Below are 56,889 nucleotides of genomic sequence, written 5' to 3'. Positions count from 1 at the left end.
TCCTCGGCGCCATCGGCGGCGGGCTGCTCGTCTCCACCGTGCTCAAGATGTTCTACCACCGGCCCCGGCCGGACCTCGTGCCCCACGGGATGGACGTGTTCACCGCGAGCTTCCCCAGCGGCCACGCCATGATGTCGGCCATCGCCTACCTGACCCTGGCGACGCTGCTGGCCCGCGTCGATCCGAACCGGTCGGTGAAGGTGCTGGTCCTCGTCCTCGGGGTCGGGATGACCCTCCTCGTCGGGGCGAGCCGGATCTATCTCGGCGTCCACTGGCCGAGCGACGTCCTCGCCGGCTGGTGCATCGGCGCGGCCTGGGCCTCCCTGTGCTGGTTCGTGGCCCTCATCCTCCAGCGCAAGGGAGAGGTCGAAGCCCCCGATCCGCCGCCGGGTTGACGCCATTCCCGGCTTTCGGCGCCCGAACCGCCGCTTGCCGCATTGCGGGCCGTCGATCCCCTGACCTATGGTCCGGCCGATGAACCCTCCCGTGCCCGAATCCGATCTCGACCTGCCGTACCGGCCCTGCGTCGGGATCATGCTGATCGCCCCATCGGGACGGGTCTTCGTCGGCCGTCGCCGCAGCGAGGCGGGGCCGGAACACGTGGATGGCGAGCTCGCCTGGCAGATGCCGCAGGGCGGGATCGACGATGGCGAGGATCCTCTCGCCGCCGCCCTTCGTGAACTGCACGAGGAAACCAACGTCTCGCCCGGCTCGGTCACGCTCCTCGGTGAGATCCCCGGCTGGCTCGCCTACGACCTGCCGCCAGCCGTGCTGAAACAGGCCTGGAAGGGACGCTATCGCGGGCAGACGCAGAAGTGGTTCGCCTTCGGCCTCGTCGGGGCCGAGGACGAGATCGACGTCCTCTCGCCGGGCGGCGGCCTGCACAAATCGGAATTCGACGCCTGGCGCTGGGAGCCGATGGCCGGGCTGCCGGATCTCATCGTGCCGTTCAAGCAGCCGGTCTACGAGGCTGTGGTCGCGGCATTCGCAGGGCTCGCCGGTTGGAGCGAGCAGGCGCAGAGGGCAGTCAGATCGCGATGATGCGATTGTGGTGGATTCCCATTTCCCTGATGCTCGCGTGGTTCACCTACACGCTGACGCCGTTCTGGATGCTCTACGATCTCGCAAGGGCGGTGCAGGCGCGGGACGTCGGCTATGTCGAGCGGCACGTCAATTTCCGCACCTTGCGCCAATCGATGATCCGGCAGGCCGCGTCTGCCGCCACCCAGACGCGCGGTGAGCCCGGCGAGGAGGTCGAGGTCCCGAAGGACCGCCAGCGACTGGTCGAGGCGGCAGCCGCCCTGGCCGAGCCGCTCGCCGAATCTCTGGTGACGGCACGGTCGGTCATCGATCTCCTCGACGACGGCATTCCGCAATCCCTCGACCTCGCCCCGCTCGCGGCCAATGCCCCCGGTTCGACGGCCGAGCCGGTCGGTGCCGCATCCGGGCTGAGGATCGAGACGATCACCCGGCTGATCCCCTATTACTTCGCGTCCGAGATGCGCGGCTTTCGCACCGTCGTCATCGCCGTGCCTCCCGAAGCGCCGCGAGCCCAGCAATTTCGGCTTCGACTTCGCCTGCGCGGATGGTCGTGGCGGCTGGTCGAGATCGAGCTGACGAGCGACTTGCGCGCTCGCATCGCCAGCAAGGCCGCCCGCTCGCGCAATCGCTCGGACCAGGGTCAGGAAAGCGCACCGGCCTTTCCGTCGGCACCGGCCGCGCGATAGGGCGCCGGTCTCCGAAGCCAGGCGCCGCGCGTCGAAAAGGCCGCCCCGGAGCGAGGTTTGGGATCCGGCGGCGAGTCCTCAATGCACCGTATCGGCGCTCTTCGTCTCGGGGATCTTGCGGTTGGTGAAGCGCGCATTGCCGAGGCCGGTGCCGATGGTGAGCACGCCCCAGCGCGTCACGCCGGTCATGTCCGACATGGCCGAGAGGCCCTGCACCACGGCGTCGTTGTGCATCAGCACCATGGTGTCGTGATCGCCGATGGCGGGGATGGCCTCGACCAGCCGCTCCGCGAGGTTGAAGCGGCTGCTCTCCCAATTGCCCGGCAGGTTCTGGCCGCCGCGTTCGATGGTTCCGTCCGCCGCGATCACGCCCGGGCATCCGACACCGATGAAGGGCGCGAGCTTGAGGCGTGAGCGCTCCGCCCGCGTGATCAGGTCGTTGAGCATGGCGATGAGGCGGTCGACCGCTTCGTCCCGGCTCGGGGCCGGGTCCTCGTCGCGGTGGCGCCAGAGTTCCGAGCGCCAGATCTCGGCGCGCGACAGGTCCGACGCCTTCTTCAGGTTCGTGGAGACCACGCCGGCCCTGATGTTGCTGCCGCCGATATCCACGGCGAGCAGGCTGTCGTAGCCGGAGAAGATCCAGGACGGGGCGAGGTGGACGGCGCCGATCAGGCCGGCCTCGTCGGGATGGTGGCGGATCGGTTCGAGGTTCAGGTTGAGCCCGCCGGCGCGGAGGATCACGCTGGCCCGGTCGATGGCGAGCCGTCCCGCGAGGCTGTCGCTGAAGCCGCCGCCCACGACGATGCTCTGCGTGTCGCGCCAGCCCTTCTGGCGCAGGAAGCGCCGGACGACGGTGGCGAGTTCCTGCGCGAACTCCTCGATCGCGCCGAAGACCACGCCGGCCGCCAGCGGCGGGCCGTCGATCAGGAAATCATCGAGGCGGCGCTTGCTGAAATCGCGGCTGCCCTTGCTGCCGAGCGGATCGGGGCCGAGCTTGCGCAGCTTCTCGCGCCAATCTTCCACGAGATCGCGGAAGGCGGCTTTCGATACCCGGTCGCCGACGAAGCCTTCGCCGTTCTTCAGCTCGATATTGTAATCGTCGAGGACGACCGAGGGCAGGTCGTTCGCCGCGTGAACCAGGCTCGATCCGCGCGTTGCCGTATCTGTGCCCATGCTCGATCGACCATTTCAGAAGGAGTGAAGTGCGGGACGGTCGGGCGCAGAGATGGATGCCCGACCGTCTCGTTCGATGGCGCCCGCGATACGGGCATCCCTGTGGCAAGCGCCGAGCTTGCCGAGCGTTCCGCCCGTCGGGACGGTGATTACTTCGACTTGGCGGCGGGCGCCACGGGGGAGGGAGCCTCGGTGGCCGGTGCCTTCGGCTGGCGGGCCTCCATCAGGTCCTCCGCCTTTTCCTCGTCGGTATCGCCACTGCGCTCGATCGCCTTATCCGGGTTCGCCGCCAGCGTCTTGATGATCGTGACGAGGCGCTCGCATTCGGGCTCGTACTGGTAGGTCTCCAGGATGATCGCGGCGTCGCGCAGGGTGCGCAGATCGCGCACGGCCTGCTTGTTGGCGCTCTCGCGCAGCTCGGACTTGCCGGCGATGGCCTCTTCGAGCTTCGCCCCCTTCACGTCGCAGGCCGCCTTGGCATTCCCCGTCGTGTAGGCGCTGAGCGTGGTGCAGAAGAGAACGAGGGCGGTGGCGAGCAGGGTACGCATCGGGGGAGAGGCTCCGGGAGGGGGCGGGCGCGACGATGCGCTCAGGCGTAGTGGGGAAAGCGGCGCAGGAGACCGTTGGCGAGCGCGATGAGCTGGCTCGGGCGATAGGGCTTCGGCACGAAGATTGATTCAGCAACCGCGTCCGCCTGCGAAAGGCTCCCGCGTCCGCCGGACGTGTAGATGACCGGCAGGTTCGGGCGCAGGCGGCGCGCCCTGCGTGCCAGGGCGAGGCCGTTGGTGTTGCGGGCCAAATCGATATCGGTGAAGAGCAAATCGACGCGCTCCCGCGCCAGGATGTCCTCGGCTTCCTCGGCATCCGCAGCGCTGAGGACGCGATAGCCTTCGTCGATGAGGGCTTCGACGGCCAGTTCGCACACCATGGATTCATCCTCCACCACGAGGACGGTTTCGGCTCCGCGGAGGGAGGAGAATTTCGGCAACGCAAGGGCAGCGCAAGCGAAAGGGATCATGACGCAACTCCAACTCACCCGGCCTGGGACGACCATCCCGACGCCGGATCGTCACACCAACGGGTGCTACGGGTCGGATGTTCGCCCCCGTTCATTCGAATTGCGCGGACTTGGTAAGCAATGCCTTAACCCTGTCGGGCCGGCCTCTTCCGTCGCGGGACGGATCGGGGCGGACAAGGCTTCTCGCGCTGTCACGGGCCGGACGCGGTCATGAGTCGGACCCTGCCATGAGCCGGACTTTGTCATGAGCCGGCCCCCATCATCAGCCGGACCTGGCATCTCGGCTTCGGCCTCATCCTCACGGCGCTCGCCGGCTATGTCGACGCCCTCGGGTTCATCCGGCTCTGCGGCCTCTACACCTCGTTCATGAGCGGCAACACGACCCAGTTCGCCGTGGCGCTCGGGCACGACACCCCCCTCGTCGCCATCCTGCCGGGCCTCCTGATCCTCGCCCTCGCCATGGGGGCGCAGAACGCCGTGCTCGCCCATGTCCAGGGGTTCCGGGCCGGCACGACCTTCGTCACGGGAGCGCTGTTCAGCGTCGGCCAGAAGCTCGCTTCGGCCCTGGCGGGGCGAGGCCGCGCTTCGGCTGGGTCGGCGACAGCCTGGTCTGGCTCTCGCTGCTGTTCGGCTCCCACACCGGAACAGTCGCCTATAGCCGCGTCGCGTTGTATGCCCTCGCCATTCCCGCCGGCATCGCCGGCTGTCTCGCCCTGGTCGCGACGGTGATGACGGTGCTGAGATCGGCGCCGGACGCCGTGGCCGCGTCCTGAGAGGTTTCCGCCGATGAGCGCCAGCGCTCCCTCACTTGCCGACCACGTCGTACCGCTGGATGCCGGAGCCCATGTCTCCGGTGCCGTCTGGCTGAAGGAGGTCCTGGCCCTGGCCCTCGGCGATGGTGCCGTGCTGCTGATCGGCCCCGAATCGACGCGGCGCGTCGACGCCCATCCCGATGGCGCCATCCTCGTCGCGGCGTCCGACGGAAAGCGGATCGTGACGGGGGGCGACGACGGACGCATCGTGGCGACGGCGGCGAACGGAGACAGGACCGAGGTCGCCGCCGCCAAGGGCGGGGCCTGGATCGACGCCCTGGCGCTCCATCCCGATGGCGGGCTCGCCTATGCCGCCGGCCGCAACGTCATCGCCCGCGACGCGAAAGGCCGGGAGAAAATCTTCGCCGCTCCCTCGACGGCCCGTGGCCTCGCCTTCGCACCCAAGGGCTACCGCCTCGCGGTGGCGCATTACAACGGCGCCACGCTCTGGTACCCGAATCTCGAGACCGCGCCCGATTTCGTGGAGTGGAAGGGCTCGCATATCGACGTGTCGTGGTCGCCGGACGGACGCTTCGTCGTGACCACGATGCAGGAGAACGCGCTCCACGGCTGGCGCCTCCAGCCCGATCGCGGCCACATGCGGATGTCGGGCTATCCCGGCAAGGTCCGCTCGGTGAGCTGGTCCGGGGACGGCAACTGGCTCGCCACCGGCGGGGCGGAGGCGGCCATCATCTGGCCCTTCGATTCGAAGGAAGGCCCCACCGGCAAGGCGCCGCGCGAATGCGGCATCCGTCCGGCCCGGGTCTCGCGCGTCGCGTTCCACCCCAAGGCCCTGGTCCTCGCCATCGGCTACGAGGATGGCTGCATCCTGCTCGTGCGCTTCGTCGACGCTTCGGAACTCCTGGTCCGGCCCGCCACCAAGGGCGGTGCGATCTCGGCCCTTGCCTGGGACGGGCGCGGCGGCCGGCTCGCCTTCGGCTGTGCCGACGGCATGGCGGGCATCCTGACCTTGCCGGGTTGAGGCCGGGCGATGGTCTTCCTCGGATTGGGACGCCGGCGCGGGCCGGCCGACGACGATGCGCGGCGCCGGGTCGAGGACTGGGTCCGTGCCCGCGTCGAACCGGACGCCGTGGTGAAGGTCAACGAGATCCTGTGCCCCGACCCCGCCTGTCCCGGCCTGGAGACGATCATCCTGGTCATGCGGCCCGGCCGGAAGACACAAGCCGCGAAGGTGGCGAAGCCCTTGCCCGAGGTGACTCAGGCCGAGGTCGAACAGGCCCTGAGTGAGCTGGACCTGGGCGATCCGGCTTGACCGTTGGGGAACCGCCATGCGGCTCGCCCTTTTGTCTGACGGCCTCATGAGGAATGAACCGTGCTGCGTGTGATCCGGACCCTTGGCCTCGCTCTCGGCATCCTCGGCGGCATCGTCGCCGCGCAGGGGCCGGAATTTGCCCAGCAATACGCCCAGCGCCTCGGCGGCACCCTCGACGAGCTGCGACGCTCCCTCGCCACGCTCGATGCCGATGCGGCCGCGACAGGAACCAACCGCGAGGGCGCGGTGGATCGCCTCCGCAGCAACGGCGATGCCCTGGTCGCGCGGCGCGGTGAATCGGCCCGCGCCGATATCGAGCGCCTGAAGCATCTCGATGCGCAGAGGCAGGCCCTCGCCGAGGCGGGAGGCCCGATGGGCCGTTTTGCGGCACTGCTGCGCGACCCCGACATGGCGCTGGCCCGCGCCACCTACCAGGATTACATCCCCGCCGTCCCGGCGAGCGCGGACGGAATCATCGCCGGCCTCCTCGGCTTCCTCGCGACCTGGGCGGGCTGGCGGGTGATGATCGATGCCGGCCGGAGGCTGACCCCGCGCCGACGGCAACCGAACGTCACCTGATGCACGCGGCGGAGGAGGCACAGGTGTTGCACGACATCTACAGCGCGCGTCCGCTCCCTGCACTACGACTCCATCGGTAGCGCACGGACGGTCTCGTGGCGCCGTTCAACGGCTACAATCGCAGCATGGCCCGTGCGTCCACGTCCAGACCTTCCGTCGACCCGGCCCTCGATGCGGCGGCCCTCCTGCGCCGCGTCGGCTTCTTCGGGCTGTTCGTCGTGCTCCCCGTCTCCGCGCAGGTGGCCCGCCGCGCCACGGTGATCCTCGCTCCCATCGCGATCGCGCTCCTCGTCATCGCCAGCGCGATCGACGGAAAACAACGGCCGCTCCGGGCCACGGCCACGCGTCTCGTGACCTCGACCGCGTTCCTCGCCGGCGGGCTGGTCATCGTCTGGTCCGCCCTCTCCCTCGTCTGGACACCGTTTCTCGGTCAGGCGACCGAGCGCCTGCTGAACCTCGTCGCCACGATCCTGATGACGCTGGCCGCCTATCTCGCGCTGCCGGACCGGATGCGCTCGGCCAACCTCTATCTCCTGCCGCTCGGCGTGATCGCCGCCGCGATCGTCTCGATCCTGTTCGGGCTGTTCGGCGACACACTCCTGCGTAACATGCCCGAGGACCAGAGTTCGGTCGATCGCGGGCTGACGCTCCTCGCCCTGCTGGTCTGGCCCTCCGTCGCATGGCTACGCTCGCGCGGCCGCGACATGGAGGCGCTCGGAACCGCGATCCTCGTGGCCATCGCCCTCTCGATCTCGCCCAACATGACCCAGATCCTGGCCCTGGCGGCCGGCGCATTGGTGTTCCTGTTCGCCACCTACCGTCCCCTCGTCGCAATCCGCTCCGTTGCCCTGGTCTGCGCCGGCCTGCTGGTGACCGCGCCGTTCCTGCCGTTCATCGCCCGGCCCATCGGCATCGTCGCCTTCGGCCCGACGGCGCCCGGCGTGCTCACGATCAAGGCGTGGCAGAAGGTTGTGACCACGGAGCCGGTCCGGCTCGTCACCGGGCACGGGTTCGAGACCGCCTTGCGCGGCCGATTCGTGAACCTGCTGCCCAACAATGCTCCGACCACGATGCTGTTCGAACTCTGGTACGAACTCGGGATCGTCGGCGCCTTGGCCGCCGCCTTCGCCCTCCACGCGGCGATCCGGCATAGCGGACGCGGGGCGACCGCGACGGTTCCGGGCGCGATCGTGCCCGGCGCGATGGCGGCCTTCGCCAGCGCCTTCACCATCGCCTGTATCGGGGTCGGACTGACGGTGATCTGGTGGATCACGACGCTCACCATCACGGTGCTCGTCTTCATCGCCGTCGAGCGCGGCCAGTTCCGCACGCGGCGCCCGAAGGCCAGCCTGCTCAGGCCGCGCGCCGCGAGCCCCAGTCCCGCGAACGACGACTGACGTCGGGCGCGTTGCGGATCAGCTGTCCGCAGCCGCCTCGATCGCGGCCATGTCGTCGTCGGACAGGCCCATATGGTGCCCGATCTCGTGGACGAGGACGTGGCTGACGAGATGGCCGAGACTCTCCTCGTGCTCCGCCCAATAGTCGAGGAGCGGCCTGCGGTAGAGCCAGACCCGGTTGTGCATCTGACCGGTCACCGTCTCGCCGCCCTGCGCGAGTCCGATCCCCCGGAACAGGCCGAGCAGGTCGAACTCGGTCTCGCAGTCCATGTCCCGCAGCGTCGCGTCGTCGGGAAAATCCTCCACATGGATCGTCACGCCGTCGCAGAGGGCGCGAAACCGGGCCGGCAGACGGGCCAATGCGTCGCGCGCCAGGATCTCCACGTCGTCGAGGGAGGGCGCGCGGATCTCCGACCAGTCCTGAACCGGATCGCTCATCCGACGGCCGGAAGGACGCGTTCGCTGAGGAAGGCAGCGAGATCGTTGGTGATGTGGTCGATATGCGGCTCCTTCACCGCCTCCTGCTCGAACGCCTCGCGGAACGGATCGATAATGCGGGGCACGACCAGCACCGTCGCCATCCCGATCTCGTGGGGCACGACGAGGTTGCGGGCGATGTCCTCGAACAGGGCCGCGCGGTGCGGGTCGACCGCGTGCCGATCGAGGAAGCGCTCATAGGTCGAGCGCTCGGGTTTCGGGACGAAGTCGGCGGCGGCGATGTCGAACACGTCCTCGAAATGGTCGAGGATGCCGAGCTTGGCGGCCACGTTCTCGGCATGGCGCCGAGAGCCGTTGGTGAGGATCAGCTTGCGGCCCGGCAGCTTCTCGATGGCATCGCCGAGCGCCGCGTCGAGGCGGATCGCGGAATGGTCGATGTCGTGGGCGAAGTCGAGGAAGTGGTAGGGGTCGACCTTCTCCTCCACCATCAGAGCCTTCAGCGTGGTGCCGTAGCGATGGTAGAAATACTTCTGCAGCGCCCGCGCCGAGAGCCCGTCGAGCCCGTAGAGTTGCATGACGAACAGGGTGATCCGCTCGTCGACCTGCGGCCAGACTCGGGCGTCGCTCGGATAGAGCGTGTTGTCGAGGTCGAACACCCAGGTGTCGACACGGGAGAAGCCGCGGGATCCGGCGCTGGTGAGGTGGCTTTCGCCGGGAAGAAACAAAGCGGTTGAACGGGGTTCGAGGCGATCGGAGCGGTAAGGTATCGCGGATGGAGCCCAAGATTACGATGAAATTGTGCCCCGCGAAAGGAAGCTCGGCCATTCGTTCCGACCATATGGCAGATCAATCATTCACGCTCTTTCCTGCCCGGCGAAATCAGCCGAGGCAGCGTCTTTTCTGAATCGGTAGGAATATCGCAACGCGCGCCAGCCTAACCTGACCTCCGAAGCTTTCGATTTGCGGCGTCGAGCACGACCGACTGCAGGACCGTTAGCCTCGACATGGCCCTCTGGATGGTGCGACGTGCAAGATCAGGCACAGGACCAAAGCGACGAACCCCTCAGCGCCGTCGGCTGCGATGTCGTGCACCTGATCGACGGTGGTCCCGAGCCTCACCTCGATGCCGTGTGCCGCACCGCGGCGGCCCTGTTCCGGGTCCCCATCGTTCTCGTGCCGCTCATCGATGCCGAATCCCTGCGTCTGAAGGCCAGGCTCGGGGTCGAGGGGCCGCCGCCGAGCCGGGACGATGCCTTCTGCAAGCACACCATGGCCGGCTCGCCGGACGAGCCGATGGTGGTCCACGACCTCCGCGCCGATCCGCGCTTCGCCCACAACCCGCTGGTGCAGGGCCCGCTCCAGGCCCGTTTCTATGCGGGCGTCCCGCTCGCCCTCCGTCCCGGACAGAACATCGGCACGCTATGCCTGATCGATACCGTTCCGCGTCCCGATTTCGGGGAGGAGCAGGTCGCCCAGCTCCATGACCTCGCCCTGGTCGTGACCGCGCATCTGCACCTTCATGAAGCCAATGCGGAGCGCGAGGCCGAGCTGCGGGAGCGCCAGCGCGTGGAGGCCGTTCTGGCCGGCCGCGAAGCCCGCCTCGCCGCGGCGCTGGAAACGCAGCGCATGGCCGAGGAGATCGCGGGTTTCGGGCATTGGCGGATCGACATCGCCGGACGGCGCATCGAGTGGTCGGAGGGCATGGCGCGGGTCTATGGCCGCGCCCCCGCCGATCTCTCCCGCATCCCCCTCGACGAGCATCTGACCTTCTATCATCCCCAGGACCGGGATCGCGTCCGCTGGCATCTCGACGATGCCGTGGCGGTCTCGGGGGCCTTCGCGCGCGACGATTACGAGCATCGCTCGCGCATCCTCCGCCCCGGCGGGGAATGCCGCACCGTCGCCGAACGCGGCATCATCGAGCGTGACGCCAGCGGGGCCGTGCGCGCGATCTCCGGCATCTGCCTCGACGTCACCGAACTCGCCCGCTCGGACCAGCACCTTCGCGAGACGACGGACCTCCTGCGCATCACGCTGGAGAGTATCGACGAGGGCCTCGTCATGGTCGATGCGGATGACCGGATCCGGGTCCATAACGAGCGCCTGCACCTTCTCCTCGACCTGCCGCAAGGCATGCTCCACGACGGCGCTCCCTTCGAGGAGGTCCGTCATTACATCGCCGAACGGGACGGCTCGCTGCCGGAGACCCTCGACAGGCGCAGGCGCGATCACGGTGAGGCCGGCGCGGCGGGCGAGCATCTGCCCCTCAACGACACCATCCTCGAACTCTTCGGCGTCCCGCTGGCCGACGGCAGCATCGTCTACACCTTCGCGGACGTGACCGCCCGGCAGATGGCCGAGCGCTCCATGCGCGAGAGCGAGGCGTCCTACCGGCTCCTCGCCGACTTTCTTCCCCAGATGCTCTGGATCACGGACGAGCAGGAAAGGACGACCTACTCGAACCGTCATTTCGAACGGTATTACGGTCAGAATCCCGGCACCTTCGAGGAGCGGTTGGCGTTCTTTCACCCGGATGACAATGCGCGCCTTCGCGGCGCGGTGTGTGACGGCCATCGCGATCGAAAGGACTTCGACTTCGAGATCCGCATCCGCCGCGCCGATGGCGTGTACCGCTGGCACAAGGTCAACAAGCGCCCGCTCAGGCTCGTCGACGGGCAGCACGGCTGGCTCGGCACGGCCCTCGATATCGACGACATCATCACCGCGAGGATGGAGCTGGAACGCACCAGCGCTCTCCTGCGCCTCGCCCAGGACGCGGCGGAAGCGGGGGTCTGGGAATGGGACGTGGCCACCGGCCGGGTCTGGCAATCTCCCGAGAGCGCCAGGATGCAGGGATTGCCGTTCGACGAAGCGAATGCGGCCGCCGGATTGTCGATGAGCATGGCGGAATGGGAACGGAACGTTCCCGAGGACGATCTCGTGCGGGTTCGCGCGGAGGGCGTTCGCGCCATCACCACGCGCACCAACCACCGGGTCGAGTTTCGCGGGATCCACCCCAGAACGGGCGAATGCCGCTGGTTCCAGGGGTTCGGCCGCGCCGTCCTCGATCCGCAGACCGGGGAGGTCTGCCGCTTCGTCGGCATGAACCTCGACATCACGGCGCGAAAGGAATCGGACCAGCGGATCGCCCATCTCGCCTGCCACGACGCCCTGACCGGGTTGCCCAACCGGGCGTTTTTCCACGACCGTCTCGAACAGGTCCTCGCGTCGGTGCGGAGCGGCAAGGGCGCGACGGCGGTGCTCTGCCTCGATCTCGATCGGTTCAAGGCGATCAACGACTCCCTCGGACATCTGGCGGGGGACACGCTGCTGCAGGTGGTCGCCGAACGCCTCGGCACGGTGCTGGGTCCGCGCGATGTCGTATCCCGCCTCGGAGGCGACGAATTCGGCATCATCCTCGTCGATCTCCGCGAGATCGACGAGGCCGTCACCGTCGCGCGCAAGGCGATCGACGCGATCGCGCAGCCGATCAAGCTGAACGGACATCTGGCCAATATCGGGATCAGCATCGGCATCGCGCATGCCCCGGTGGACGGGCTGGAGGCCGATCCTCTCCTGCGGCACGCCGATCTCGCGCTGTATCGGGCGAAGGCCGCGGGCCGCAACACCCTGCGCGTCTACGAGGCCAGCATGGATGCGGCGATCGAGGAACGCCTCCAGATCGAATTCGAACTGCGCCAGGCCGTGCTGAATCGCGACCTCAGCTTGCATTACCAACCCGTGGTCGACCTCGCGACCGACACGGTGAGCGGCTTCGAGGCGCTCATGCGCTGGTCGCATCCCACCCGCGGCATGATCCCGCCCTCGACATTCATCGAGATCGCCGAGGAGACCGGGTTGATCGTCGAACTCGGTAACTGGGCCCTGCGGGAGGCCTGCCGCGAGGCCGCGTCATGGCCGCAGCCCGCACGGATCGCGGTCAACGTGTCGGCGATGCAGTTCCGCGAGCCGGGCCTCGAGCAATCCGTGATCATGGCCCTGTCCGCATCGGGGCTCGCCGCCGACCGGCTCGAACTGGAGATCACCGAGAGCGTGCTGATCCAGGATACCGAGGCGGTGATCATCTCGCTTCACCGCCTGCGCTATCTCGGCGTCCGCATCGCCCTCGACGATTTCGGGACGGGATACTCGTCCCTGAGCTACCTGCGGCAGTTCCCGTTCGACAAGATCAAGATCGACCGCTCCTTCATCCGCGAGATCGCCGATGCCGACACGGCGGCCATCGTGCGCTCCATCGTCGGGCTCGGCGAGCGTCGCGGGACGACGATCACCGCGGAAGGCGTGGAGACCCGGGCGCAACTCGATCTGGTGCGGGCGGAGGGGTGCAACGAGGTCCAGGGCTTCTACTTCAGCAAGCCCGTTCCGGCACGGGACCTGCCGGGCATCTTCACCCGCCTGTCACGCGCCGAGAGAGCGGCCTGACGCGAGGAGGCGGGGACCGGCTCGCCGCCTCACCCGGCGATGCGTTCGAGATATCCCGGCGCGAACCGCAGGCCGAGGGGAAGGGTCGAGACCGGCGGCGGGGTCCGGATGCATTCGTCGAGGAAGCTCATCGTATCCCCGATGATGGCTTCCGAGAAAGGCTTGGCGATGACCGCTGCCGCGCCGGCGAAATCGTCGCGGAAGCGGCTGGCATTGGCCGTCAGGAAGATCAGCGTCATCGCGGGCTCGTCCGCCAGATCCTTCGCGACGTCGAGACCGGAGGAGCCTCCCTTCAACTGCAGATCGATGAAGACGATGTCGGGCCGTGTCCGCCGGGCCACCGCGATGGCATCGCTGGCGGATACCGCCGTCCCCACGACCTGATGTCCCGCTTCTTCGAGCAGGATTTCGAGCTGCATCACGATCAGTGCTTCGTCCTCGACGATGACGATCCGCAGAGGCTGACTCACGGTGTCTCCCTGTTGCCCATCCCATCGCGGGGCATGCGAATGTCGATCCACGTCCCGGGATTGGCCGGATGCCAAGCGATACTGGCATTCAGCTGGCGCGCAAGGCTTTCGATCAGGCGCTTGCCGAAGGTGCGGTTGCCGATGACTTCGCTCGGCATGCCGACACCGCCATCGATGATGGTGATCCGGATGTCGTCGTCCTCGGGTTTCACCGAGACCGAGAGCCGTCCGCCGCTGTCGTTCGGGAAGGCGTGCTTGAGCGCGTTGGTCAGCAACTCGTTCATAACGAGGGCGACCGGCGGCGCCTGTTCGACGGGGACTTCGACGGAGACGAGGTCGAAATCCAGATCGATTCCCTGTCGCCCGGAGCCGCGCACCAGATCGATGGTGAGTTCTCGCGCGAAGGCCGCGACGTCGAAGCGTTGCACGTCGTTGGATTGATACAGGCGCTTATGCACCGTGCCGAGGGCCTCGACGCGGGTCAGCATGGATTTCAGCGACGCCTTCGCATCGGGATCGGTGATGGTCCGCGTCTGCATGGTGAGCAGGGACGCGATCATCTGGAGGTTGTTCTTGACCCGATGGTCGACCTCGTGGACCAGCATGGTCTTCGCCGCCAGGGCCTCGGTCAGCTCACGCGTCCGCTTCTGCACCTCCCGCTCGAAATGCTCCTTCTCGTTGCGCGTCTGCATGTGCGCGTCGACCCGTTCGGTCACGTCGAGCTGCGAGGCGAAGAAGTAGACCGTCTCGCCCTCCCGGTTGATCACCGGGCTGACGTAGAGGGCGTTCCAGAACTGGGTGCCGTCCTTGCGGTAATTCAGGATGTCGATGGCGATGTCGCGCTCGGAGGCGATCGCATCGCGGATCTGGCGCACGGCGTTGGGATCCGTCTCGCTCCCCTGGAGGAACCGGCAGTTCTGGTTCATGATCTCGGCGCGGCTGTAGCCGGTCATGTTCAGAAAGGCATTGTTGACGAAGACGATAGGATTATCATCCTGTCGCGGATCCGTGATGATCATCGCCATGCGCGTCGCGCGAATAGCCGCCGCGAAGGGGTCGCCCCTGCCGTGCTCGACGCTCAGTCGATCGGTGAGGTGCCAGGCATCGTCCGCTTCCATCTTGCCTTCCTGCGTTACCCGGCACGTCGCGATGCCGGGCCATCTGTCGTCGAAACCGTCCAAGCCCGTCCGCCGCAGCTGAGGGCGCATCGGTTCGCAGGCCGACCCGTTCACCGGGAAGGCCCGTTCGCCGTGACAACCCATCAGGACGCGCGATCGGCGAGCGTGAATGTCGATTTCGGTTGATGACCTTGACATAGGAAGCCTGATCCGTTCGACAAGCTTCAGCTTACGGCACGTCTTCCACCGATCGATCGGCTCCATGGAGAGCCGATGCGGAGGAACGTTCGGGGCGGCGTTGCCGATCCGTCACTGAACGTGCCGACGAGCACTGCCCGGCCGGCCGATGATTGCTCGCGACTGCCCGGAACGGTAGTATGGTCAAGCTCGTTACCGTTCAGCTTGACTGCTACGCGTCGGTCGCGATGCGGTGAGAACGCCAGGATCACGCCGACATGTCGACATCTCGCCGGTTCGGATGGGCTCGGGGCGCCGCCGCTCTCCTGATGGCCGCACAACTGGCCGCCTGCGGAACGATTCCGCGCGTCGCCTACACCGCCGACCAGGCGGCGGCGGCGGTGCCGGCCGGGATGGATCTCTCCGTTCGCGCCTATGCCGATGCGTCGGAAAGCACCTTCACCGAGATGGTGGCGAGGCCGGAACGCTCGAAACAGGCCTTCGCCTACCTCGCCCTGTCGGGCGGCGGCGGTGACGGGGCCTATGGCGCGGGCGTCCTCAACGGATGGACGGAATCCGGCAAGCGGCCTGAATTCGCCCTCGTCTCGGGAGTGAGCACTGGCGCCCTGATCGCGCCGTTCGCCTTCCTCGGACCGGCCTACGATTCCACCCTCACCGATATCTATACGAGCGGCGTCGCCTCGACCCTGGTGCAGTCGCCGAGCGTCACCAACATCGTGTTCGGGTCCGGCCTGTTCGGGGATGGCCGCCTGCGCGACCTCGTGCGCCGCTACGTGACGCCCGATCTCCTCGCGGCCATCGCCGAGCAGCACGCCAAGGGGCGTCGCCTCCTCGTCGTGACGACGAACCTCGATTCCCAGCGGGCGGTGATCTGGAACATGGGCGCCATCGCGGCCAATGGCGGACCCAACGCCGTCTCGCTGTTCACCGACGTGCTGACCGCATCCGCCAGCATTCCCGCCGTGTTCCCGCCGCAACTGCTCGAGGTGCAGGCCGAGGGCAAGGCTTTCCAGGAGATGCATGTCGACGGTTCGGTGGTGACGCCGGTCTTCACCTTGCCGCAATCTTTCCTGCTGCGGGACAATCGCCTGCGGACCGCCGGCAAGACCGACATCTACGTCATCATCAACGGGCGCCTCGAGCCGGAATTCGACGTCGCGCAGAACAACACCCTCTCCATCGTCGAGCGCTCCTTCACCACCGCGAGCCGGGCCCGCAGCCGGGCGACCCTGGCCGCGACCTACGCCTTCACCCGCGGCAGCGGGATGGGCTTCAACCTCACCTATATCGACGAATCCGCGCCCAACACGACGGCGGCGCGGGGCTTCGACACGGCGTACATGCGCAAGCTCTACGAGGCCGGAAAGGAGACCGGCCGGTCCGGCACGTTCTGGCGCAAGAACGTTCCCACCGCGCCCCTGGTGAAGGCCATCGCCGCCGGCGTCGAGCGCAACTGAGCGGCAGCGCATCATCCCTGCAATGAGGTGGTGCCCTGCGTCGCCCGCCCTCGCGCTCGATGCTGCACTGCGATAGGGAGAGGTCGTCTCTCCCGTGTGGCCATCGGCCCGCATCTCCCCTGCGTTTGGCCGCTGACCCATGATCCAGATCGAAGACCTCACCTTCAACGCCTGGGGCAGGCGTTTCTTCGACCGCGCCAGCGTGGCCGTGCCGCCGGGATCGAAGGTCGGGCTCGTCGGCCGCAACGGCGTCGGCAAGTCGACCCTGTTCAAGATCATCCTCGGCGAGTTCCAGCCCGATAGCGGCGTGATCCTGCTGCCGAAGAATGCCCGCGTGGCCTCCGTCGACCAGGAACACCCGGCGACGCCGGTGAGCCTGATCGACACCATCCTGGCCGCGGATATCGAGCGCGAGGCGCTCAACCTCGAACTCGACACCGCCGAGCCCGAGCGCATGGGCGAGATCTACGGCCGGCTCATCGAGATCGATGCCGACCGGGCTCCGGCGCGGGCCGGCGAAATCCTCGCCGGTCTCGGCTTCTCGGTGGAGGATCTGAGCCGGCCGATGTCGGAATTCTCCGGCGGCTGGCGCATGCGCGTGGCGCTGGCCGCCGCGCTTTTCGCCGAGCCCGACATGCTGCTGCTCGACGAGCCGACCAACTACCTCGATCTGGAGGGCGCGCTCTGGCTGGAGGCGCGGCTCAAGCGCTATCCGCACTCGGCGCTGATCATCAGCCACGACCGCGAACTCCTGAACAACTCGGTCGACGCGATCCTGCACGTCGCCAACGGCAAGCTCGAACTCTACACCGGCGGCTACGACGATTTCGAGAAGCGCCGCGCCGAGAAGGCACGGCTCCAGGCCTCCACGAAGATGAAGCAGGAGGCGGAGCGCGCCCATCTGCAGAGCTTCGTCGATCGCTTCAAGGCGTCGGCCTCGAAGGCGGCCCAGGCCCAGTCGCGGATGAAGCGTCTCGCCAAGATGGAGCCCATCGCCACCACCATCGAGGAGCATGTGGCGCCGTTCCACCTGCCGTCGCCGAAGCGCCCGCTGGCGCCGCCCTTGATGCATCTCACCGACGCCACCATCGGCTACGGCGCGGACGAACCGGTTCTGCGCGACCTCAACCTGACCCTCGACGTCGACGACCGGATCGGCCTGCTCGGCGTCAACGGCGCGGGCAAGTCGACCTTCGCCAAGATGGCGGCGGGCGCGCTGAAGGTGCGGGACGGGCGCATGGTGCGCGAGGGCAGGGTGCAGGTCGGCTGGTTCCACCAGCACCAGATCGAGGCCCTCGACCCGAAGGACACGCCGCTCGCCATCATCCGCCGCGAGCGGCCGGACGACAGCGAATCCGGCCGCCGTGCCAAGCTCGCGAGCTTCGGCCTCGCCTTCGACAAGCAGGAAACCACGGTGGATGCGCTCTCGGGCGGGGAGCGGGCGCGGCTCCTGCTCAACCTCGTGGCGATGCAGGCACCCCACCTGCTCATCCTCGACGAGCCGACGAACCACCTCGACATCGACAGCCGGCGGGCGTTGCTCGACGCGCTGAACGATTACGGCGGTGCCGTCATCCTGATCACCCACGATCGCTCGTTGATGGAACTGGTGGCCGATCGTCTCTGGCTCGCCGCCGACAGGACGGTGAAGCCGTTCGCCGGCGACATGGACGACTACGCCCGCTTCGTCCTCGACCGCTCGAAGACCGGCAAGACCGCGCCCGGTCAGGGCCGCGAGAAGAAGAACAAGCGCAAGGCGGCGTGAGGAGTCTCGCTTTACGTCGAAAGGTTATCGCCCCGATTCTTCCACCTCATCCCGAGGTGCCGGCGTCAGCGGGCCTCGCAGGAGGCGTCCGGTTCGCGCTGCGGCATCTCAGGATGCGGCAGAGTCTGGGGCAAACATTGAAACGCCGCCGACCCTGTGGCCGGCGGCGCTCGAAGAGGCGTTACTTGCGCAGGATCTTGGTGACGAGGCGCCCGATGGCGTTGCTCGAATCCGAGTTGCGGTCGTCGCGAACCACGGTGCGGTCCTCGTTGCCGAGGATCTTGGTGACGAGGCGTCCGATGAGGCTCATGGCTGTCTTCCTTCAAACCGTTTATGCGCCGCATTACGGCGCAGCTTGACGGTCAACACGCCGGACGTCTTCCCGTTCCGGATGAGCCCGACATGATGCGCGCCTGCCCCGGCATCACCCTTGCTCCGCCACCCGCAAGAGGCGGGGCCCGATGACCGACAGAGTGTTCCATGCAGGCGCGAGTCTGGCGCTGCTCCTTGCCGTCGCGATCCTGTTCTCCACCAATCGCCGGGCGATCCGGCCCCGGACCGTAATCTCGGCGCTCGCCTTGCAGATCGCCATCGGCGCCGTCGTGCTGTTCGTGCCGCTCGGCCGGCAGGCCCTCGATGCTGCGGCGACCCTCGTGCAGACGGTACTCGCCTACGGCGATCGCGGGGTGCTGTTCCTGTTCGGCGGCCTCGTCGAGCCGCGCATGTTCGAGCTGTTCGGCGGCAGCGGGTTCATCCTGGCCCTGCGGGTGCTGCCGCAGATCCTCTACGTCTCGGCCCTGATCGCGATCCTGTATCATCTGAAGGTGATGCAGACCCTCGCCCGCATCATCGGTGCGGGGCTGCGGCGGGTGCTCGGCACCTCGCCCATCGAGACGTTCTCGGCCGTCATCACCATCGTCATCGGCCAGAGCGAGATCGCCGTGGCCCTGCGGCCCTTCCTCGCGCTGCTGACGGGAGCGGAACTGTTCGCGGTGATGACGAGCGGGGCCGCCTCCACCGCTGGATCGATCCTGGCCGGCTATGCCGCGCTCGGCGTGCCGATGGAGTACCTGCTGGCGGCCGGCGTCATGGCGATCCCAGGCGGGCTTCTCTACGCCAAGATCCTGATGCCCTCGACGGAGCCGACGCGGGTGACGACGATGCAGGTCGAGTTCGGCGAGACGCGGGCGGTGAACCTGATCGAGGCGGCGGCCGACGGCACCCAGAAGGGGCTCGTCATCGCGGTCTCGGTGGGGGCCATGCTGATCGCCTTCACCGGGCTGATCGCCCTGCTCAACGGCATCGCCGGATGGGGTGGCGGCCTCGTCGGCTATCCGGGCCTGAGCATCGAGGGCGTGCTCGGGCTGGCCTTCTCGCCGCTGGCCTGGCTCATGGGCGTGCCGTGGAGCGAGGCCGGTCTGGTGGGCGGCGCCATCGCGCAGAAGATCGCGTTCAACGAATTCCTGGCCTATGCCCAGCTTTCGCCGACGCTGAAATCGGGTGTCCTCGACGCGCGGACGACCGCCATCGTCTGCTTCGCCCTGTGCGGCTTTGCCAATCTCGCCTCCATCGCGATCCAGCTCGCCAGTCTCGCGAGCCTCGTCCCCGAACGGAGATCGGAGATCGCACGCTATGGAATGCGCGCGATCCTCGCTGGTACCTTGTCGAACCTGACCAGCGCCACCATCGCCGGCCTGTTCATCGGATGACGGGCAGCGGTCACGCCGCTGCGCGCTTACCCGAAGGCTTGGCTGGCGCCTTCGCCGGTGACTTGGCCGGCGGTTTGGCCGGGGCCGTCATCGGGAGTTCGATGTCGACGCCGAGGGTCGACATGTCCTGGCCCCGTTCCAGGCGGATCTGGACCTTGTCCCGCTCCACCGTGACGTGCTTGGCGATGACGGCGAGGATCTCCTCGCGCAGCAGCATCACCAGATCGGAGCCGCCGGCCCCGGCCCGCTCGTGGGCCAGGATGAGTTGCAGGCGGTCACGGGCAGTGGGGGCCGAAGCACGTTTGTTGAAGAGGTTGCGCAGGCTCATGCCGCCCTCCGTGTGAACAGCTTGTTGAGGAGAGACTTCTTGTCGGAGGGCACGGTCATCGGCACCGAATCGCCCTTCAGGCGGCGGACGGCGTCGATATAGGCCCGGGCCGGAGCGCTGAGCGGGTTGTTCATCGTCACCGGGCAGCCGACATTCGAGGCGCGCAGAACTTCGAGGCTCTCCGGGATGATGGCGAGCAGCGGGATCGAGAGGATCTCGAGCACGTCGTCGACCTTGAGCATGTCGCCGCGGTCGGCGCGGGCGGGGTCGTAGCGGGTGAGGATCAGGTGCTTCTCCATGATCTCGCCGCGCTCGGCCTTCAGCGTCTTCGAATCGAGCAGCCCGATGATGCGGTCGGAATCGCGCACCGAGGAGACTTCCGGGTTCGTGACGACCACGGCGAGATCGGCGTGGCGCATGGCCAAAGTGGCGCCGCGCTCGATGCCGGCCGGGGAATCGCAGATCACCCAGTCGAACTTCTCGCGCAGTTCGTCCATCACCTTGGCGACGCCCTCGTCGGTGAGCGCGTCCTTGTCGCGGGTCTGCGAGGCGGGCAGCAGCGAGAGATTCTCGAGCCGCTTGTCGCGGATCAGCGCCTGGTTGAGCTTGGCGTCGCCGTTGACCACGTTGATGAGGTCGTAGACCACGCGCCGCTCGGCACCCATCACGAGGTCGAGGTTACGCAAGCCGACGTCGAAATCGACGACGGCGACGCTTTGGCCCGCTTGCGCGAGTGCCGCGCCGAGAGCCGCTGTGGTGGTCGTCTTGCCGACGCCACCCTTGCCCGAAGTAACGACCAGAACCTTGGCCATATTCGTATGTCTCCCTAATCCAAGGTTGCCATTTTGATGGAGCCGCTATCGAGCCAGATCTGCACGGGTTTCCCGCGCAGAGTCGTGCCCATGTCCTCGGCCGTGCGGACGAGGCGATCGATCCCGAGCAGTTCGGGTTCGAACTTGCGGCAGTAGATACGTGCGCGTGGGTTGCGGGCGGCGCCGGCGATGGCACGGCCGCGAAGCGCCCCGTAGACGTGGATCGAGCCGCCCGCCAGGATCTCGGCGCCGGATGCCACCGAGCCCATGACGGTGACGTCGCCGGTAGGGTGCACGATCGACTGGCCGGAACGGACCGAACCCTCGATCATGAGAGAGGTCGTCTCGGGATCGGCATCGGTGGGGACATCGATGCTGGTGGCCGGTCGTCCGCCCACCAGAAGCGGGGGGATGGCGAGACCGTCGAGCAGGCTCGTCCCCGAGAGCGACGCCGCGGCGCCCTCGATGCCGAGGATGCGGATGCGGCGGGTGCCGAGATCGGCCAGAAGCTTGCCGAGCACTTCGGGGTCGGACCCGAGCGCCGCGATGTCGAGGATGAGTGGGCGGCCGTCGAGCAAGGTCGGCGAACGCTTCAGCGAAGCATCCAGATCGGCGAACCAATCGGGAAGCGGGGCTTCCGGGGCCAGGACGAGTGCCTTGAAGGCGCGGCCACGAAGCTGGACGGATCGGCGGGATGGAGGGGCGTGTGTCACGGGCTCTCGCGATTCCTTACCGAACCATTGACGTCCGTTATGGTTACCGCTTCGTTAACGAACCTCGGTTCCTTGGATCATGAGATGCTGTGACGGGGCGTGACGGCCATAAATCGATAACGGCCGCCCCGCCGAACGGACGCTGCCTTACTCATATCGAGTGGATCGGGCCGAAATCGCCCGAGCCTTCGCCGGACTTCACACCAATCGCCGCGATGAGGCTGCCGCCTCACTCCAATCCGGCGACCTTGATGGAATCGCCGTCCAGGCGGACCTGCGCCGGCTGGCCGCGGCGTTCCGCTCCGAGATCGTCCGCCGTCCTGTAGAGGCCGTCGATGGCGAGCAGTTCCGGCTCGAACTTGCGGCAGGTGATGCGGGCATCCGGATTGCCGGAAGCGCCGGCGATGGCCCGTCCGCGCAACGCCCCGTAGATGTGGATCGAGCCGCCGGCGATCACCTCTGCGCCCGACGCCACCGACCCCATGATGGTGATGTCGCCTTCGAGGTGCAGGACCGTCTGGCCCGAGCGGACCGGCTGGTCGAGGATCAGCGAGCGGGGCGCACGAGGCGCCTCGGTCGGCATCGGCGCGTCCGGCGTGGCGACCTCCTCCACCGGCCGACCTCCCGCCGGGGCAGGGGGCAGACCCTCGCCGAGGCTGCCGGATTTTGCTCCCTCGATCCCCATGACCGTGACGTCGCGTGCCTTGAGGTCGGAGACCAGGGCCGTGAGATCCGCCCGATCGAGGCCGAGGCCCGCCACGTCCAGGATCACCGGCCGTCCGACGAAGAAGGCCGGGGATCGCCGGGCCAGCGCATCGAGGTCTTCGAGCCAGTCATGGACCGGTGCCGAGGGGGCCAGCACGAGGGCCATGAACGAACGGCCGCGGAAACGGATCGGGGGACGGGAATTGGTCTGGGTCACGCGGTGGCGTTTCTGTTGTTCCGGGATCGAAGGACGACGACGGAGCGCAGCATATCGGCAGAAATGCCGGAGCGCTCCCCTCGGAAGAGCTTCGTTTGCGTCTCTCCACCGGAACGGACGCGCTCGGTCCTCGCGCGAGGTCGCCACGATAGGGTGAGGCCGGCTTGCTCTCGCTCCGGGCCGGTATCCTGATTGATTCCCCTTGCCAGGTCGCGAGATCGAACATAAAGATATCTTTATGTCTCAAGACAGCGCCAAGGCGACGACCGCCCTCCCTTTCGCCGATGCCCTCGGCGTGCTGCGCGCCACCGCCGAGGAGACGCGCCTGCGCATCCTCGCACTTCTGATGCAGGGTGAACTCTCGGTCTCCGATCTCACCGACATCCTCGGTCAGTCGCAGCCGCGAATCTCGCGCCATCTCAAGCTTCTCGTCGAGGCCGGTCTGGTGGAGCGGCACCGCGAGGGCGCATGGGCGTTCTTCCGCCTGATCGAGGCGCGGACCGGGCTGGTGGAGCCGCTGGTCGGCAGCCTCGACCGGGCGAGCCCGCCTCTGTCCGAGGACCGCGCCCGTCTCGACGGCGTACGGACCCAGCGCGCGGATGCCGCGCAGACCTTCTTCGCGCGCCTCGCCCCGAAATGGGACCAGCTCCGCTCGCTCCACGTGCCGGAGGCGATGGTGGAGGCGGCGGTGATCGAGGCCCTCGGCTCGGCGCCGGTGCGAAGCCTGATCGATCTCGGAACCGGCACGGGGCGGATGCTCGGCCTGCTGGCCCCCCGGGCCGGCCGCGCCACCGGCCTCGATTCGAGCCACGCCATGCTCTCCGTCGCGCGGGCCAATCTCGAACGGGCCGGCCTCTCGGGCGTCGACCTGCGCCAGGGCGACATCCATGCCCCGCCCTTCGGGCGCGGCAGTTTCGATCTCGTCGTGGTGCATCAGGTGCTGCATTATCTCGACGATCCGGCCCGCGCCTTGCGCGAGGCGGCGCGGCTGGTCGCGCCGGGCGGACGGCTTCTAGTGGTAGATTTCGCGCCGCACGATCTCGAATTCCTGCGCGAGGATCAGGCCCATCGCCGCCTCGGCTTCGCCGCCGAGCAGGTGACGGGCTGGCTCGCCGATGCCGGTCTCGGCGCGGTCGCCACCCGGCATCTCTCTCCCAATGGGGAGAGCGACGATCAACTCACCGTCACCCTCTGGCTCGCCGCGTCCGCGGTCGAGCCGGCACTCGCTTCCGAGGTGGAGCGCGCGGTAGCCTGAGCGGCTACCTACCGCTCTCCGTCTCGACCAAGACCGTCTGAACCGAAAGATCTTGAGGACGCCCCGATGCCCACCGCTTCCCAACATCGCGCCAGCCGCGACGGCTACCGTCCGATCCAGGTCTCCATCGAGTTCTTCCCGCCGAAGACCGACGAGATGGAGAAGGTTCTGTGGTCGTCGATCGAGCGTCTCGCGCCACTCCAGCCGAAATTCGTCTCGGTGACCTACGGCGCCGGCGGGTCCACCCGCGAGCGCACGCACAACACCGTGGCGCGGATGATCACAGAGACCAGCCTCCGGCCGGCCGCCCATCTCACCTGCGTGGATGCGACCCGCGAGGAGATCGACGAGGTCGTGCAATCCTACTGGGATGCCGGCGTGCGCCATATCGTGGCCCTGCGCGGCGATCCGCAGGACGGCGTCGGTACCGCCTACCGTCCCCATCCCGGCGGCTATGCCCGGACCAGCGATCTGGTGGCGGGCATCAAGCGGATCGGCGACTTCAAGGTCTCGGTCTCGGCCTACCCGGAAAAGCACCCCGAGGCCGCCTCCCTCGATGCCGATATCGACGCGCTCAAAGCCAAGGTCGATGCCGGCGCCGATCAGGCGATCACGCAGTTCTTCTTCGAGAACGAGGTGTACCTGCGCTACGTCGACAAGGTGCGCGCGGCCGGGATCGACATCCCGATCATCCCCGGCATCCTGCCGGTGCAGAATTTCAAGCAGGCGGCCAATTTCGCCCGCCGCACCGGCGCCTCGGTGCCGTACTGGCTCGCCGCCCGTTTCGAGGGGCTCGACAACGACGTCGAGACCCGCCGCCTGATCGCGGCTGCCGTGGCGGCCGAGCAGGTGCTCGATCTGGTGGATCAGGGCGTCAACGACTTCCATTTCTACTCGATGAACCGCTCCGATCTCGTCTATGCCATCTGCCATCTGCTGGGCCTTCGTGCGCAGGCACCGAAGGTGGCGGCGAAGGCGGCCTGAGCGATCGGGCTACCCGTCATCCCGGAACGCCGAAGGCGAAACCGGGATCGAGACGCGCCGACCCTGCCGACGCTCCCCGTCCGGCAGCCGAAACCGACCTTCCGGACCCGTCGCGGTCCTGGATTCCGGGCGCCGCGTCGCGGACCCGGAATGACGCGTGAGAGACACGATGACCGACCTTCGCCCCGTCGACGGCAAAGAGATCGAAGCCGCCCTGCGCCAGCGCGCGGCCGAAAAAATCCTCGTCCTCGACGGTGCGATGGGCACCGTGATCCAGCGCCTCGGCTACGGAGAGGCGGATTTTCGCGGGGACCGCTTCACCGATCACGCGCACGACCAGAAGGGCAACAACGACCTCCTGATCCTGACGCAGCCCGACGCGATCCGGCAGATCCATCTCGACTACTTCCTGGCCGGGGCCGATCTCTGCGAGACCAACACCTTCTCCGGCACCACGATCGCCCAGGCCGATTACGGCATGGAATCGATCGTCCATGAGTTGAACGCCGAGGGCGCGCGTCTCGCCCGCGAGGCGGCCAAGCTCGCCGAGGAACGGGATGGCCGCCGCCGCTTCGTCGCCGGCGCCATCGGCCCGACCAACCGCACCCTGTCGATCTCGCCGGACGTGAACAATCCCGGCTACCGCGCCGTGACCTTCGACCAGGTCAAGACGGCCTACGAGGAGCAGGTGCGCGGCCTGATGGAGGGCGGCGCCGAACTGATCCTGATCGAGACCATCTTCGACACGCTCAACGCGAAAGCCGCCGTGGCGGCCGCCTGGGCGGTGTTCGAGGAGCGCGGCATGGTGCTGCCGATCATGATCTCGGGCACCATCACCGATCTCTCCGGCCGCACCCTGTCGGGCCAGACGCCGGAAGCGTTCTGGAATGCGCTGCGCCACTCGACCCCGCTCACCATCGGCCTCAACTGCGCGCTCGGCGCCAAGGAGATGCGCGGCCATATCAGCGAGCTCTCGCGCATCGCCGACACGCTGGTCTGCGCCTATCCGAATGCGGGCCTGCCCAACGAGTTCGGCCTCTACGACGAGAGCCCGGAGGCGATGGGCCGGCTGGTGGGCGAGTTCGCCACGTCCGGCCTCGTCAACATGGTCGGCGGCTGCTGCGGCACCACGCCGGACCATATCCGCGCGATCGCGCAGGCCGTCGAGGGCGTGACGCCCCGCGTCATCCCGGACGTGCCCCGCCTGATGCGCCTGTCGGGGCTGGAGCCGTTCACGCTCACGAAGGAGATTCCCTTCGTCAATGTCGGCGAGCGCACCAACGTCACCGGCTCGGCCAAGTTCAGGAAGCTCGTCACCGCCGGCGACTACGCCGCGGCGCTGGACGTGGCCCGCGATCAGGTGGCGGCGGGCGCCGCCATCATCGACGTCAACATGGACGAGGGCCTGCTCGATTCCGAGAAGGCGATGGTCGAGTTCCTCAACCTCGTCGCCGCCGAGCCCGACATCGCCCGCGTGCCGGTGATGATCGATTCCTCGAAATTCCACGTCATCGAAGCCGGCCTGAAATGCGTCCAGGGCAAGGCCATCGTGAACTCGATCTCCATGAAGGAGGGCGTCGAGAAGTTCATCCACGATGCGCGCATCTGCCGGTCCTACGGCGCGGCGGTGGTGGTGATGGCCTTCGACGAGAAGGGCCAGGCCGATACGCTGGAGCGCAAGGTCGAGATCTGCACAAAAGCCTACAAGGTACTCACCGAAGAGGTCGGCTTCCCGCCGGAAGACATCATCTTCGATCCGAACGTGTTCGCGGTGGCCACCGGCATCGAGGAGCATAACGGCTACGGCGTCGCCTTCATCGAGGCGACCCGGATCATCCGCGAGACGCTGCCGCATGCCCATATCTCGGGCGGCATCTCCAATCTCAGCTTCGCCTTCCGTGGCAACGAGCCGGTGCGCGAGGCGATGCACGCGGTGTTCCTCTACCACGCAATCCAGGTCGGCATGGATATGGGCATCGTGAATGCGGGCCAGCTCGCGATCTACGACGAGCTTCCGGCGGACCTGCGCGAGCTCTGCGAGGATGTCGTCCTCAATCGCCGCGACGATTCCACCGACCGGCTGCTCGATGCGGCCGCGCGCTTCAAGTCGGGCGGCGGTGTCCAGGCCAAGAGCGCCGACCTGACCTGGCGCGAGGCACCGGTGACGAAGCGCATCGAGCACGCGCTGGTCAACGGCATCACCGAGTACATCCTCGCCGATACCGAAGAGGCGCGCCTGGGCGTGGAGCGTCCGCTCCACGTCATCGAAGGCCCGCTGATGGCCGGCATGAACGTCGTCGGAGACCTGTTCGGATCGGGCAAGATGTTCCTGCCGCAGGTGGTGAAGTCCGCCCGCGTGATGAAGCAGGCGGTCGCCTATCTCGAACCCTTCATGGAGGCGGAGAAGCTCGCCAATGGCGGCGACGGCAAGCGTCAGGCCGCCGGCAAGATCCTGATGGCGACGGTGAAGGGCGACGTCCACGACATCGGCAAGAATATCGTCGGCGTCGTGCTCGCCTGCAACAATTACGAGATCATCGATCTCGGGGTGATGGTGCCGGCGGCCAAGATCCTCGACGTGGCGCGCCGCGAGAATGTCGACATCGTCGGCCTGTCCGGCCTGATCACGCCGTCGCTGGACGAGATGGTGCATGTCGCCGCCGAGATGGAGCGCGAGGGCTTCTCGGTTCCTCTGCTCATCGGGGGCGCCACGACGAGCCGCGTCCATACCGCCGTGAAGATCCACCCGTCCTACCATCGCGGACAAACCGTCTACGTCACCGATGCGAGCCGGGCCGTCGGCGTGGTGTCGAGCCTGCTGTCGAAGGAGACGCGGGACTCGACCATCGAGAAGGTCCGCGCCGAGTACAGGAAGGTCGCCGACGCGCATGCGCGGTCCGAGCTCGACAAGCAGCGGCTGCCGCTGGCGAAAGCCCGCGCCAACCCGTTCAAGATCGACTGGACGGGCTACCAGCCCAAGAAGCCGAGCTTCACCGGCGTGCGGGTCTACAGCTCCTACGAGGTCGCCGACCTCGTCCCCTATATCGACTGGACGCCCTTCCTGCAGACCTACGAGTTCAAGGGCCGCTACCCGGCGATCTTCGAGGACCCGAACCAGGGGCCTGCCGCCAAGGCCCTGTTCGACGACGCGCAGGAGATGCTGGCCCAGATCGTCGCCGAGCGCTGGTTCAACCCGAAGGCGATCATCGGCTTCTGGCCGGCCAACAGCGTGGGCGACGACATCGCCCTGTTCACAGGCGAGAGCCGCTCCGAAAAACTCGCGACCTTCCACGGCCTGCGCCAGCAGCTGTCGAAGCGCGACGGGCGCGCCAATACCTGCCTCTCCGACTTCGTGGCACCGGAAGGCTCCGGCATCGGCGATTACATCGGCGGCTTCGTGGTCACGGCCGGCCTCGAGGAAGTGCGCATCGCCGAGCGTTTCGAGCGGGCCAACGACGATTACCGTTCGATCCTGGTCAAGGCGCTCGCCGACCGCATCGCCGAGGCCCTGGCCGAGCGCATGCACGAGCGCGTGCGCCGCGAGTTCTGGGGCTACGCCGCCGACGAGACCTACGCGCCGGAGGACCTGATCCGCGAGGAATATGACGGCATCCGCCCCGCGCCTGGCTATCCGTCCCAGCCCGACCATACCGAGAAGGTCACGCTGTTCGACCTCCTCAAGGCGGAATCGCGCATCGGCGTGAAGCTCACCGAGAGCTACGCCATGTGGCCGGGCTCCTCCGTGTCGGGTCTCTACATCGCCCATCCGGAGGCGCATTACTTCGGCGTCGCCAAGGTGGAACGCGATCAGGTGGAGGATTACGCCCTGCGCAAGGGCATGGACCTTCGAGAGGTCGAGCGCTGGCTCGGACCCATCCTCAACTACGATCCCGCCCGCTATCTCGCGGCGGCCGCCGAATAAGCCGTCTGATTCGGTGGAATGGAGCGGGGGTGTGTCCGTCGGAGGCTTGACCGTCGGAGCGCCCGCGCTTCAATGCACCCCACCTTGATCGAGCGAGCCAGCGGAGCGCGACGACGTTGAACCGGAACACCGGAATCCTGGCCGTCGCCGCCATCCTCGCCGTCGGTGTCTCGGGCTGCACCGGGTTCTCCTACCTGTCGAAGAACTACGCCTCCGTGGGCGCCCAGGTGGTGACCATCGGCTGCAACGATCCCTATACGGTCTACGACCAGCGCCGCGTGAGCAAGATGCTGGTCGTCTCCGATGGCGTGCGCGAGATCACGGGCTGCGGCATCGACGAGCGCTACGACGGGCAGGGCGGCCCGGCCGCCACGCGTGCCAAGCGCCTGCGCGAGGCGGCGCGCACTTTCCTCGATGAGACCGCTCGGGATTATTGCAAGATCACCGGGGAATCCGTCTTCACCGACCTGCAGACCGAGTTCACCTACGTCTGCACCCCCGCGCCCGAAGCGCGCGGCCTGAAGGTGCCGAGACTGTCGGGACGCTGATCCGGAACGAGCGCTGGCGCGTCAGTTTCCCTCGGCGGAGGAGGGACGCGGAAAGGTCCGCTCCGCCGCGTCTCCCGAGGCCGCGAGCAAGGCACGGGCGAGGTTGCGCGCCTCGCGCCTGTCGAGGGCGAGAATGGCGGTGAAGGGGGCTCCGGACAGGTCCGCGAGGCCGAGTTCGAGCCGAACTCCGTCCGGCAATGCGGCGACGGCGAGGCTCCAATCCCGTTCCTGCTGCCCGTTCATTGACCCATCTCCCGTTCGGCTTGGTGCACCGGCCGGAAGATGGACGCCATCTTCCGAAACGAGCCGATGCCGCAGGCGCCGAACCGCGCATGGAATGACCGATTGCGGCCTGCGAGGCCAGAGCGGAAGCGCGTGTCGCTCAACTCTCTCGGCTCCGGAGATTGACGGGCGGCGGCGGAACGGTGTTTGTCCGCCCGCGAAACGGCCCGACTACCGGTCCGACAGCCAACTTTCGAGTGAGGGAAACGCCGACATGTCAGAGATCTGGTTCCGCACGGGCGAGGCCACCGTGCTCGCCGCCGATGGCCAGTTTACCGACGCGATGCCGGAGGTGCTGATCGGCTCCACCCGCGGCCCCGTGGGCCACGCCTTCGCCGGCATGCTCGGCCAGGTCCAGGGGCACACCCGCATGTTCGTCGTGCGCGACCTCAACCAGCTCGTGCGTCCGTCCACGATGATGACCACCAAGGTCACGATCCACACCGCGGAATATGCCGAGCTTCTCGGCGGCGTGGTCCAGGCGGCGACCGGCGATGCCATCATCGACTGCGTGATCGAGGGCATCCTGCCGAAGGACGGCCTCGAGGAGCTCTGCATGATCATCACGATCTGGCTCGACGAGCGCTGCGGCAAGGACGAGAACCTCGACCGCAAGGACCTCTACCGCACCAATTACGAGGCGACGAAACTCGCCATCGCCCGCGCCATGAAGGGCGAGCCGACGATCGACGAGCTCATCGCCAACCGCAAGACCGTGAAGCACTACGCGCTCGAGGACATCATCGAGTATTGAGGTCGGCCTCCGACCGGGGCGGTTCCTCCCGCTCCGGTCACCCCGGCGGAATGCGGCCCACCGAGCAGAGGGTTCGGATGGAGCCCGATGGATCGGTGTAGCAGCTCGCCGACCATCCGTTCTGCTGGATGAACGACTTCCGGCGCTCGCGCAGCGAGGTCTCGTAGGCCTTGCCGATTGCGCTCTGGACGGTGCCGGCCGTCTCACCGATCGCGGCCGCGCCGGCAATCGACAGATCCTGGAAGTAGACCGCCGAAGGGGTGGGATCGCTCGAGGCCGCCTGGACGATCGGCTCGGCCCGGCAGGTCAGATCGATCTTCGTACTGTTCGGGATCTTGAGATCGATGCTCGGCCCCTGCCGCCGTCCGACCTTCGCACCGAGCTCCGCCGCGATCCGAGCCGCCAGGGCGTCGCATTCGTCGGCACGGGCCGCCGCCGATGCGGAGAGGATCACGGCCGCCAGAATCAATCGAAGCATGGTTTCGCCCTGCGCCGTTCCCGCCCCTGCGTCGGCATCTCCACGGACCGATGCGTCAGGCCGGCACCGGTGTCAAAGCCCTCGGCTGCATCTCGTCCTTGCCGGCGCCACCGCGCGGATGCGCGCCCGACGCTTCGCGCAGGGAGGCCACGGTCTCGTCGGAATTCTCGGCGACGAGTTCGCGGCGCCGTTCCGCCGTCGGCATCGGCATGCGCACCATGATGATGGTGCCGAGGCCTTCCTCCGAGCGGATGCGGAGTGCGCCGCCATGAAGTTCCGCCATCGAGCGCGCGATGGCGAGACCGAGGCCGGAGCCCTTGTGGGTCCGGGTCAGGTTGGTCTCCACCTGCTGGAACGGCGAGCCGAGGCGGCGCAAAGCCGCCTTCGGAATGCCGATCCCGGTATCCTCGATGAAGATATGGACCTGATCGCCCGACGGACGCGCCTTGACAACGATGCGTCCATCCCCGCCCGGCGTGAACTTCACCGCATTCTGAAGCAGGTTCAGCAGGATCTGGTGCAGGGCTCGCCCATCGGCCAGCAGGGTGAGGTCGGCCACCGTGTCGACGTCGATGGTCAGCGACTTCGCGCGGGCCGCCTCCGTCACAAGCTTGAGCGCCCCCTGGATCGCGCCGTCGAGGGGAATCTCCCGGAGAGCGAGGCGAACGCTGTGTGATTCGATGCGCGACATGTCGAGGATGTCGTCGATGACCGAGAGCAGGTAGTCGCCGCTGGTGCGGATATCACGGCAATATTCGGTGTAGCGCGAGGAACCGAGGGCGCCGTAGACCCCGCTCTCCATCAGTTCGGCGAAGCCCATGATGGCGTTGAGCGGCGTGCGCAGCTCGTGGCTCATGGTGGCGAGGAATTCCGATTTCGCCTGGTTGGCGGTCTCGGCCTGGGCCTTCTGGTCGAGGTAGCGCTCGGCGAGATCCGCGAGCTGCTGGGTCTGCAGTTCCAGGGTCCGGCGCGAGCGCTTGAGATCCTTGACCGTTTCGATCAGCTCGCGCTCCGAGGCGACGAGCTGCTCCTGCTGGCGCTTGAGGTTGGTGATGTCGGTGCCCACCGAGACGTAACCGCCATCCTTGGTCCGCCGCTCGCTGATCTGGAGCCAGCGGCCATCGGTGAGCTCGGCTTCGAAGGTTCGTGCCGTGGCCGACGAGGCCTCGATCTCGCGCAACTCGCGGCGGACCGGAGGCAGGACGCCACGGCCCATGATCTCGTGGTAGCGCTTGCCCGGCGTCGCGTCGTCGGGGCTCAGCGCGTGGAGGTGGCGGAACTTCGAATTGCACAGGACGAGACGGTTGCTCGTGTCCCACAGGACGAAGGCTTCCGAGATCGCTTCCACCGCGTCGCGCAGGCGCATGTCGGCGGTGGCGTTGGATTCGGCGAGTTGGCGTTGTTCGGTGACGTCGAGGGCGATGCCGACGAGGTGGCGGCCGCCGTCGATCTGGTCGGGCACGATCTCGGCGCGGGTGCGCAGCCAGATCCAGCCGCCATTGGCGCCGCGCATGCGGAACTCGTGATCGACGGTGGATTGGCTCGCGGCCAGTTGGCGGGCCAGGGCGTAGAGGTCGCCGTCGTCGGGGTGGACCAGGGCGTTGACGTCGCCGAAGGACAGGAACTCCCGCTCGCGGCGATAGCCGAGCAGCGCGTACATCGAATCCGACCAGTAGATCCGTCCGCGGGGGATATCCCAGTCCCACAATCCGCAGCGACCGCGGCCGAGCGCCGTGTCGAGCCGCTGCTTGATCTGCTCGCAGAGCCTGTCCACCGCATAGGCGCGCTGGGTCTGAAGGGCGTAGGCGATGCCGATGCCGATGATGACGAGGGCGGCGGCGGCGTAAAGCACCGCCTGGTTCCGCATCCGCGTGGTCCAGGCGTCCAGAACAGGACCGATGGGCTGGATCACCGCGATCTGACCGCGCCCCTGGGGAAGCGTCCGCAGGGCCGAGAAGGCGGGCTCGCCGTTGGCGAGGGTCAGGGCCATCACGCCGGCGCGTTCGCCGAGCGTGCTGAGAGCCTGCATCTCGCCGATCCGGTCCGTCAGGGTTCCACTCGAATCCGTCAGTGCCGGATGGGCGCCGAGAATGGCCTCGGAGGCGGAGGTGACGAGGATCTGCCGTCCGGCCGGCATCATTGAGACGGGAAGCAGCATCTCCAGGCGCGAGCGAATGGCGGGCGAGGTCGACTCGACATCCGACAGAGCTGCCGTGACGAGCCGCGTGAAGGTCTCGATCTCGGTGACGGTGTCGCGCAGGATCTCGTTGCGCTCGCTGCGCAGCTGGAGCGCTGCGCCGGCCGCGAGGCAGACGAGGAAGGTCGCCAGGAAGGCGGGCACCGCATAGCGGAGCCAGATCTCGGCACGGACGAAGCGGGCATGAGCCGCGGTTTGAGGGCGGTGAATACCGAGGATCGTGTCCGCACGTGCGGAGAGGGAAGCGGAATCCGCCTCCAGCATGACAAGTCTCCGCAGCTGCCGGTGAGTCGCTTGGAAACGTGTTGGTGAGTCACGCTTCGAATCGTATTCAGTTCAGCATTTCCACAGGTAACTTGTCCACGGAATTCTTAACCATATCCTTGACTCTCGGCTCAGTGTGGCAACCGAATCGAGAGAATCGGTGGATTCAATTTATCCATCCCTGGCAGTAGGTTAGCCGGTTCCGAGAGTCCGTCCGAGGATGTCGGCCACATCGCGCGAAAGCCCCGGCGCGGATACAATTTCGCCAAGCGTGGCTTTGGCTTGCGCCTGCCGCCCGGGTTCCAGCATCCGCCATGAACCGAAGGCGGTGAGAAGCCGCGCGGCGAGCTGCGGATTCGTTCCGTCGATCATCCGAACCGCGTCCGCCATCAGCCTGAAACCCGCGCCGTCGGGTCGGGCGAACTGAGTCGGGTTCGCCATGCCGAACGTGCCGATGAGGGCACGCACCCGGTTCGGGTTGGTCATCGCGAAGGCCGGGTGATCCTGAAGCCTGCCGACGCGCGAGATCGTGCCCTCCTCGGGGATCAGCGCCTGGATGGCGAACCACTTGTCGAGGACGAGCGGTTCGGCCGCATAGCGGGTGCCGAAGGCATGGAGCGCGTCCTCCCTCGCTTCGCCCGGGATCGCGGCCAGGGCCGAGAGGGCGGCGAGGCGGTCGGTCATGTTGGTGGAATCGGTGAATTGAGCGGCCGCGAGTTCGGCGCCTCGCCCTTCATCCGCCGCCGCGATCAGGTCGAGGGCAGCGTTGCGCAGGGCGCGGCGGCCGGCGGAGGCCGCGTCGGGGCTGAATGCCGCGTCCGGCCCGTCGGCCATGGCCGTGTGAAGGGCCTCCAGGCGCGATCCGAGCCCCCGCCCGACCTGGCGCCGCAGGGTTCGCCTCGCCGAGTGGATCGCATCGGGGTCGATATTGCGGCCGATCTCGTTGGCGACGTCGCCTTCGCTCGGCAATCCGAGGACGAGGGCGGCGAAGGCCGGGTCGCTCAGAGCTTCGGCATCGAGGAAAGTGGACAGGGCCGCGATGAAGGCCTCGGCATCCGGCCCCGTGCCATCCGCCGATGGGGCCTCCGCCTTCGTCCGCTCGACGATCAGGCGCATGGCGATGCTCTGGCCGGCCTGCCAGCGCGTGAAGGCGTCGGTGTCGTGCGCCAGCAGCGTCAGGCGTTCGGCATCGCTCGAGGCCATCTCGATCCGCACCGGGGCGGAGAATCCCCGGAACAGCGACGGGACCGGTCGCGCGTCGACGTCGGTGAAGACGATCTCGTCCGAAGGCCGATCGAGCACGAAGACGCCTTCGACCACGCGCTCGCAGGACGCGGCGATGGGGCCGTCCTCGCCGACGAGGCCGAGGGCGATCGGGACGGCGAGGGGAGGGCCGTCCTCCGCGCCCGGCAGGCGCTGGCGGAAGCACAGGCGGTAGGTCCGCGCCGAGGAATCGTAATGCCCCTCGACCCCGATGACCGTCGTCCCCGGCCGCTCGTACCATTGCGCCAGGGCCGAGAGGTCGCGGCCGGTCTCGGTCGCGAAGGCGGCGAGGAAATCCTCCACCGTCGCCGCGCGCCCGTCATTGTCGGAGAAATAGCGGTCCATGCCGGCACGGAAGGCCGCCGGGCCGATCAGCGTGCGCAGCATCCGCACGATCTCCGCGCCCTTCTCGTAGACGGTGGCCGTGTAGAAGTTGTTGATCTCGGCATAGACCTTAGGCCGCACCGGATGGGCCAGCGGCCCGGCATCCTCCGGAAACTGGCGGGCGCGGAGCGTCCTGACCTCGCCGATGCGATGGACCGCGCGCGAGCGCATGTCGGAGGAGAATTCCTGGTCGCGGAAGACCGTGAGGCCTTCCTTCAGGCAGAGCTGGAACCAGTCGCGGCAGGTGACGCGGTTGCCCGACCAGTTGTGAAAATACTCGTGGGCGATGATCCTCTCGACGGCCGCGTAATCCGCGTCGGTGGCGGTTTCGGGCGAGGCGAGGACGTACTTGTCGTTGAAGATGTTGAGGCCCTTGTTCTCCATGGCGCCCATGTTGAAGTCGGACACCGCCACGACGTTGAAGACGTCGAGGTCGTAGGCGCGGCCGAACGCCTCCTCGTCCCAGGTCATCGAGCGGGCGATGGCGTCGAGGGCATAGCCCGCCCGGTCCGCCTTGCCCGGCTCCACGTAGACGGCGAGGGTGACGGCGCGGCCGTCCACGGTGGTGAAGTCGCGCGAGACCCGGTCGAGCCGTCCGCCGACCAGGGCGAAGAGATAAGCGGGCTTCGGGTGGGGGTCGTCCCAGACCGCGTAGTGACGGCCGGGGCCGGCGGGGCCGGATTCTCTCAGGTTGCCGTTGCCGAGAAGGACCGGCGCCTCGGCCGCGTCGGCCTCGATCCGGGTCGTGTAGACCGCCATCACATCGGGCCGGTCGAGGAAGTAGGTGATCCGGCGGAAGCCGTCCGCCTCGCACTGGGTGCAGTAGACGCCGCTCGACCGGTACAAGCCCATGAGCTTGGTGTTGGCGGTGGGGTCGATCCGGGTCTCGATCGTCAGCGTGAAGGGGGCTTGCGGGGGCGCGTGCAGCGTCAGCGCCGATGCGCTCGCGGAATAGGCCGCCTCGTCGAGGACCGTGCCGTCGAGGGTGAGCCCCACCAGCACGAGGTCGTCGCCATCGAGCACCAGGGGAGCGTTCGGGCGTCCCGCCGGGTTGGGGCGCAAAGCCAGGGTGGCGACGACCCGCGTCTCGCGGGGGTGGAGGCGCATGTCGAGCTCCACCGTGTCGATGAGGTAGTCGCTCGGCCGGTAATCCTCGAGACGGATCAGGATCGGGGTTTCGGTGCGCATGCGGTCTGTCCCGATCGGTGAGGAGGAGGAGGGCGGCCCCGCATTCCCGGACCGCTCGGCTTTGCGCCTTCAGAAGCGGAGCGGTTCGACGGCGTGGAAGGCCTCGCGGCGTTGACGCCCGGCATAGCCGGGCCACATAGGCGGCATCAACCGGAGAACGGAACAACCATGGAATACCTTCACACGATGGTCCGCGTGGCGGATCTGGACAAGGCGCTCGCCTTCTACGTCGACACGTTCGGCCTGCAGGAGACGCGCCGGATCGACAACGAGAAGGGTCGTTTCACCCTGGTCTTCCTCGCCGCACCCGGCGATTACGACACCGCCAAGGAGACCAAGGCGCCCCAGATCGAGCTGACCTACAACTGGGACCCGGAGACCTATTCGGGCGGGCGCAATTTCGGCCATCTCGCCTATCAGGTGGACGATATCTACGCGTTCTGCGCGCGGCTTCAGGACAAGGGCGTGACCATCAACCGGCCGCCGCGCGACGGCTACATGGCCTTCGTGAAGTCGCCCGACGGCATTTCCATCGAGATCCTGCAGAAGGGCGAGGCGAAGCCGCCGCAGGAGCCCTGGGCTTCCATGGAGAATACCGGCTCCTGGTAGGTCCGCCCGACGATGCGGGGCGCGGCATCGCGCGCCCCGCTCGATATCCGCCTGCGAGGGCTCCTCGCTGGGCGGCCGATTCCGCGGCGGCCTACTCGCCGCCGACGTCGCTGACCGGCGTGATGCCGAGTTCGGCGAGCTTGGCCGAGACGATGTCGATCGGCCGTTTGAGCTTCAGGCTGATGATGGAGACCGGCACGCGCTCGCGCGCCAGCGTCCGGAGTTCCTGAACGTTCTCGAGCGTCCAGGCAAAATCCGTGATGGCCATGGTCATCTCCTCACGTTGGCGGAGGCGGCCTTTCGGGCGCGACCTCCCTCCGGGGAGCTAGGGCCGCCCGGAGGGCCGAACAAGCCGATGAACAAAATCACGGCGTGGCGCCTCGATGGGCATGGCGCTCCTTGACCTTCCGCCCGATGGCGGCGCACATCCGCACCGGATCAGTCGGCCGGGCGGCCGCTCCGGTGAGAACCGGGGAGGAAAGTCCGGGCTCCATGGAGAGACGGTGCCGGATAACGTCCGGCGGGGGCGACCCCAGGGACAGTGCCACAGAGAGCAGACCGCCCCGCGCGAGGTCTTCGGACCTCATCGGGGTAAGGGTGAAAGGGTGCGGTAAGAGCGCACCGCGGACGCGGCAACGCGGACGGCACGGCAAACCCCACCGGGAGCAAAACCGAATAGGGGCGACACGCTTCTTCCCGAAAGGGCAGGGGCAGGCCCTCTCTCCAGGCTCGTCGCCCGGGTTGGTTGCTCGAGGCGTTCGGTAACGATCGTCCCAGAGGAATGGCCGCCACGTCCGGGAGTTCGCTCCCGGGCCCTACAGAACCCGGCTTAAAGGCCGGCTGATCCGCTCCTTGTCCGAACCTGTCTCGCGTCGCCCATGCGATGGCGCGAAGACGTTGGGGTTCCGAACCGAACGGGTGTGATACCTCCGACCGGAGACAGGCGCGGTCCAGGGGAGTTTCGAATGCCATCATACCCGGCGATCGAGCCCTTCGATTGTGGCCTGTTGGCGACCGCGGACGGCCAGGACATCTACTGGGAAACATCGGGCAATCCGCACGGTACGCCAGCGCTCTACCTCCACGGAGGACCGGGAAGCGGCCTGGGTCCTGGCGGCTATCGACGCCATTTCGACCCTGAGCGTTATCTGATCGTCGGAATCGACCAGCGCGGTTGTGGCCGGAGTCGCCCGCGCGCCTGCGAAGCGCTCGATACGCTGGGGTCGAACACCACGCAGGCGCTGATCGTCGATATCGAAGCGATCAGACGGCATCTCGGGATCGAGACGTGGGTGGTCACGGGCGTCTCGTGGGGAACCACTCTGGCTTTGGCCTATGCCCAGGCTCATTCCGGAAGGGTTTCGGCCCTGATCCTCGTGGCGGTGACGACCACCAGCCGCAGGGAGGTGGATTGGATCACCGAAGGCGTGGGCTGCGTCTTTCCGGAGGCTTGGGACGCTTTCGCGCGGAGCGCCGAAGCGGAGGCCGGAGAACGGATCGTCGAAGCCTACGCGCGTCGACTGCGATACGACGTGCGCGAGGATCGCCTCCGTGCTTCGCGAGCCTGGAATACCTGGGAGACGGTACACGTTTCGCTCGATCCTCTTCGCTCTGCGATCGCCGACGCAGCGATTCCCTCCGGGCATTCGGACGAAAGTCTGAATTTCGCGACTCTCGTGGCCCATTACTGGGCGCAGGATGCGTTCCTGTCCGGCGCGGATATCATTCTCCGGCGGATCCCATCGATCGTCCATATCCCCGTCCACCTCATCCATGGGCGGCACGATATCAGCGGGCCCGCCGTGACCGCGTGGCGACTTCATCGGAATTGGCCGGCGAGCCGTCTTTCCATCGTCGAGTCCGAAGGGCATGGCGGGCCGGTCTGCATGGAACACATGCGTCTCGCTCTCGATCACCATGCGGATCGGTCGGGGGCTCGGCGCTCCCCGGCGATGTAGGCGGAACCTTTGACTGACCCTGCTTCAGCGCACAGATTACGAGTGAAAACTTACCGTCGGTTAACCTTGCTGAGGTCTGATCGCTGTCGGCGGCTCCCATCCGGGTCCTCGCGTTGACGGTGCTCAGAGGCTCATGTTACCCGGAATCACTTCGTCAGCGGCGATTTTGGGAACGGCGGACGCGCTGCGCGATCGCCGGGGGCCGAGAGCGGGCCGCGTCCGCGACGTCTCTTCCTGCCTTGCCGTTCCGTCTCTTCCGGCCGCCTCGGAGCGGTCGATGCCCGCCGCAGGGACGCATGCGCCACATCCATTTTCCCGTCGCCGCCCGGCGTCCGAGATTCGCTTCTCCCAGATCCGCGTGGCTTCGGCCCGCCCCGTTCCGGGCCGTCGATCGGGTCTCGGCATGACGATCCGCGGTCGCGACGTTCCCGGCGCTTCGCCCGAGGCAGCGCCCCACATCCCCGTTCTCCTGGCGGAGGTCGTGGAATCCCTGGCGCTCGGCGATGCGTCCCTGGCCGTCGACGGAACCTTCGGTGCGGGTGGCTATACGAGCGCGATGCTGCGGGCCGAACCCGGCCTGCACGTGCTCGCCATCGACCGCGATCCCAACGCCATCGCCGGCGGTGCGAGCCTCGTGGCCGCGTCCGAGGGTCGCCTGACCCTGGTCTCCGGCCGCTTCGGCACTCTCGATACCCTCGTGCGCGATCAGGGCGCCGAATCGGCCGATGCCGTGGTCCTCGATATCGGCGTCTCCTCGATGCAGATCGACCAGGCCGATCGCGGCTTCTCCTTCCGCAACGACGGCCCCCTCGACATGCGCATGGAGCGCGCCGGCCAAAGCGCCGCCGATCTCGTCAACGGCGCCGAGGAGGCGACGCTCGCCGACATCATCTTCCATTACGGCGAGGAGCGCCGCTCGCGGGCGGTGGCGCGCGCCATCATCGAAGCGAGGCGGAAAGGTCGGATCGAGACCACGGCGGCCCTGGCCGAGATCGTGTCGAGCGTCGTCTGGGCGGATCCCGCCAGCGGCATCCATCCGGCGACGCGGACCTTCCAGGGCCTGCGCATCGCCGTGAACGACGAACTCGGCGAACTCGTCCAGGCCCTGCATGCCGCCGAGCGGATCCTGCGTCCCGGCGGGCGCCTCGCGGTGGTCACCTTCCATTCGCTCGAAGACCGCATCGTCAAGCAGTTCTTCTCGGCACGCAGCGGACGGGCCGCCCAGGCGTCGCGCCACATGCCGAGCGCCGACGCGCCGACGCCGCGCAGCTTCGCCATGGTGACCAAGGGACCGGTGACCGCCTCCGATTCCGAGGTCCATGCCAATCCGCGCTCGCGGTCGGCCAAGCTCCGGGCCGCCGAGCGCACCCATGCGCCCGTCGCGCCGCCGCTGGCCGCCATCGAAGCGCTTGCCGCACTGCCGGACCAGCGCGGTCACCTCGTCTCGAAGAGCGGTGGAGTGCGGCGGTGATCCGTTTGCTGAACGTCGTCGCCATCCTCGGCCTGATCGGATCGGCGATCTACGCCTACTCGATCAAGTACGACACGCTGTATCAGGCCGGTCAGGTCTCGAAGGCCAAGAGCCAGCTCCACAAGGAGCGGCAGGCCATCGCGGTCCTGCGTGCCGAGTGGCAGCTCCTGACCCGTCCCGACCGGCTTCAGGCGGCGGTGGAACGCCATCTCGCCCTCGAGCCGATCGGCGTGAACCATCTCGGCCGTCTCGCCGACCTGCCGGTGCGTCCCGACCGGGGCGACGAGATCGGCCGCCTGCTGGCCGCCACCGCGACGCCCAAGGAAAAGTCGTCCGCGAAGAATGCGGACGAGCCCCGGACGACGGGGTCGATCACCCCGCGCACGACGACCACCAAGCCGGCGACGATGGCGAAGCCCACGACGACCGCTTCGACGACGACGACTAAGACGACCACCGTCCAAACCACCAGAACGCCGAATACGGTTTCGAGGTAGTCCCGTGTCAGACGAGACCGTTCACGATCACGCCCCCCTCGACGCGCAGGATGCGGGCGAGGCCGAGCCGCAGGCCGCCGCCCCCGAGGCGGTCGCGGCACCGCGCCCGCCGCGCACGCTCCGAGGCCTGCTGCGGGTGATGTTCCACCTCGCGATCGAGCGCTCCTACGCTCGCGTCGGTCTCGTCGGCCTCGGCTTCGCGCTGGTCTTCCTCACCATCGCCGGACGCCTCGTGGCGATGGCGGCCTTCCCGCAGGCCGATAACGGCGACAACCGCGTCGCCGCCGCCGCGACCACCGCGATCCGCCCCGACATCGTCGACCGCAACGGCGAGATCCTCGCCACCGACATCCGCACCGTCTCGGTCTTCGCCGAGCCGAAGAACATCTACGACAAGGACGAGGCGGTGGAGCTCCTCACCGCCGTCCTGCCCGAGCTCAACGCCACCGACCTGCGCGCCAAGCTCTCGACGAAGAAGGGCTTCGTCTGGGTCAAGCGCGAGATCACGCCGAAGCAGCAGCTCGAAGTGCACCGCCTCGGCATCCCCGGCATCGGCTTCCTGCCCGACCACAAGCGCGTCTATCCGAACGGCACGGCGGCGGCACACATCCTCGGCGTGACCAACCTCGACAATGTCGGCATCGCCGGCATCGAGAAGTACATCGATTCGACGGGCCTGAAGGACCTCAACAGCCTCGGCTTCGTGGCCAAGTCCACCGATCTCAAGCCCGTCCAGCTCTCCATCGACCTGCGGGCGCAGTTCGCGCTTCGCGACGAACTCGCCTGGGGCATCGATCACTTCAAGGCCAAGGCCGCGGCCGGAATGATCCTCGACGTGACCACGGGCGAGGTGATCGCGCTCGCCTCGCTGCCGGATTTCGATCCCAACAACCCGGCCGAGGCGAACAATCCCGACCGCATCAACCGGATGAATGTCGGCGTCTACGAGATGGGTTCGACCTTCAAGGCTATGACCCTCGCCATGGCGCTGGATTCCGGCAAGTACAACGTCAACTCCACCTTCGACACCCGTGGCGGCGTGCTCACCTGGGGCCGGCAGAAGATCCACGAATATCACGGCACCAACCGCACCATCACCATGCCGGAGGTGTTCACCCACTCCTCCAACATCGGTTCGGCCAAGATGGCGCTCGGCATCGGCGTGCCCGGCCACAAGGCCTTCCTGAAGAAGATGGGGCTCACCGACCGCATGCGGACGGAATTGCCCGAGAGCGCGGAGCCCATCGTTCCCTCGCGCTGGACCGAGATCAACACCATCACCATCGCCTTCGGCCACGGTCTCGCGGTCGCGCCGCTCCAGGCGGCGGCGGCGGTGGGCGCCATCACCAATGGCGGCAACCTCATCGTGCCGACCTTCCTCAAGACGACCGAGTCCGAGGCGCTGGCCAAGGCCACCCGCGTGCTCAAGCCGGAGACCAGCGAGGCGATGCGCTTCATCATGCGCCTCAACGCGGTGGAGGGCTCGGCCAAGAAGGCGGCGATCCCGCTCTACTATGTCGGCGGCAAGACCGGCACGGCCGAGAAGGTGATCCACGGCCGCTACGTCAAGAACCGCCTGTTCACGACCTTCATGGCCGCCGCGCCCATGGACAAGCCGAAATACCTCTTCGTCACCATCATGGACGAGCCACAGGGCCTGCCGGAATCCGGTGGTTACGCCACCGCCGCCTGGAACTCGGGCGTCGTCACCGGCCGCGTGATCGAACGCGTCGCTCCGATCATCGGCCTGCCGCCGCAATTCGAGCCGCCGGTGAAGCCGTTCCCCCTGATGGTGAAGCTCGGCGCGTATCACGCGACGATGCTCGACGCCCGATGAGCGGCGCGACGCTCGGCGGCCTGTTGCCCGAGGCCGAGACCGGAGCGGCCGCCGGCCGGATCGTCCACGGCGTCACCGCCGACAGCCGCCGGGTCATCCCCGGCGGCGTCTTCGTTGCGGTGCCGGGGACCAAGGTCGACGGCAAGGCGTTCGCCGCCAAAGCCTTCGCGGATGGCGCTTCCGCCATCGTTGGAGAGGGCGAGCGTCCCCGCGATCTGCCCGCCGACGCACTCTGGATCGCCGTCGCCGATGCGCGCCGGGCGCTCGCTCTGGCTGCCGCCCGGTTCTCGGGGCGCCAGCCGGAGACGGTCATCGCGGTGACCGGGACCAGCGGGAAGAGTTCCGTCGCCGACTTCGTCCGCCAGATTCTCTCGCGCCTGACCTTCGCCTCGGCCAGTCTCGGGACCGTCGGCATCGTCACCGATCGCGGCGCCGAATACGGCTCGCTCACCACGCCCGACCCGGTCTCGCTGCACGAGACCCTGGCGCGGCTGGCCGAAGACGGCATCACCCATCTCGCCATGGAAGCCTCGTCGCACGGGATCGAGCAGCGCCGGCTCGACGGCGTCAGGCTCGATGTCGCCGGCTTCACCAATCTCGGCCGCGACCACCTCGATTACCACGCGACCATTGAGGAGTATCTCGCGGCCAAGCTGCGGCTGTTCACGACGCTTCTGCCGGCAGGCGCCCCGGCGGTGATCAATGCCGATGGCCCCTATGCCGAGCGGGTCATCGAAGCCGCCAGCGCGGCCGGCCACGGCGTCCTGACGACGGGCGCGAAGGGCGACACGATCCGCCTCGTCGATGCCCGCACCGAGGGGTTCTCGCAGGCCCTGACGATCCGGCTCGCCGGCGACGACGCGAGCCATCGCGTCGACCTGCCCCTCGTCGGCGGATTTCAGGTCGAGAACGCGCTGCTCGCCGCCGGCCTCGTCGGTGCCGCCATCGGCCTCGACCGGATGGTGGATATCCTCGCCACCCTCGACCATCTCACCGGCGTACCCGGCCGCATGGAGCGGATCGGCGAGGTCAACGGCGCCCTTTGCCTGGTGGATTACGCCCACAAGCCCGAGGCGCTGGAGAGCGTGCTGATCGCCTTGCGCCCCTTCGCCTCCGGCCGCCTCGTCTGCGTCTTCGGCTGCGGCGGCGACCGCGACACCGGCAAGCGCCCGCTCATGGGCGCCATCGCCGCGCAGAGGGCCGACGTCGTCATCGTCACCGACGACAACCCGCGCAGCGAGGAGCCGGCCTCGATCCGCGCCGCCATCCTCGCCGCCTCGCCCGGCGCCGTCGAGATCGGCGACCGGGCCGAGGCGATCCGCCATGCCGTGCACGGGCTAAAGCCCGGCGACGTGCTGGTGGTCGCCGGCAAGGGTCATGAAACCGGCCAGATCGTCGGCCTACAGGTGCTCCCGTTCTCGGATCACGACGTGGTCCGGTCCGCGATCGCGGAGGTGAGTGCGTGAGATCGACCGAGAGAGAATCGCTGATTTCCGCGCGTTTCACCTTCCCCCTTTGTGGGGGAGGGTACGCGCCCGGCCGCTCCATGCATGAGTCCGCCCGATGACCCCCCTCTGGACCCCCGAGGCCCTGGAAGCCGCCACCGGCGGCACTCTGCTCGGCAACCCCAAGCCGATCACCGGCGCCTCCATTGATACGCGGACGCTCCAGCCGGGCGACCTGTTCTTCGCCATTCGCGGCGAGGCGCGGGACGGCCACGACTTCGTGCGCGATGCCCTTGCCCGCGGCGCGGGTGCGGCGGTGGTCGATGCGGCACGGGCCGAGGAGTTTTCGGGGGCGGGCGGCGTGCTCGCCGTGTCGGGGGCCGGCGAGGACCCTATCCTCGATGCCATGCGCGCGCTCGGCGAAGCGTCGCGGGCGCGCAGCCAAGCTGGCATCGTCGCCGTCACCGGGTCCGTCGGCAAGACCGGGACCAAGGAGGCCCTGCTCCACGTTCTCTCGGCGCAGGGGACGACCCACGCCTCCATCGCCTCCTACAACAACCATTGGGGCGTGCCGCTCACCCTGGCGCGGATGCCCGCCGGCAGCCGCTACGGCGTGTTCGAGATCGGCATGAACCATCCGGGCGAGATCGTGCCGCTCACCGCCATGGTCCGGCCCGATATCGCCCTGATCACCACCGTCGAGCCGGTGCATATCGAGCATTTCGCCTCGCTCTCGGCCATCGCCGACGCCAAGGGCGAGATCTTCTCGGGGCTGAACCCAGGCGGCACGGCGATCATCAACCGCGACAATCCGAGCTACCCGCGTCTGCTCGCCCATGCGCTGGCCTCGAAGACCGGCCGCGTCGTGACGTTCGGAGAGCATCCCGAGGCCGATGTCCGGGCGCTTCGCATCGTCATGCGGCCCGACCTGTCGGTGGTGGATGCGGTGGTGATGGGCATCCCCGTCACCTACCAGCTCGGCACGCCGGGCCGGCACGTGGCGATGAACTCCCTCGGTGTCATGGCGGTGGTCCATGCCCTCGGTGCCGACCTGGCCCGGGCCGCCCTGTCCCTGGCGGCGCTGAAGCCGCCCGTGGGGCGCGGCGAGCGCACGGCCTTGAAGCTCAAGGACGGCGAGGCCTTCCTGGTGGACGAGAGCTACAACGCCAACCCGGCCTCGGTCCGTGCCGCTTTGGCGACCCTGTCCGGGATCGAGACCGGGCCGCGCGGGCGCCGCATCGCCGTGCTCGGCGACATGCTCGAGCTCGGCTCTGCCGCCGAGGAGCACCATCGCGCGCTCGCTTCCGCCGTGGACGAGGCCAAGGTCGATCTCGTCTTCACCGCCGGCCCGATGATGCGCCACCTGTTCGAGGCGCTGCCGATGAATCGGCGTGGCGTCTCGGCCGGCATCTCGTCCGATCTCGTCGATCCGCTCCTCGGCGCGCTGCGTCCCGGAGACGCCGTGATGGTCAAGGGCTCGAACAGCATCCGCATGGGTCGGATTGTCGAAGCCCTCAAAGCCCGCTACGCGGGCGCCGTGGACCGCGCCGAGTCGGCGCAGGCCGCGATCCGCCAATAGACCTCCGTGTCAGTTCCGGCTCAGGCCGGAAGCGCCCGCAAGCCGGGCGACGCGGCGGGGATGGAAAGGCGCGCGGCCTCCTCCAACCCCGAAATGTCCATCGTCAGCTAAACCGCGGCCGGGTGCTGGATGCTGTATCTCCTGTCGGACCTGAGCGGCACGCTCACGCCCCTCAACGTCTTTCGCTACATCACCTTCCGCACCGGGGGCGCGCTGTTCACGGCAGGCCTGTTCGTGTTCTGGTTCGGGCCGCTGATCATCTCGCTGCTGCGCCTGCGCCAGGGCAAGGGCCAGCCGATCCGCGAGGACGGCCCGCAGACCCACCTGACCAAGCGCGGCACGCCGACCATGGGCGGCCTGATGATCCTGGCCGGCGCCATCGTGGCGATCCTGCTCTGGGCCAACCCGCGCAATCACTACGTCTGGGTGACGCTCGCCGTGACCCTGGGCTTCGGCGCCATCGGCTTCTACGACGATTACCTGAAGGTGACGAAGCAGTCGCATAAGGGCTTCTCGGGCAAGTTCCGGCTGCTGCTCGAAGCCGCCATCGCGATCGCGGCCTGCCTGCTGATCTCGATCTATTCGGCGCCCGCCCTGCAGAACCAGCTCGCCTTCCCGGTCTTCAAGGACGCGCTCCTGAATCTCGGCTGGTTCTACGTGCTGTTCGCCGGCTTCGTCATCGTCGGCGCGGGCAATGCCGTGAACATCACCGACGGGCTCGACGGCCTCGCCATCGTGCCGGTGATGATCGCCTGCGGCACCTTCGGCGTCATCGCCTACCTCGTCGGCAACGTCTTCACCGCCGGCTACCTGCAGGTGAACTACGTCCGCGATACCGGCGAACTCGCCGTCGTCTGCGGCGCGGTCATCGGGGCCGGCCTCGGCTTCCTGTGGTTCAACGCGCCCCCGGCGCAGATCTTCATGGGCGATACCGGCTCGCTGGCGCTCGGCGGCCTTCTCGGCACCGTGGCGGTCGCCACCAAGCACGAGATCGTGCTCTCCATCGTCGGCGGCCTGTTCGTGCTGGAGATCATGTCCGTGATCATCCAGGTCGCCTCGTTCAAGCTCACCGGCAAGCGCGTCTTCCGCATGGCGCCGATCCACCACCATTTCGAACAGAAGGGCTGGAAGGAGCCGCAGGTCGTGATCCGGTTCTGGATCATCGCCGTGATCCTCGCGCTGGCCGGCCTTGCGACGCTGAAGCTGCGCTGACCGCTCGCCATCTCCCCAACTCTCCCGCTCATCCTGAGCTGCATCGGCGAAGCGGATGCGTCGGGATGAGGTCGCGGGACGGATGGGGTAGAGGGTAGGGGCAGGCCCGAAACTCAAGGCGTCCGAGACCGCGCATGACCCCCGTCACCACCTTCTCAGGCCGCAAGGTCGCCCTGTTCGGCCTCGGCGGCTCCGGTCTCGCCACCGTCCATGCGCTGTGCGCGGGCGGCGCCGACGTGCTCGCCTGGGACGACAGCCCCGAGAGCCAGGCCAGGGCACGGGAGCAGGGCGTCACCGTCTCGGATCTGCGCAGCGCCGACTGGTCCGGCTTGTCGGCCCTGATCCTGGCGCCCGGCGTGCCGCTCACCCACCCCGTGCCGCACTGGACCGTCGATCTCGCCAAATCCGCCGGGATCGAGATCATCGGCGACGTGGAACTGTTCTGCCGCGAAAGGGCCAGGATCGCTCCCGATGCGCCCTTCGTCGCCATCACCGGCACCAATGGCAAGTCCACCACCACCGCATTGATCGCCCATATCCTGCGCGAGGCCGGCCGCGACGTGCAGATGGGCGGCAATATCGGCACGGCGATCCTGTCGCTGGCGCCCCCCGCCGACGACCGGGTCCACGTGATCGAACTGTCCTCGTTCCAGATCGACCTGACGCCGTCGCTGGCGCCCAGCATCGGCGTGCTTCTCAACATCACGCCGGACCATCTCGACCGGCATGGGACGATGGAGAACTACGCCGCGATCAAGGAACGTCTCATCGTCGGCTCGTCCCTCGCCGTGGTCGGGGTCGACGACCTGCCGAGCCGCGCCGTCGCCGACCGGCATTCCGGCCCGCTCGTGCGGGTCGGTGTCGCGAGGCAGGATGTGGATGGGCTCACCGTCCGCGACGCGAGCGTGAGGGGCCGCTCCGGCGAGATCATCGCCGATGTCTCCGGCATCGGTTCGCTGCGCGGCGCGCATAACTGGCAGAATGCGGCTGTCGCCATCGCTGTCGCCCAGGCCCTCGCCGTCGCCGATGGGCAGATCGATGCGGCGCTTCACAGTTTCCCCGGCCTACCGCACCGGATGGAGGAGGTCGGCCGGCGCGGGCGGGTGCTGTTCGTCAACGATTCCAAGGCGACCAACGCCGATTCCACCGAGAAGGCGCTCACGGCCTTCCACGACGTCCATTGGATCCTCGGCGGCAAGCCGAAGGAGGGCGGGATCGAGATGCTGGAGCCGCTATTCGGCCGCGTCGCCCATGCCTATCTGATCGGCGCGGCGAGCGACGCCTTCGCCGCGACGCTGGAGGGCAGGGTGGCCTATACCCGCTGCGTCACCCTCGAAGTCGCGACGCGGCGCGCGGCGGAGGCGGCGGGCCTGTCGGAGGCGCCCGAGCCGGTGGTGCTGCTTTCGCCGGCCTGCGCCTCCTACGACCAGTTCAGGAGCTTCGAGGATCGCGGCGACCAGTTCCGGACGTTGGTGCACGCGTTGGTGTGAGACGAATCCTTCCCGAGGACTTCGCGAAATCTCAACACTTCCCGCGCTTTGCTGAATGTCGAGGTGGTCCGTCGGCCGCCTTCCTTCGGGGAATGGCGCGGCGCGCATGAATTCCATCACCGCGGGACCCGGATCGCGCTGGCGCGCCGGGGCCTGGTCCAACGTCCAGGTCGTCGATGTCCTTCGCGGTTTCGCGAGCCTGCTGCATGCGGCGTTCATCTTCTTCGCCTGTTTCGCCTTCAGCGCCGCCTCGCCCTACGACATCATCGCGATTCCGACGATCCTGCTCTGGCTCTGCCTCGGCATCCGGCTCCATCGCGGCGCGCTGCCCCTGGCCATTCTGCTCGTTCTCTATGTCGGGACGATCGTAGTCGCCCTGATGCCGTATCTCGGTGAGCCGGACCCGGTGGCCTGGACGATCCAGCTCGCCTACCTCGCCATCACCGCCATCTTCTTCTCGATGCTCTATGCCGACCGTTCGCAGGAGCGGGTCGAGATCGCCCTCAAGGCCTATCTCGCGAGCTGCCTCTTCAGCGCCACCCTCGGCATCGTCGGTTATGCCGGGCTCTCCGGTTCGGACGAGCTTTTCGCCCGCTGGGGCCGCGCGGCGGGAAGCTTCCAGGACCCGAACGTCTTCGGCTCGTTCCTGACCCTCGGTGTCCTGTATCTCCTGCACGGCCTCCTGCTCGGAACGTCGCGCCGGCCCCTGCTCGCCTTCCTGGCGCTGCTGTTCCTACTCGTCGGAATCCTGCTGTCCTTCTCCCGGGGCTCGTGGGGCGGTTCGCTCGTCGCCATCGTCGTCATGGTCTCGGCGATCTACAGGACGAGCGCCTCGCGGCACCTGCGCCGGCGCATCGTGGCCCTGAGCCTCGTTGCCGGCCTCGGCGGCGCCATGGCGATCGGGGGCGTGCTCTCCATCGGCAATATCGGTGAGACGTTCACGCAGCGCGCCTCGGTGACCCAGGATTATGACGAGGGTGAAACCGGGAGGTTCGGAAACCAGCTCCGGGGTCTCGCCCAACTCACGGAGGAGCCGATGGGAATGGGGCCGCTGCGCTGGCGGAGGACCTACGGGCTGGAGCCCCACAACTCCTACATCGGCAGTTTCGCCAATGGCGGCTGGGTCGGTGGCATCACCTTCATCGGCCTCGTCCTGGCCACGACCTTCGTCGGGTTCCGGCTGATGTTCTACCCGTCACCGTTCCAGCGCCATGCCCAGATCGTCTGGCCCGCATTGCTGATGTTCTTCCTTCAGGCGGTCCAGATCGACATCGAGAAATGGCGCCACGTCTACATGATGCTCGGCATCGTCTGGGGGCTCGAAGCGGCGCGCCTGCGCTGGGCGACGAGCCAATGGCGCCTCGACCGCCACTAGTCTGGCCGTCTTCACCGTGTCGGCGAAGCCTCACCCAACGACGGAGTGGACCCGGTCGGGAGACCCAAGGTTGAACGCCCCGGCAAAAACCGCTCCGATAAATCGGATGTTATCCTGACGGCCGACATTGCTGATGCCCTGCAAGGCTATCGACCCTGCTAGGCCGTCACCGCACCTCAACGAGGCCCGATCCTTGACCATGCCGTCTCAGGAGGCCGAGCGCGTCGCCGCGCTTCACGGCCTCGGCATTCTCGATACGCCGCCCGAGGAGCATTTCGAGGCCGTGTCCCGCACGGCCAAGCGCTTGTTCGGCGTCGAGAAGGCCTTCGTCTCCTTCATCGATGCCGACCGCCAGTGGATCAAATCGGATTGCGATCTCTCGGTGAAGGAGATGCCGCGCCAGCAATCGTTCTGTCACCACACCATCGCCGGCGGCGACATTCTCGTCGTGCCGGACGCGCGTCTCGATCAGCGCTTCGCCGAGAACCCGCTGGTGACCGGCGCCGACCCCATCGTCTTCTATGCCGGCGTGCCGCTCTGCCTCGCCTCGGGGCATCGCGTCGGCTCGTTCTGCCTCATCTCCAGGAACACGCGGGATTTCAGCACGGAGGATGCCGCCTCCCTCAGGGACCTCGCCGCCACCGTCACCGCCCATCTGCGCCTCGCCGATGCGCATGTGCGTCTGGTTCGGGAGGCCGAGGACAGGGCCGCCCATCAGGCGACGATCGCCGGGCAGCGCGATGAATTGCAGCAGCGCCAGACGGCTCTCGCGAGCGCGCATCACCTGCTCGCCATGGCCGAGGAAGTCGCCGGCATCGGCCATTGGCGTGTCGGGATCGCCGACGGTCAGACCCTCTGGTCCGACGGCGTCTATCTGATCGCCGGGCTCGATTCCTCGGGTCCGTCGCCGTCGCTCGGGGATGCCATCGCCCTGTATCATCCCGACGACCGCGAGGTGGTCCAGGCCAGCATCTCGGATGCGCTGTCGCGCAAGGGTGATTTCACCTTCGAGGCGAGGATGATGCGCCCCGACGGAGAGCCCCGCATCGTCGTCGTCCGCGGCATCTGCGAGCTCGATGCGAGGGGAGAGGTCACGGCCCTGTTCGGGGCGGCCCTCGATATGACGGATGCGCGCCAGTCCGATGCCGCGCTGCGGGAGCGGACGAGCCAATTCCGTCGTCTGGTCGACGCCGTGAGCGATTGTGCCTTCGTCACCCTCGACCGGACCGGCCATGTCTCCAACTGGAACAGCGGGGCCGAGCGCATCACCGGCTATTCCGCGACCGAGGCCATCGGCCGCCACGTGTCGCGCTTCTACACGCGCGAGGGGCTCCAGGCGGGCGCGCCGAGTATGGCTCTCGCCACGGCGGCATTCGAGGGACGGCTGAAGTTCGAGTGCTGGCGCGTTCGCCGCGACGGGTCCGAATTCTTCGCGAGCGTCGCCATCGATGCCATCCGCGACGAGGGCGGCGCCGTGATCGGCTATGCCGAGATCACCCGTGACATCACCGAGCGCCGCGCGGCGGAACTGGAGCTGAAGCGGAGCGAGAATCGCTACCGCACCCTGTCGGAGGCGTTGCCCGTCCTGGTCTGGACGACCCGCCGTCCGCGAGGCACCGCGAATTACGTCAATCCGGCCTTCACCGCCTTCTACGGCGATATCGGCCCCGAGCGGAGCGAACGCACCGCGCGCAACCATCCCGATGATGCCGAACGCATGGAGCTCGCCTGGCGGGACGCGCATACCCATGGGCGGACCTTCACCATCGAAGGGCGTCTCTGCCGGCATGACGGCGTCTACCGCTGGCACAAGATCGTGATGATCCCGGTCCCGACGCATGACGACCGGGTGCCCGATGCCGCCGAATGGCTCGGCACCGCCCTCGACATCGACGACATCATCACCGCGCGCCAGCGGCTGGAAGAAACCACGGACCTGTTGCGCATCGCCCAGAAGGCGGCCGATGCGGGCACCTGGGACCTCGACCTCTGGACCGACGTCATCACCCTTAGTCCGAAGGCCGTCGGACTGTTCGGCCTCCCCGGCGAGGCCGCGCGCGCCATGCCGGCGCGGGACTTTATCGGCGTCGTCCATCCCGACGATGTGGAGGCGGTGCGCGCGGAGGCCATGCGCGCGATCCGGAGCCGGACCAACTACATTGCCGAATACCGCATCTTCGTGGATGCGGAGGTGCGCTGGATATCGACGCGCGGGCGTGTGCTCTACGACGCCGCCGGTGCTCCCTACCGCATGGTCGGCCTGCATTTCGACATTACCGAGCGCAAGGCGGTGGAAGCCGCCCTGCGGGCGGCGACCGCCGAGGCCGAGCGGGCCAGCGCGGCCAAGAGCGATTTCCTCGCGGCCATGAGCCACGAGATCCGCACGCCGCTCAACAGCATCCTCGGCTATGCCGACCTCCTGCTTGAGGATCCGAGCCGGACGCCGGAGGACCGGCGGCGCCTGGAATTGATCCAGGGGTCGGGCGCCGCCCTGCTCACGATCGTCAACGATGTCCTCGACTTCTCGAAGATCGAGGCGGGCCAGTTCACTCTGGAATTGCTGCCGTTCCCCTTGCGCGACCTGATCGAGAACACCGTCGAGATCGTGCGCGGCAGCGCCCTCAAGAGCCCGGTGACCATCCTGTCGCGACTGGACGGCGCGTTGCCCCTGTTCGCCATGGGGGATGCGAACCGGCTCAGGCAGGTGCTGCTCAACCTGCTCAACAACGCGGTCAAGTTCACCCCGGCCGGCTCCGTCAGTCTCAACGTCACCCAATGCGGCGAGAGCGCGGCCGGCCCCCTCCTGCGCTTCGAGGTGGTGGATACCGGAATCGGCATCTCGTCCGAGCAGCAGGAACACCTGTTCCAGCGCTTCAGCCAGGTCGATTCCTCCATCAGCCGCCGCTTCGGCGGCACCGGCCTCGGCCTCGCGATCTGCCGCCGCCTCGTCTCGATGATGGATGGAACGATCGGGGTCACCAGCAGTCCCGGTGAGGGATCGACTTTCTGGTTCACCCTCGTCCTGCCCCGTGCGGAGGCGGCGGGCGCCGTCAGGAAGCAGCGCGAGTCCGGCACGCCGGCGGACGGGAGCGCCAGGGATGCCGGCGCGCCGAAGCGGGCGCGGATCCTCGTCGCCGAAGACGTGCCGGTGAATCAGGCACTGGCCCGCGCGGTCCTCGAACTCGCCGGTCACAGCGTCGAAGTGGTGGGAGACGGTGCCGAGGCTGTCGCCGCGATCCGGGCCACGGCGGGCGGGCCCCATGCCTTCGATCTCGTTCTGATGGACGTTCAGATGCCCGGCATGGACGGGCTAGCCGCGACGCGCCTGATCCGCGCCCTGCCTGCACCGGCCTGCACGGTGCCGATCGTCGCCATGACCGCCAACGTCCTGCCCCAGCAGATCGCATCGCTGACCGCCGCGGGCATGGATGATCACGTCGGCAAGCCGTTCAAGCGCGATGCGCTCTATGCCGTCATCGCCCGGTGGACCGCCCCGTCGGCCAGCGCTAATGCCCCGGTTCCGCCGAAGGACCCGACCATCCTCGATCACGAGGTCTACGATTCGTTGAAGGACATGGTCGGGCAGGAGCGGGCGAGAGCCTTGCTGTCGATGCTCGCCGACGAACTCGTCGACCGGTTCGGACCGTCGCCGAAGGCCGCCGACTTGATCGGTATCGATCGGTCGGAACTGGCCTACGACGCTCACGTCATGGTGTCGGCCGCGGGGCTGCTCGGCTTCGTCGGCCTGTCGGATCTCTGTCGCGAGATCGAGGTGGCGTGTCGCAACGACGACGATCTGGCGCCGTTGATCCAGCGCCTCACCACCGTCCGGGACGGCACTCTCGGAACGATCAGGAGGCTGCAGGCCGCCTGATCGTTCGGGCCCTCGTCACTCCTCGTCCGGCTCGGGGTCGACCGTCCAGACCGTGGCGAAGGCGGCGAGCTGCATCGCATCCTTAAACGCCATGACTGATACGCTGCGCTCGGCCGGCATTGCTCCCGGATAGGGGGCGATCAGCACGGTCTCCTGCGACAGGCGCGCACCGGGGGCCTTCTCGGCGATCCAGGCTTCCGCCTCGGCGCAGAGCCGGGCCGGATCGGACGGATCGCGTGCGCGGGAATCGGAGCGCAGCACGAGGAGGTAGGGGCCGAGGGTCGGGTTGCGCTGCTGCAATCCCTGGATGATGTCGATCATGGTCGCTTCTCGTCGCGTTCCTGCCCGGGAGCCGACGAACGACTCCCGGGTGAAATCCGGCGTCTAATTCGGATGTGGCTCAGTGCAGCTTGACCCGTGGCTCCGTCCGTCTCGTCAGCGCGCGGGCCAGGGTGTCGAGGCCGGTCTTGATCGTGCCGTGCAGGGCCTGCTCGTGCATCTTGTAGAGCGAACGGTACATCATCCGCGCGAACAGCCCGGCGATGAACATGTTCTTGCCCTGGATGAACCCCATCAGGTTCCCCACCGCGGAATACTCCCCGAGCGAGACCAGCGAGCCGAAGTCGCGATACTTGAACGGCTTCAGGGGCTCGCCCGCCATCTTGATCGGGATTTGCTTGACGAGATGGCTCGCCTGCTGGTGCGCCGCCTGCGCGCGGGGCGGGATCGGGGTGTCCGAGCCCTTCTCCACGAGATAGGCGCAATCGCCGATGGCGAAGATGTCGGGGTCGCGCGTGGTCTGGAGCGTCGGCGTGACCACGAGCTGATTGTTGCGCGTCGTCTCCAGGCCGCCGATGTCGTGCAGGAACGGAGGCGCCTTCACGCCGGCCGCCCAGACCACGAGTTCGGAGGGAATGAACCCGCCATCGGCGAGCTGGACGCCTTCGGGGCGGACTTCGGTGACGCGCGCCTCGGTCCGCACATCGACTCCGATCTCGTTCAGCAAGGCCATCACCTGGAACGAGAGCCGCTCGGGGACGGCCGGCAGGATGCGGCTCGCCGCCTCGACCAGGGTGATCTTCAGGTCCTTCGCCGGGTCGATCCTGTCGAGGCCGGTGGAGGCCACGTCGCGGGTGGTGCGATGAAGCTCGGCGGCGAGCTCGGTGCCCGTGGCGCCGGCTCCGATCACCGTCACGTGGAGCTGGCCGGGGCGTACCGGACCGACCTGGGTATGCGCGCGCAGCATGCCGTTGACGAGGCGCTGGTGGAAACGCACCGCCTGGTCCGGCGTGTCGAGGGCGATGGCGTTCTCCTTCACGCCCGGCGTGCCGAAATCGTTGGTGGTCGAGCCCACCGCCAGCACCAGCGTGTCGTAGGGGACGGACCGGACCGGGGTCACCTCGCGGCCTTCGGCATCGTGGCTCGCGGCGAGCTGGATCGTGTGCGCGGCGCGGTCGAGCCCGGTCATCGAGCCGATGCGATAGCGGAAATGATGGTGGTGGGCATGGTGGAGGTAGTCCACCGCATGATGGCCCACGTCGAGGCTGCCGGCGGCGACTTCATGCAGCAGCGGCTTCCAGATATGGGTGCGGGCCCGGTCCACGAGGGTGACGTGGGCCTTGCCCTTCCTGCCCAGCGTATCGCCGAGCTTGGTCGCGAGCTGAAGACCCGCCGCGCCTCCGCCGACGACTACGATGCGGTGGAGGTTGTCCACGGTTTCGCCCGGTACCATGCGTTCCCTCATCCTCAACGTTCAGCGGCAGGCCGTTCGGCTTTCGTCCGCACGGGTAGTATAGGCAAAAACCGAGCGCACGGCAGCGTCGGTGGCAAGCGACCGCCAACATTCTCAGGCGAATCTTTCACCTATGATATCCTGCCGAGTCATCGCGGCGGGAACTTCGGCGGAACTCTGGGCGAAATCTTGGGCGGGATTTTGCCGCCGATCGGTTCAGGCCGGCGCTCCGGGCTGGCGCAGCGGGTGTGCCTTGGCGAAGGCGTCCTGGGACAGGCAGTCCTCGGCGATCCGCTTCACCGTGGGATAGGGCGCGGTCTCCACGCCGAAGATGCCGGTGCCGACCCAGAGGCTCACGAGGCACAGATCGGCATGGCTGATCGCATCGCCTTGCGCGTAGCGGCCGGTGCCGGGCTCGTTGGCGAGGCGGGTCTCCAGCGTCCCGAGGCCCATCTCGAACCAGTGCCGCACGAAGCCCATCATGCGGTCCTTCGGGATGTCGTAGGCCGACATCAGGTAGGTGCGGACCCGGGGCACGTAGAGCGGATGGGTGTCGCAGGCGACCACCTGCGCCAGCGAGCGGGCGCGGGCACGGGCCTTCGGCTCGCTCGGCAGCAGGGCGGGTTCGGGATGGATGTCCTCGAGATAGTCGAGGATCGCCAGCGACTGGGTCAGGGGTGGGCCATCGCCGTCGAAGAAGGCCGGCACCGCGCCTTGCGGATTGATGGCCAGAAAGTCGGGCTTGTGCTGGTCGCCCGCATCGAGGTCGATGAAGGTTTCCTCGCAGGCGAGACCCTTGAGGTTGAGGGCGATGCGCACCCGGAAGGCGGCGGCCGAGCGCCAATTGCCGTACATCTTCATGGCCGTAACCTCCCTCGTCCGATCCGGGCGCGGACAACACCCGACAACGGTGCCGGCCGCAAGTGCCGATTGCGTCAGGGGTGTCCGAATGCCGTGGTTATGACTGGCGTGGCCATGATCATGCATTTGGCAGCGGCGGCGCCTTCGCGCATAGACGGCGCGAACCGGCCCTCACAGCTCAGTCCGCGGGTGAATGCGAGATGCAGATCGAAACGCCCTACCTGATGTTCCTGGGCGACGTGCCCGATACGCTGGCCGCCAAGACGGCCTACGGCATCGCCGACTGGCGCCCGGAATGGTGCGTCGGCCAGCTTCGCCTGGACGGATGCGCCGCCGATCTCGGCATTCCCGACCTGACCCTGGACGAGGCCGTGGCCAAGGGCTGCAAGACCATGGTCATCGGCGTCGCCAATGCCGGCGGCGTGCTGCCGCCGCATTGGGTGTCCGAAGTCGTGGCCGCGCTCGATGCCGGGCTCGACATCGCCAGCGGCCTGCATGTGCGCCTCGGTTCGGTCCCCGAGATCGCCGAGGCGGCGGAGCGGAACGGCCGGCAACTCCACGACGTCCGCCACACCACCGAGACCTTCGACACCGGCAAGGGCACGAAGCGGACCGGCCGCCGGCTCCTCAGCGTCGGCACCGATTGTTCGGTGGGAAAGAAGTACACCGTCCTCGCCCTGGAGCGCGGCATGCGCGAGCGCGGCCTCGACGCGGATTTCCGTGCCACCGGTCAGACCGGGGTGTTCATTTCCGGGCGCGGCGTCGCCATCGACGCGGTGGTGGCCGATTTCATCTCCGGCGCCGTCGAATGGATCTCCCCGGCGGCGGACCCCGATCATTGGGACCTGATCGAGGGGCAGGGCTCGCTCTACCACCCTTCCTTCGCCGGCGTCAGTCTCGGCCTGCTCCACGGCGCCCAGGCCGATGCCTTCGTCGTCTGCCACGAGCCGAGCCGCACCGCGATGCGCGGGGTGAAGCATCCGCTCCCCTCGATCCAGGAGGTGATCGACCTGACGATCCAGCTCGGCAGCCTCACCAATCCCGGCATCTGCCCGGTCGGCATCGCGGTGAACACGCA

The 56,889-nt window shown here is 67.7% G+C and carries 48 protein-coding genes, 1 other RNA gene and 1 pseudogene (2 of these 50 only partly in view); 30 read left to right on the top strand and 20 right to left on the bottom strand.

Features of this window, described 5'->3' with window-relative positions; translation table 11 throughout:
- The 3 genes from A3OK_RS0114125 to A3OK_RS0114115 form a co-directional block, all read left to right on the top strand.
- On the top strand, positions 1-395 hold the 3' portion of the coding sequence (locus A3OK_RS0114125) for a phosphatase PAP2 family protein (protein ID WP_019905538.1). The gene continues 364 nt to the left of window position 1, outside the view; only the last 395 of its 759 coding nucleotides appear in the window; the start codon falls outside the window, past its left edge; its stop codon occupies positions 393-395.
- Between the two features lie 67 nt (positions 396-462).
- On the top strand, positions 463-1,041 hold the full coding sequence (locus A3OK_RS0114120; RefSeq protein WP_019905537.1) for an RNA pyrophosphohydrolase: 579 nt from the start codon (positions 463-465) through the stop codon (positions 1,039-1,041).
- Positions 1,042-1,070: 29 nt separating this feature from the next.
- A complete protein-coding gene (locus tag A3OK_RS0114115) occupies positions 1,071-1,727 on the top strand; it encodes a DUF2939 domain-containing protein (RefSeq protein WP_019905536.1) in 657 nt (218 codons plus the stop codon).
- A 78-nt stretch (positions 1,728-1,805) separates the two neighbouring features.
- Here the strand turns inward: A3OK_RS0114115 and A3OK_RS0114110 are convergent, their stop codons facing one another.
- From A3OK_RS0114110 to A3OK_RS0114100, 3 genes are all read right to left on the bottom strand, one after another.
- On the bottom strand, positions 1,806-2,900 hold the full coding sequence (locus A3OK_RS0114110) for an ROK family protein (protein WP_019905535.1): 1,095 nt from the start codon (positions 2,898-2,900) through the stop codon (positions 1,806-1,808).
- 149 nt (positions 2,901-3,049) lie between these two features.
- Positions 3,050-3,448 (bottom strand): hypothetical protein, encoded by a 399-nt coding sequence (locus tag A3OK_RS0114105; protein WP_019905534.1) that lies wholly within the window; start codon positions 3,446-3,448, stop codon positions 3,050-3,052.
- A 41-nt stretch (positions 3,449-3,489) separates the two neighbouring features.
- On the bottom strand, positions 3,490-3,918 hold the full coding sequence (locus tag A3OK_RS0114100) for a response regulator (RefSeq protein ID WP_026597272.1): 429 nt from the start codon (positions 3,916-3,918) through the stop codon (positions 3,490-3,492).
- 261 nt (positions 3,919-4,179) lie between these two features.
- Between A3OK_RS0114100 and A3OK_RS23615 the strand changes: the two are divergent.
- The 5 genes and pseudogenes from A3OK_RS23615 to A3OK_RS0114070 all read left to right on the top strand — a co-directional run bounded on the left by A3OK_RS23615 (position 4,180) and on the right by A3OK_RS0114070 (position 7,979).
- Positions 4,180-4,691 (top strand): annotated as a pseudogene (locus A3OK_RS23615) (YoaK family protein).
- A gap of 13 nt (positions 4,692-4,704) precedes the next feature.
- Positions 4,705-5,712: a hypothetical protein gene (locus A3OK_RS0114085; protein WP_019905530.1), complete on the top strand. Its 1,008-nt coding sequence runs from the start codon at positions 4,705-4,707 to the stop codon at positions 5,710-5,712.
- 9 nt (positions 5,713-5,721) lie between these two features.
- Positions 5,722-6,003, top strand: coding sequence for a hypothetical protein (locus A3OK_RS0114080; protein WP_019905529.1), 282 nt, complete (start codon positions 5,722-5,724; stop codon positions 6,001-6,003).
- Between the two features lie 60 nt (positions 6,004-6,063).
- On the top strand, positions 6,064-6,582 hold the full coding sequence (locus tag A3OK_RS0114075) for a DUF2937 family protein (protein WP_019905528.1): 519 nt from the start codon (positions 6,064-6,066) through the stop codon (positions 6,580-6,582).
- Between the two features lie 125 nt (positions 6,583-6,707).
- Positions 6,708-7,979 carry a hypothetical protein gene (locus A3OK_RS0114070; RefSeq protein ID WP_026597270.1) on the top strand — a complete coding sequence of 424 codons (1,272 nt, stop codon included), beginning with the start codon at positions 6,708-6,710 and terminating at the stop codon, positions 7,977-7,979.
- Between the two features lie 18 nt (positions 7,980-7,997).
- Here the strand turns inward: A3OK_RS0114070 and A3OK_RS0114065 are convergent, their stop codons facing one another.
- Both A3OK_RS0114065 and A3OK_RS0114060 read right to left on the bottom strand, forming a co-directional pair.
- The gene (locus A3OK_RS0114065; protein WP_019905526.1) at positions 7,998-8,417 is read right to left on the bottom strand and encodes a metallopeptidase family protein; all 420 of its coding nucleotides are present in this window, start codon (positions 8,415-8,417) and stop codon (positions 7,998-8,000) included.
- Complete coding sequence (locus tag A3OK_RS0114060; RefSeq protein ID WP_019905525.1) at positions 8,414-9,142, bottom strand: pyrimidine 5'-nucleotidase; 729 nt, start codon at positions 9,140-9,142, stop codon at positions 8,414-8,416. Before A3OK_RS0114060 ends, A3OK_RS0114065 begins: the two co-directional genes overlap by 4 nt.
- A 301-nt stretch (positions 9,143-9,443) precedes the next feature.
- Here A3OK_RS0114060 and A3OK_RS23330 point away from each other — a divergent pair, with 301 nt between their 5' ends.
- The gene (locus tag A3OK_RS23330) at positions 9,444-12,860 is read left to right on the top strand and encodes an EAL domain-containing protein (RefSeq protein WP_019905524.1); all 3,417 of its coding nucleotides are present in this window, start codon (positions 9,444-9,446) and stop codon (positions 12,858-12,860) included.
- Between the two features lie 29 nt (positions 12,861-12,889).
- Here A3OK_RS23330 and A3OK_RS0114050 read toward each other — a convergent pair whose 3' ends face one another.
- Both A3OK_RS0114050 and A3OK_RS0114045 read right to left on the bottom strand, forming a co-directional pair.
- Entirely contained in the window at positions 12,890-13,330 is a 441-nt protein-coding gene (locus A3OK_RS0114050) for a response regulator (RefSeq protein WP_019905523.1), read from the bottom strand.
- Positions 13,327-14,448 carry a histidine kinase dimerization/phosphoacceptor domain -containing protein gene (locus A3OK_RS0114045; RefSeq protein ID WP_036302847.1) on the bottom strand — a complete coding sequence of 374 codons (1,122 nt, stop codon included), beginning with the start codon at positions 14,446-14,448 and terminating at the stop codon, positions 13,327-13,329. Before A3OK_RS0114045 ends, A3OK_RS0114050 begins: the two co-directional genes overlap by 4 nt.
- Before the next feature lie 455 nt (positions 14,449-14,903).
- Here A3OK_RS0114045 and A3OK_RS0114040 point away from each other — a divergent pair, with 455 nt between their 5' ends.
- Together A3OK_RS0114040 and A3OK_RS0114035 are read left to right on the top strand one after the other, a co-directional pair.
- Positions 14,904-16,103, top strand: a complete 1,200-nt coding sequence (locus A3OK_RS0114040) for a patatin-like phospholipase family protein (RefSeq protein ID WP_019905521.1) — start codon at positions 14,904-14,906, stop codon at positions 16,101-16,103.
- Between the two features lie 139 nt (positions 16,104-16,242).
- Positions 16,243-17,868: an ABC-F family ATP-binding cassette domain-containing protein gene (locus A3OK_RS0114035; protein ID WP_019905520.1), complete on the top strand. Its 1,626-nt coding sequence runs from the start codon at positions 16,243-16,245 to the stop codon at positions 17,866-17,868.
- A 181-nt stretch (positions 17,869-18,049) separates the two neighbouring features.
- Here A3OK_RS0114035 and A3OK_RS22765 read toward each other — a convergent pair whose 3' ends face one another.
- Positions 18,050-18,178, bottom strand: a complete 129-nt coding sequence (locus A3OK_RS22765) for a hypothetical protein (RefSeq protein WP_019905519.1) — start codon at positions 18,176-18,178, stop codon at positions 18,050-18,052.
- 151 nt (positions 18,179-18,329) lie between these two features.
- On the opposite strand from A3OK_RS22765, the gene A3OK_RS0114025 reads away from it, so the two are divergent.
- Positions 18,330-19,577, top strand: coding sequence for a nucleoside transporter C-terminal domain-containing protein (locus A3OK_RS0114025; protein WP_026597269.1), 1,248 nt, complete (start codon positions 18,330-18,332; stop codon positions 19,575-19,577).
- 10 nt (positions 19,578-19,587) lie between these two features.
- Here A3OK_RS0114025 and minE read toward each other — a convergent pair whose 3' ends face one another.
- From minE to minC (A3OK_RS0114005), 4 genes are all read right to left on the bottom strand, one after another.
- Positions 19,588-19,905 carry a cell division topological specificity factor MinE gene (minE, locus tag A3OK_RS0114020; RefSeq protein ID WP_019905517.1) on the bottom strand — a complete coding sequence of 106 codons (318 nt, stop codon included), beginning with the start codon at positions 19,903-19,905 and terminating at the stop codon, positions 19,588-19,590.
- On the bottom strand, positions 19,902-20,717 hold the full coding sequence (gene minD, locus A3OK_RS0114015; RefSeq protein ID WP_019905516.1) for a septum site-determining protein MinD: 816 nt from the start codon (positions 20,715-20,717) through the stop codon (positions 19,902-19,904). The genes minE and minD overlap by 4 nt, the downstream gene beginning before the upstream one ends.
- Positions 20,718-20,731: 14 nt before the next feature.
- Positions 20,732-21,430 carry a septum site-determining protein MinC gene (minC, locus tag A3OK_RS0114010; protein WP_019905515.1) on the bottom strand — a complete coding sequence of 233 codons (699 nt, stop codon included), beginning with the start codon at positions 21,428-21,430 and terminating at the stop codon, positions 20,732-20,734.
- A gap of 229 nt (positions 21,431-21,659) precedes the next feature.
- Positions 21,660-22,352: a septum site-determining protein MinC gene (gene minC, locus A3OK_RS0114005; RefSeq protein WP_019905514.1), complete on the bottom strand. Its 693-nt coding sequence runs from the start codon at positions 22,350-22,352 to the stop codon at positions 21,660-21,662.
- 238 nt (positions 22,353-22,590) lie between these two features.
- On the opposite strand from minC (A3OK_RS0114005), the gene A3OK_RS0114000 reads away from it, so the two are divergent.
- From A3OK_RS0114000 to A3OK_RS0113985, 4 genes are all read left to right on the top strand, one after another.
- On the top strand, positions 22,591-23,607 hold the full coding sequence (locus A3OK_RS0114000) for a metalloregulator ArsR/SmtB family transcription factor (RefSeq protein ID WP_019905513.1): 1,017 nt from the start codon (positions 22,591-22,593) through the stop codon (positions 23,605-23,607).
- 66 nt (positions 23,608-23,673) lie between these two features.
- A complete protein-coding gene (metF, locus tag A3OK_RS0113995; RefSeq protein WP_019905512.1) occupies positions 23,674-24,591 on the top strand; it encodes a methylenetetrahydrofolate reductase [NAD(P)H] in 918 nt (305 codons plus the stop codon).
- Between the two features lie 169 nt (positions 24,592-24,760).
- On the top strand, positions 24,761-28,513 hold the full coding sequence (metH, locus tag A3OK_RS0113990; RefSeq protein WP_019905511.1) for a methionine synthase: 3,753 nt from the start codon (positions 24,761-24,763) through the stop codon (positions 28,511-28,513).
- A gap of 116 nt (positions 28,514-28,629) precedes the next feature.
- Positions 28,630-29,061 (top strand): hypothetical protein, encoded by a 432-nt coding sequence (locus tag A3OK_RS0113985; RefSeq protein ID WP_019905510.1) that lies wholly within the window; start codon positions 28,630-28,632, stop codon positions 29,059-29,061.
- 21 nt (positions 29,062-29,082) lie between these two features.
- Here A3OK_RS0113985 and A3OK_RS0113980 read toward each other — a convergent pair whose 3' ends face one another.
- Positions 29,083-29,304, bottom strand: coding sequence for a hypothetical protein (locus tag A3OK_RS0113980; RefSeq protein ID WP_019905509.1), 222 nt, complete (start codon positions 29,302-29,304; stop codon positions 29,083-29,085).
- A gap of 253 nt (positions 29,305-29,557) precedes the next feature.
- Here A3OK_RS0113980 and fae point away from each other — a divergent pair, with 253 nt between their 5' ends.
- Positions 29,558-30,097 carry a formaldehyde-activating enzyme gene (gene fae, locus A3OK_RS0113970; protein ID WP_019905507.1) on the top strand — a complete coding sequence of 180 codons (540 nt, stop codon included), beginning with the start codon at positions 29,558-29,560 and terminating at the stop codon, positions 30,095-30,097.
- 37 nt (positions 30,098-30,134) lie between these two features.
- Here fae and A3OK_RS0113965 read toward each other — a convergent pair whose 3' ends face one another.
- The 3 genes from A3OK_RS0113965 to pepN all read right to left on the bottom strand — a co-directional run bounded on the left by A3OK_RS0113965 (position 30,135) and on the right by pepN (position 35,871).
- Complete coding sequence (locus A3OK_RS0113965; RefSeq protein ID WP_026597268.1) at positions 30,135-30,575, bottom strand: hypothetical protein; 441 nt, start codon at positions 30,573-30,575, stop codon at positions 30,135-30,137.
- Positions 30,576-30,630: 55 nt separating this feature from the next.
- Positions 30,631-33,036 (bottom strand): ATP-binding protein, encoded by a 2,406-nt coding sequence (locus tag A3OK_RS0113960; RefSeq protein ID WP_019905505.1) that lies wholly within the window; start codon positions 33,034-33,036, stop codon positions 30,631-30,633.
- Positions 33,037-33,228: 192 nt separating this feature from the next.
- On the bottom strand, positions 33,229-35,871 hold the full coding sequence (pepN, locus tag A3OK_RS0113955; protein WP_019905504.1) for an aminopeptidase N: 2,643 nt from the start codon (positions 35,869-35,871) through the stop codon (positions 33,229-33,231).
- Between the two features lie 168 nt (positions 35,872-36,039).
- Between pepN and A3OK_RS0113950 the strand changes: the two genes are divergently transcribed.
- On the top strand, positions 36,040-36,480 hold the full coding sequence (locus A3OK_RS0113950; RefSeq protein WP_019905503.1) for a VOC family protein: 441 nt from the start codon (positions 36,040-36,042) through the stop codon (positions 36,478-36,480).
- A 91-nt stretch (positions 36,481-36,571) separates the two neighbouring features.
- On the opposite strand, the gene A3OK_RS24345 is transcribed toward A3OK_RS0113950, so the two are convergent.
- On the bottom strand, positions 36,572-36,748 hold the full coding sequence (locus A3OK_RS24345) for a hypothetical protein (RefSeq protein WP_196805439.1): 177 nt from the start codon (positions 36,746-36,748) through the stop codon (positions 36,572-36,574).
- Positions 36,749-36,918: 170 nt separating this feature from the next.
- On the opposite strand from A3OK_RS24345, the gene rnpB reads away from it, so the two are divergent.
- From rnpB to A3OK_RS0113895, 11 genes are all read left to right on the top strand, one after another.
- Positions 36,919-37,328: RNase P RNA component class A (gene rnpB / locus A3OK_RS23400), an RNA gene on the top strand.
- Positions 37,329-37,445: 117 nt separating this feature from the next.
- Positions 37,446-38,438 (top strand): prolyl aminopeptidase, encoded by a 993-nt coding sequence (gene pip / locus A3OK_RS0113940; RefSeq protein ID WP_019905501.1) that lies wholly within the window; start codon positions 37,446-37,448, stop codon positions 38,436-38,438.
- A 403-nt stretch (positions 38,439-38,841) separates the two neighbouring features.
- On the top strand, positions 38,842-39,909 hold the full coding sequence (rsmH, locus tag A3OK_RS0113935; protein WP_019905500.1) for a 16S rRNA (cytosine(1402)-N(4))-methyltransferase RsmH: 1,068 nt from the start codon (positions 38,842-38,844) through the stop codon (positions 39,907-39,909).
- Complete coding sequence (locus A3OK_RS0113930) at positions 39,906-40,406, top strand: hypothetical protein (RefSeq protein WP_019905499.1); 501 nt, start codon at positions 39,906-39,908, stop codon at positions 40,404-40,406. Before rsmH ends, A3OK_RS0113930 begins: the two co-directional genes overlap by 4 nt.
- A 4-nt stretch (positions 40,407-40,410) precedes the next feature.
- The gene (locus tag A3OK_RS0113925) at positions 40,411-42,243 is read left to right on the top strand and encodes a penicillin-binding protein 2 (protein WP_019905498.1); all 1,833 of its coding nucleotides are present in this window, start codon (positions 40,411-40,413) and stop codon (positions 42,241-42,243) included.
- Positions 42,240-43,709, top strand: coding sequence for a UDP-N-acetylmuramoyl-L-alanyl-D-glutamate--2,6-diaminopimelate ligase (locus tag A3OK_RS0113920; RefSeq protein ID WP_019905497.1), 1,470 nt, complete (start codon positions 42,240-42,242; stop codon positions 43,707-43,709). The genes A3OK_RS0113925 and A3OK_RS0113920 overlap by 4 nt, the downstream gene beginning before the upstream one ends.
- A gap of 97 nt (positions 43,710-43,806) precedes the next feature.
- Positions 43,807-45,267 (top strand): UDP-N-acetylmuramoylalanyl-D-glutamyl-2,6-diaminopimelate--D-alanyl-D-alanine ligase, encoded by a 1,461-nt coding sequence (locus A3OK_RS0113915; protein ID WP_019905496.1) that lies wholly within the window; start codon positions 43,807-43,809, stop codon positions 45,265-45,267.
- Positions 45,268-45,396: 129 nt separating this feature from the next.
- The gene (gene mraY / locus A3OK_RS0113910; protein ID WP_019905495.1) at positions 45,397-46,479 is read left to right on the top strand and encodes a phospho-N-acetylmuramoyl-pentapeptide-transferase; all 1,083 of its coding nucleotides are present in this window, start codon (positions 45,397-45,399) and stop codon (positions 46,477-46,479) included.
- Positions 46,480-46,613: 134 nt separating this feature from the next.
- Positions 46,614-47,969: a UDP-N-acetylmuramoyl-L-alanine--D-glutamate ligase gene (gene murD / locus A3OK_RS0113905; protein WP_019905494.1), complete on the top strand. Its 1,356-nt coding sequence runs from the start codon at positions 46,614-46,616 to the stop codon at positions 47,967-47,969.
- A gap of 106 nt (positions 47,970-48,075) precedes the next feature.
- Positions 48,076-49,344, top strand: coding sequence for an O-antigen ligase family protein (locus A3OK_RS0113900; RefSeq protein ID WP_051093015.1), 1,269 nt, complete (start codon positions 48,076-48,078; stop codon positions 49,342-49,344).
- Positions 49,345-49,543: 199 nt separating this feature from the next.
- Positions 49,544-53,218, top strand: coding sequence for a PAS domain S-box protein (locus A3OK_RS0113895; protein ID WP_019905492.1), 3,675 nt, complete (start codon positions 49,544-49,546; stop codon positions 53,216-53,218).
- Positions 53,219-53,233: 15 nt separating this feature from the next.
- Here the strand turns inward: A3OK_RS0113895 and A3OK_RS0113890 are convergent, their stop codons facing one another.
- The 3 genes from A3OK_RS0113890 to maiA form a co-directional block, all read right to left on the bottom strand.
- Positions 53,234-53,539 (bottom strand): hypothetical protein, encoded by a 306-nt coding sequence (locus A3OK_RS0113890; RefSeq protein ID WP_019905491.1) that lies wholly within the window; start codon positions 53,537-53,539, stop codon positions 53,234-53,236.
- A gap of 79 nt (positions 53,540-53,618) precedes the next feature.
- Complete coding sequence (locus tag A3OK_RS0113885; protein ID WP_019905490.1) at positions 53,619-54,950, bottom strand: NAD(P)/FAD-dependent oxidoreductase; 1,332 nt, start codon at positions 54,948-54,950, stop codon at positions 53,619-53,621.
- 216 nt (positions 54,951-55,166) lie between these two features.
- Positions 55,167-55,811, bottom strand: coding sequence for a maleylacetoacetate isomerase (gene maiA, locus A3OK_RS0113880; protein ID WP_019905489.1), 645 nt, complete (start codon positions 55,809-55,811; stop codon positions 55,167-55,169).
- Positions 55,812-56,011: 200 nt separating this feature from the next.
- Here maiA and dgcN point away from each other — a divergent pair, with 200 nt between their 5' ends.
- On the top strand, positions 56,012-56,889 hold the 5' portion of the coding sequence (gene dgcN, locus A3OK_RS0113875; RefSeq protein WP_019905488.1) for an N-acetyltransferase DgcN. 145 nt of this gene lie beyond the right edge of the window; the window shows 878 of its 1,023 coding nt (coding positions 1-878); it begins with the start codon at positions 56,012-56,014; its stop codon lies beyond the right edge, outside the window.

Source organism: Methylobacterium sp. 77 (assembly GCF_000372825.1).
Lineage (GTDB): Bacteria > Pseudomonadota > Alphaproteobacteria > Rhizobiales > Beijerinckiaceae > Methylobacterium.
This window is presented reverse-complemented; position numbering and strand designations above follow the sequence as displayed.

Excerpts from the sequence above, each read along its gene's own strand:
- pepN (WP_019905504.1), bottom strand. The coding sequence starts at position 35,871 with ATGCGCACCGAAACCCCGATCCTGATCCGTCTCGAGGATTACCGGCCG.
- A3OK_RS0114115 (WP_019905536.1), top strand. The coding sequence starts at position 1,071 with ATGCTCGCGTGGTTCACCTACACGCTGACGCCGTTCTGGATGCTCTAC.
- A3OK_RS24345 (WP_196805439.1), bottom strand. The coding sequence starts at position 36,748 with ATGGCCATCACGGATTTTGCCTGGACGCTCGAGAACGTTCAGGAACTC.
- A3OK_RS0114025 (WP_026597269.1), top strand. The coding sequence starts at position 18,330 with ATGACCGACAGAGTGTTCCATGCAGGCGCGAGTCTGGCGCTGCTCCTT.
- A3OK_RS0113980 (WP_019905509.1), bottom strand. The coding sequence starts at position 29,304 with ATGAACGGGCAGCAGGAACGGGATTGGAGCCTCGCCGTCGCCGCATTG.
- minD (WP_019905516.1), bottom strand. The coding sequence starts at position 20,717 with ATGGCCAAGGTTCTGGTCGTTACTTCGGGCAAGGGTGGCGTCGGCAAG.
- A3OK_RS0113915 (WP_019905496.1), top strand. The coding sequence starts at position 43,807 with ATGACCCCCCTCTGGACCCCCGAGGCCCTGGAAGCCGCCACCGGCGGC.
- A3OK_RS0114035 (WP_019905520.1), top strand. The coding sequence starts at position 16,243 with ATGATCCAGATCGAAGACCTCACCTTCAACGCCTGGGGCAGGCGTTTC.
- A3OK_RS0114045 (WP_036302847.1), bottom strand. The coding sequence starts at position 14,448 with ATGGAAGCGGACGATGCCTGGCACCTCACCGATCGACTGAGCGTCGAG.
- A3OK_RS0114085 (WP_019905530.1), top strand. The coding sequence starts at position 4,705 with ATGAGCGCCAGCGCTCCCTCACTTGCCGACCACGTCGTACCGCTGGAT.
- A3OK_RS0114105 (WP_019905534.1), bottom strand. The coding sequence starts at position 3,448 with ATGCGTACCCTGCTCGCCACCGCCCTCGTTCTCTTCTGCACCACGCTC.
- A3OK_RS22765 (WP_019905519.1), bottom strand. The coding sequence starts at position 18,178 with ATGAGCCTCATCGGACGCCTCGTCACCAAGATCCTCGGCAACGAGGAC.
- A3OK_RS0113920 (WP_019905497.1), top strand. The coding sequence starts at position 42,240 with ATGAGCGGCGCGACGCTCGGCGGCCTGTTGCCCGAGGCCGAGACCGGA.
- A3OK_RS0114040 (WP_019905521.1), top strand. The coding sequence starts at position 14,904 with ATGTCGACATCTCGCCGGTTCGGATGGGCTCGGGGCGCCGCCGCTCTC.
- A3OK_RS0114110 (WP_019905535.1), bottom strand. The coding sequence starts at position 2,900 with ATGGGCACAGATACGGCAACGCGCGGATCGAGCCTGGTTCACGCGGCG.
- A3OK_RS0113890 (WP_019905491.1), bottom strand. The coding sequence starts at position 53,539 with ATGATCGACATCATCCAGGGATTGCAGCAGCGCAACCCGACCCTCGGC.
- fae (WP_019905507.1), top strand. The coding sequence starts at position 29,558 with ATGTCAGAGATCTGGTTCCGCACGGGCGAGGCCACCGTGCTCGCCGCC.
- metH (WP_019905511.1), top strand. The coding sequence starts at position 24,761 with ATGACCGACCTTCGCCCCGTCGACGGCAAAGAGATCGAAGCCGCCCTG.
- A3OK_RS0113885 (WP_019905490.1), bottom strand. The coding sequence starts at position 54,950 with ATGGTACCGGGCGAAACCGTGGACAACCTCCACCGCATCGTAGTCGTC.
- metF (WP_019905512.1), top strand. The coding sequence starts at position 23,674 with ATGCCCACCGCTTCCCAACATCGCGCCAGCCGCGACGGCTACCGTCCG.
- murD (WP_019905494.1), top strand. The coding sequence starts at position 46,614 with ATGACCCCCGTCACCACCTTCTCAGGCCGCAAGGTCGCCCTGTTCGGC.
- A3OK_RS0114080 (WP_019905529.1), top strand. The coding sequence starts at position 5,722 with ATGGTCTTCCTCGGATTGGGACGCCGGCGCGGGCCGGCCGACGACGAT.
- minE (WP_019905517.1), bottom strand. The coding sequence starts at position 19,905 with ATGAGCCTGCGCAACCTCTTCAACAAACGTGCTTCGGCCCCCACTGCC.
- A3OK_RS0114065 (WP_019905526.1), bottom strand. The coding sequence starts at position 8,417 with ATGAGCGATCCGGTTCAGGACTGGTCGGAGATCCGCGCGCCCTCCCTC.
- A3OK_RS0114100 (WP_026597272.1), bottom strand. The coding sequence starts at position 3,918 with ATGATCCCTTTCGCTTGCGCTGCCCTTGCGTTGCCGAAATTCTCCTCC.
- A3OK_RS0114000 (WP_019905513.1), top strand. The coding sequence starts at position 22,591 with ATGTCTCAAGACAGCGCCAAGGCGACGACCGCCCTCCCTTTCGCCGAT.
- A3OK_RS0113965 (WP_026597268.1), bottom strand. The coding sequence starts at position 30,575 with ATGCTTCGATTGATTCTGGCGGCCGTGATCCTCTCCGCATCGGCGGCG.
- pip (WP_019905501.1), top strand. The coding sequence starts at position 37,446 with ATGCCATCATACCCGGCGATCGAGCCCTTCGATTGTGGCCTGTTGGCG.
- A3OK_RS0114070 (WP_026597270.1), top strand. The coding sequence starts at position 6,708 with ATGGCCCGTGCGTCCACGTCCAGACCTTCCGTCGACCCGGCCCTCGAT.
- maiA (WP_019905489.1), bottom strand. The coding sequence starts at position 55,811 with ATGAAGATGTACGGCAATTGGCGCTCGGCCGCCGCCTTCCGGGTGCGC.
- A3OK_RS0113895 (WP_019905492.1), top strand. The coding sequence starts at position 49,544 with ATGCCGTCTCAGGAGGCCGAGCGCGTCGCCGCGCTTCACGGCCTCGGC.
- A3OK_RS0113950 (WP_019905503.1), top strand. The coding sequence starts at position 36,040 with ATGGAATACCTTCACACGATGGTCCGCGTGGCGGATCTGGACAAGGCG.
- mraY (WP_019905495.1), top strand. The coding sequence starts at position 45,397 with ATGCTGTATCTCCTGTCGGACCTGAGCGGCACGCTCACGCCCCTCAAC.
- A3OK_RS0113900 (WP_051093015.1), top strand. The coding sequence starts at position 48,076 with ATGAATTCCATCACCGCGGGACCCGGATCGCGCTGGCGCGCCGGGGCC.
- rsmH (WP_019905500.1), top strand. The coding sequence starts at position 38,842 with ATGACGATCCGCGGTCGCGACGTTCCCGGCGCTTCGCCCGAGGCAGCG.
- A3OK_RS0114120 (WP_019905537.1), top strand. The coding sequence starts at position 463 with ATGGTCCGGCCGATGAACCCTCCCGTGCCCGAATCCGATCTCGACCTG.
- A3OK_RS0113960 (WP_019905505.1), bottom strand. The coding sequence starts at position 33,036 with ATGCTGGAGGCGGATTCCGCTTCCCTCTCCGCACGTGCGGACACGATC.